Raw genomic sequence first — 55,225 nt, 5'->3', positions numbered from 1 at the left:
GGATATCGATCACCGCGCGAGTTCTTAAACCGTCAAACAGAAACCTGATCCTGTCCGGTTTTTATGGGGCAACTCCACTTCCTTGTTGAAAACCCGCGAATTCAGTGAGGTAGAAATGCACACGAAGATGTTTGACCGGCCAGTTTACCTGCGTGAAAGGAAGGATCTGGTCCTCGAAATCACCAATCTCGACGACGCGATCGATTTCCTTGAGAGTGGTCCAAAGGAGATCGCGACATCATCCACGACGCGACCCTGAAGACGTGCTATCTGGCCCATGACGGGCACAAGCCCGTTCGGGTGGCGCGAGACGCATTCCGCTCCTTCGCGAAGAAGAAGGGCATACTCGCGAAAGCTCCCGCGGTTCTGCCGTGGATGGTCAAGACCAAGTCCGGTGGCGGTAGGATTTCACCCTAAACTGACCATCAACAGTGAGAGGCTGCGCTTGCGGCCTCTCTGCCCCTCGTTCCCGACATTCTGCGACTTCGGACGCATGAAACGAGAACATCTCGCGATGTGCGCCGAACATGACCGCTCGAGACTCCAAGAAGCCGCCGCGCGCAAATAGCGCAAGCTTGGCGTAATGAGCGCGCAGAAGCGCACGGTCTGGAGCCGGATAGTTGAACTGACCCCAAAAAGTTGGATGCCACTTTTTGAGTTGATATGAAGGATTCGGAGAAGCAGAAGTTAGCAGCCGTGGAGGCCTACATCGAGGGCTGCCAAGGGCTGATCGATCCGAAGAAGGCGCGGTTCGATCTACCTGAAGGCGATCTGGGGGTCCGTGCGTATATTTTGAACGCAACGCCTTTGCAGTGCCTACTGGCCTGCATCGACAATGACCGGTGTGTTGCGTTCACCTACATCAAGAAAGAGAGGGAATGCTGAAGGGCGCTGTCGGCACACCTCTTTTCAAATCCGGCATGATTTCCGGTATGAAAACTTTCCAAACCTTCGCGCCAGCGAAGATTGTCGGCCTCGACTGACGCGGCCGCGTTTCGCCCGACTTGAAAGGATACGAGTCGTCGTCCTGCGAAGGGTCAACTTTCCCCTCACCGAAAGTCCCGCGTCTTCACCTTGATCGCATCGAGATGCAGATAGGGATCCACGATGTCGCGAGGCCGCGGCCCTTTCGGCAGCCCGCGCGGATCGGGCGTCGGCGCCCCATGATGAAACTCGTCACCTCGCCCATGCGGAAGCGGAAAGCCGGCATCCCGATCGCCGACGCTGGCAAGCTCTGCGGATAGATCGGTCAGCCGATGGGCGACGAGATGCACCACCTCGCCTTCCCGCTGGATACGGCCATAGACGCCGAGCATGCCTGCACCAAGCACCACGCGGCGATACTTCTCGAAGGTCTTTGCCCAGATGACGAGGTTGGCAATGCCGGTCTCATCCTCGATGGTGATGAACATCACACCCTTGGCCGAGCCCGGCCGCTGGCGGACGAGCACCAAGCCCGCGGCTTCCAACCATTTTCCGTCGCGCGTCAGCATCGCGTCGCGGCAGGTGATGATGCGACGTTTCGAAAGATCAGCGCGCAGGAACGAGAGCGGATGGTTGCGCAGCGTCAGCCCGACATGCCCATAGTCCTCCACCACCTCCGCACCCGAAGTCATGGGCCTCAGCGCCACAAAGGGTTCATCGAGTTCGGCGACAGTCCGGCTTTCACGGGCCGAAGCGGCGGCAAAGAGCGGCAGCGGCTCGTCGCGCAATGCCTTGATCGCCCATAGCGCCTCGCGCCGCGCAAGCCCCAGCGAAGGTTGGAAGGCGTCGGCTTCGGCAAGCTCGACGAGCGAGGCAGCCGGCACGCCTGCCCGGCGCCAGAGATCGTCGACGCTCTCGAAAGATCGTTCCTCGCGCGCGGCAACTATTGCCGCAGCATCGGTGTTCGCGAGCCCCTTGATCATGCGAAAGCCGAGACGAACGGCAAGACGGCTTTCATCGGCCGTTGCCTCGAGCGTGCAATCCCAGCGGCTGGCGTTCACACAAACCGGGCGGACTTCGACACTGTGGTCGCGCGCATCCCGCACGATCTGGGCCGGGGCGTAAAATCCCATCGGCTGAGCATTGAGGAGAGCCGCACAGAATACGTCCGGATGCCAGCATTTCAGCCAGGAAGAAGCATAGGCAATCAGCGCAAAGGAGGCGGCGTGGCTTTCAGGAAAGCCGTAGCTTCCGAACCCTTCGAGCTGCTTGAAGGTCTTCACGGCAAAGTCCGGTTCATAGCCGTTTGCGACCATGCCCCGGACAAGCTTCTCGCCGAACTTCGAGACACCACCTGTATGCTTGAAGGTCGCCATGGCGCGCCTGAGCTGATCGGCTTCTCCGGGCTTGAAGCCGGCGCACTCGATCGCGACCCGCATCGCCTGTTCCTGGAAGAGCGGCACGCCGAGCGTCTTGCCAAGAACCTGCTCCAGTTCCGGCTTCGGATAGACAACCGCCTCTTTTCCCTCGCGCCGACGAAGATAGGGATGCACCATGTCGCCCTGGATCGGGCCGGGCCGCACGATCGCCACCTCGATAACGAGGTCATAGAAGGTGCGCGGCTTGATCCTCGGCAGCATCGACATCTGCGCGCGGCTCTCGATCTGGAAGGTGCCGAGCGTGTCGGCACGCCTGATCATCGCGTAGGTGCGCGGGTCTTCGGCCGGGATGCTCGCGAGATCGAGATTGATGCCCTTGTGCAGGGCGAGAAGATCAAAGCCGCGCTTCATGCAGGAGAGCATGCCGAGCGCCAGGCAATCGACCTTCATGAACTTGAGGATATCGATATCGTCCTTGTCCCATTCGATGACCTGACGGTCGGCCATGGCGGCCGGCTCGATCGGGACGAGTTCGTCGAGGCGGTCATGGGTCAAAACGAAGCCGCCCGGATGCTGCGACAGGTGGCGAGGTGCTCCCATCAGCTGCCGTGCCAGGTCCAGCGTCAGGCGCAATCGCCGGTCAGAAAGATTGAGATTGAGCTCCTCGGCATGTTTCTCGCCGACGTCCTCGCCCCAGCCCCAGACCTGTGACGACAGCATCTTCGTCATGTCCTCAGGCAGCCCAAGCGCCTTGCCGACATCCCGAATGGCGCCCTTCGACCGGTAGCGGATAACCGTCGAGCAAAGGGCCGCGTGATCGCGGCCATAGGTCTCGAACACCCATTGCATCACGATCTCGCGGCGCTCGTGCTCGAAGTCGACGTCGATGTCAGGCGGCTCGCGCCGCTCCTCGGAAACAAAGCGCTCGAAGAGAAGGTCGTTTATGTCAGGGTCGATCGAAGTAATACCAAGCACATAGCAGATGGACGAATTGGCAGCCGATCCCCTGCCCTGGCAGAGAATGTCTCTTGAACGGGCAAAACGTACGATCGCGTTCACCGTCAGGAAGTAGGGCGCATATTGAAGCTTCTCGATTAGTCGAAGTTCGTGCTCGAGGTTCTTTCGGACCTTGGCCGGCAACCCTTCGGGATAGCGCCAGGCAGCGCCCTCCCAGGTGAGTTGCGCCAGCGTCTGTTGCGCCGTCAGCTCCGGGTTGGATCGCTCCTCCGGATATTGATAGGCGAGCTCGTCGAGCGAAAAGCGGCACCGCTCCATGATCTCGATGGTGCGGCCCAGGGCTTCGGGGTAGCGCGCAAAGAGGCGCGCCATTTCTTCGGGCGGCTTCAGGTAGCGGTCGGCGTGCCGCTCGCGGCGGAAACCGGCCTCGTCGATTGTGATGTTGTGTCGAATGCAGGTGACGACATCCTGCAGGATGCGGCGCTCGGGCACATGAAACAGCGCATCATTGGTGACGACCGTCGGCACCCCGATCGAAATCGCCATGTTGGAAAGCTGGTGAAGCCGCAACTGGTCGTTCGGCCGGCGGCGCAGCGTCAGCGCCAAGTAAGAACGATCGCCAAACGCTTCCTTCAGACGCCGTAGGCGCAACGCGCAGTCCTCATCAGCAGCATCGGGAATGAGGACGGCGATCAGTCCTTCGCCATAGGCAACGAGATCGGACCAGTCGAGCCGGCATTTCGCCTTGCCGCCGCGCTTCTTGCCGAGCGACAGCAGCCGGCAAAGTCGCGCATAGGCCGGCCGGTCTGTCGGATAGACGAGCACCGAGAGGTCGCCTTCAAGATCGAGGCGGCAGCCGACGACCAGCCGAACGCCAGCATCCTTGGCCGCCTGATGGGCGCGCACGATGCCGGCAAGACTGTTGCGGTCGGCCACCGCCAGCGCCTCGATGCCGAGCGCTGCTGCGCATTGAAACAGCTCTTCACAGGAGGAAGCACCGCGCAGGAATGAGAAATGGGAGGTAGCCTGCAGCTCGGCATAGCGCGGCGTCGTCATCCGAAGATCCCGTGCAGGAACCATTGGTGGCTGCCGGTCTCGCTGTGTTCGCCGTCGCCTGCGCGATATATCCAGTAGCGCTCGCCGGCGTCGTCCTCGACCTGGAAATAGTCGCGCACGGCGACGAGCTCGGCGTCACGTTTCCACCACTCGCCGAAGACGCGCTCCGGCCCATCGGCGCGTCTCACCCGCCGGCGCACGCCGCGCCAGGTGAAGCTGACCGGCGGATGATCGGGAAGCAGCGCCATCGTCTCGATCGGTTCGGGATGGACAAGCAGGCGCACCGGCCTTGGCCAATGGCCGGGCCAGGTCTGGCCTTCGTCCGGCGCCATCGGCGCGATGCGGTTGATGGAGCGCTCGGGCACGTCGCTTGCAACCGGTGCAAAGCGATAGAGCCGACGTGCGCCGATACGGTTTCCCAAGATGTCGATCAGGCCGGAAACATCGGCGTCCGGCTCATCGACCAGCGAAGAGATGATCTGGCTCGCCACAAGCGGTTCGGCCTGGGTTGCCGTCAGCGACATGATCTCGATCCCGAAGCCAGGGTCGATCGTTTCGATCCGATCGGTAATAAGCCGCGTCAAGCGCTTGGCGTCGCGAACAGGGGTCGCGGTACCTGCGCGGATCGCCTGGTAGGTGTTGTCGACGCGATGGAAGAGAAGATCGACGCGACGCGCGCCAAGACCCTTTTCTTCCAGTACCCGACAGAGCATGAGCACCAGCTTGGCTGTATAGCGCGCGATGGTCTCGGCAGCCGCAATTGGTTCACCAAAGGAGCGGCGAACCTCGATGAGATCGGGCGTGCGCACCGGGTCGATCGGTTCGACAGTCTTTCCCAGGGCCTGGTCGAGACGACGGCCAAGCTCGGGTCCAAATCGGAGAGCAAGCGGCGCCCGCGGCACGCCGGCCACCTCGCCGATCGTGTTGAAGCCAAGCACGCGAAGGCCATGAACGATTGCCGGATCGAGGCGCAGCGCTGCGATCGGTAGGTTCTGGATGATGTCCTCCTGCGCGCACGGCGCGATGACAAGCGTCGGATGAGCGAGAAACCGGGCGCCGGCATGGGCCGCCCCCCAACGTATCGGCAACGGCAGCCCGTGCTTCGATGCCGGATCCGAAGAATCGGTTGACCATGCCCGAAAGCATCAGGTCTTCGCCGCCATGCAGGTGATCGGCACCGGTCGTGTCGATCACCAAGCCGTCGGGCGGGTCGGCAGCGACGATCGGCGCGTAGCGCTGCAGCGCCCAGAGCGCCAGGCGTTCGAGCGCTTCTGCATCAGCCGCCGGATCGGCGTCCATGACGACAAGATTTGTGACGAGCGCCTGGGCCTTCGTGGCAGCCATGCCCGGCCTCAGGTTAGCGGCTATCGCCGCAGCATTCGCCGAGAGCACCACGCGCCGGCGTTTTTCGCGACCGACGAGGACGAGAGGCGTTTCAGCCGGTGGCGCTGCGTCGCCGAGCTTGCGCCTCAGGCGATCCGTGGACCAGCTCGGGAGGAAGAGCGATACGACCCTTGGCATCTGGGGCCTCCACTTCGAAATCTGCACTTTCGCCGGCGCGGCAGCGGATAAGTTCGACCAGCCAACGCGCGCGGCCGACGCCTGGAACCGGCAAGGGGGCCGACGGCAGGACGGACACCCGCCAGCGCGTGACCGATGCCGTCGGCTGCCCGAAATCCGAAGCCTCGGCCTGTCGTCGCCAGCGGCGGATCGCGATACCCATCGTGCCTGAGCTTTCGGCCGCAAGCTGCAAGCGGCGTGAAGAGGTCATCGAAAGGCGGGCGAGTTCGCCGACGACGGCCCCAAGTCCGCCGTGGCGAAGCCCTTCTTCCATGCAGGCGAGAAGCGCCTTTTCGTCGCCGGCCTCCACATAGATGACGCGGCTCGGCGAAAGACCTACTTGAGCCAGCGCCGGCGCGAAGAGATCCGGCCGCGTCACGCACCAGAGCACCTTGCCCTTCGAGCGGGCGGCAATGCCCGCCGAAAAGAGGGCGGCTGCAGCGCCGTCGATTGCACCGTTGCCGCCGCCGGCGACCTCATGCAACGAACCGAGTGTGAGCCCGCCGCCCGGCAAGCGCCGATCAATCTCGACGACACCAAACGGCAGGACCTGCCGTCCACGGCCGCTCGTGCCCTCGAGGCGCTGGATGCGCTCGCGAAGTGCTGAGACGACGATATTGTCGACTGGACGGGACATTTTGGAAGGAACAACTCCTCAGGGCTATGCATTAGCGCTTCCTGTTGATATGTTCTCTATTTGTTCCTATTTGGGTTGCGAGTCAACGAAGTTCAGAAAAGAGCCTGTTGATTGCGATCCGCACGGAGACGCGGCCTCGCGCAGACGGATGCGTCGGCCGCCGGGAACGGCGACAGAGGCGCGCGGGCGCTGGTATGAAGGACGATGAGAAAAGCGGAGGATCAGAGCCCGTGTGCAATCTCTACAACATCACGACGACACGCGATGCCGTGATCGCATTCACCAAAGCCTTCCGCGACAAGGCCGGCTGGAACCAGCCATCCTATGACGTTTATCCCGGCTACCAGGCGCCGGTTGTTCGCATCGGCGACGACGGTCAACGCGAGATCACGCGTGTCACCTGGGGCATGCCCTCGCCGCCGGCTTTCGTGAAGAACTACGATCCAGGCGTCACCAACATCCGAAACGTCACCTCTCCGCACTGGAGACGCTGGCTCGGGCCGACCAGTCGCTGCGTCGTACCCTTCACCTCCTTTGCCGAGCCGGATCCGGCAAGCTTAGTTCCCGGCGGGAAAATCCCGAACGCCTGGTTTGCCGGCAACAAAGAGCGGCCGCTGATGTTCTTCGCCGGCTTCTGGACACCGTGGAAGGGTGTCAGGCGCGTGCGCTATGGTGAGCGCGAATATGAGCTTTTCGGCTTCCTCACCACATCCCCGAACGAGATCGTCGCGCCGATCCATCAAAAGGCCATGCCGGTGATCCTGACCACACCTGAAGAGGTCGACCTGTGGCTCACCGGATCCTGGGATGAGGTGAAGCACCTGCAGCGGCCGCTTCCGGGCAACATGCTTGTTGTCGTCGAGCCGCCTGCGCCATCGCCGGGCGAGGAACTATTGCTGTGAGCCAACCGTGACAGATACTTTCAGGCAGCCGCGCAAGATCATCCATGTCGATATGGATGCCTTCTACGCCTCGGTGGAGCAGCGGGACAATCCCGAGCTTCGCGGGCTTCCGATCGCCGTCGGCTTTGGCGAGGCCCGCGGCGTGGTGGCAGCCGCGAGCTATGAGGCGCGCAAGTACGGCGTCCATTCGGCCATGCCGTCCGTCACCGCCAAGCGGAAATGCCCGGATCTGGTTTTCGTGAGGCCGCGGTTCGATGCTTACCGCGCAGTCTCACAGCAGATCCACGCGATCTTTGCCGAATACACACCATTGATCGAACCGCTCTCGCTCGACGAGGCCTATCTGGATGTTACCGAGAACCTCAAGGGAATGGAGGTTGCGACCGAGATCGCCGAGGAGATCCGCGCAAAGATCAGGGCAAGGACAGGCTTGACCGCTTCGGCCGGCGTTTCCTACAACAAGTTCCTTGCCAAGATGGCTTCCGACCAGAGGAAGCCGGACGGCCTCTTCGTCATCACCCCGAAGAACGGTCCGGCTTTCGTCGAGGCGCTGCCCGTCAAGAAATTCCATGGCGTCGGCCCGGCAACCGCCGAGCGCATGCACAAGCTCGGCATCGAAACGGGCGCCGATCTGAAGGCTCACGATATCGCCTTCCTGCAGCAACACTTCGGAAAATCAGGGCCTTACTTCTACTGGATCGCCCGCGGTATCGACGAGCGCCAGGTGAAGGCCGACCGGGTGCGCAAGTCCATCGGTGCGGAAGACACGTTCTTAGTGGACGTCCACGATTTTGAAACCGCGCGAGCCGGTCTCGAACCGCTGATCGAAAAGGTCTGGCGCTATTGCGAGGCGAGCGGCATTCGCGCCAAGACCGCTACGCTCAAGGTAAAGTGGGCGGATTTCACGCAGATCACGCGAAGCAAGACAACTGCAGCACCGATCGCGAGTGCCGCCGAGCTTGCCGCGGTCATGACGATGCTGTTGTCTCCGCTCTTCCCTGCTCCGAAAGGCATCCGGTTGCTGGGCGTGACCCTGTCGTCGCTTGAACCAGCCAAACTCGAAAGCGCGCCGCAGTTCTCATTAGCGCTTTGAGGAAGACGCAAAAGGCCGGCCGCGCCAGAGACCACGGGGCCTGACATGCTTGCGGACTCTCAGCGAACCATCAGCTACCGGACACCATGAGCGGTATGGGCAACGCCGTCTCAGCCTCGCCGAGGATTTCGAAGGTGTATTTGCTCGATGCATCGACCCCCACCGAGTAGCAGAGGCGATCCTGCACGTGGTTGTTCTCGTCGAAGGTCAGCACTTTCGGCTTTAAGGAAGTAAGCCGGCTTTCGTCGAGGTAGACCGAGTTGCATATGATGATCTGGTCGCCGGGCTGGCAGGTCCTTGCGGCCGCACCATTGAGGATGCAGCACCTGGATCCGCGCTCACCGAGGATGACGTAAGTGGAGATGCGCGCGCCGGAATTCTTGTTCCAGATCTCGACGAACTCCATCGGCAAGATGCCGGCCTCCTCACAGTGGTCCGGGTCAAGAGTTATCGACCCATGATAGTTGAGGTTCGCCTCGGTGACATAAATGCCATGGAGCTTCCCTGCGACCAGCTTTCTCATGCTTTTTCACGCCTCGCGGTTGATCAGGTTCCTCGCGCCTTGGCGCTGCCGACCGACGCGGAGATCTTCGCGCTCCGACAATCGCCAAGCGGAAATTGAAAAGAAAGCCCCGCCGGGGAAGGCGGGGCAACGTTCGCACCCAGATGGCTCTCTGAACGCGGGGAAGAAAAAGTCCATCGGCCGAGCCGATGCACTCAGATACGAACAAAGGTCCCCGCAAGGAAGGTCGCTTTCGGCAATTCCGGTACGGTTTTGCTAATATATCAACCTGCTCAAATGACGACCCCGGATCTCGTGACACTCGGTGCCCGCCACAAAAGCGCCGAGTATTCCTTGATCGCTGCTTACCTGCATCCGGAGGCGGTTTGCGCGGCAGCGATCAGACAAGCTCCATCGTCCTTCCGTAGTCCGCCGCGGACATCTCGCGATAGCCCATGGCCGGAGGCCGGCACTAGGTTCCCTCACCGCGTTCTCGCAATCCGTACGGCGAATGTACTAGGCCTGTCCCCCGAGATGACTACTGTATCAACGTTGAAGGATGGGGCTTGTCGCTATATAATTTCATTTCTAATTTATGTTAATTTTTCAATCCGTTAACCTGCGGAAGGAGGACATTATGCGCCTTCCTGAGATACCTTGGGCGGTCCCGTTATCTGTTCGTTTGCAGTCAGGATCGAACCGCATTTTCGCATCGGTCTACGACGCGCTGGATTTTCTGGAACATGAATGGCCGATACGGCACGGACAAGGCTATGAACGAGCCATGATAACGTGCCGCTGTGCGTTGAATCGCTCCGTTCCAGCAGCGGTCGCCCGAGATGCCTTCATCGGTGCGTGTTTGGAGGCTGGCATGGCAACGTCAGCGGTTGCTGCCCACTACCATGCGCGCTCGGGACCCCACGGCAACAAGCCATTGACCTGACAACGCCAATTTGCGCACGAAAACCGCATCGCACCGACAAGCAGGAAAGTCGGGTTCCAAGTCATCGAGACCTGGCATTGGAGTTCGTTGCACCACATAGCCGCTCTGCCCCGGTTACTCAGCTACTGGAAACCTTGTTCCCGTGGCGAGCCATCTCGGTGAAGAAAGAGGGTCTGGACGAGTGCCTCGCGAGTTTTCCTGGTTCCAAGGCGCGCTGCGCATCGTGGAACATGTCGCTGGCAGCCTCGTTCTTCTTCAGTACGAATGGGAAGAGCGATGTGGCGACGAAACGACTATGGTTCACCTGAAGAACGAGCATCCGGGATGTTTCCTGTTTGGCTCATCCTGTTCGGGCTTTGTGCTGTTCTGGTTTATTTGGCCGTGGGCGGAGCGCTCCTGGGAGATGGCGCCCCGCAAGCTGTCTTCCTGCCACCCGTTGCTGGTGACTAGTCTCCAACAACGGCGGACGGTCGGGATCGAGTAGTCCGATGGGAGGCGACACACATGTCGATAACGGTCCTGATAGCAGCCACGTGTGTGACATTTGGCGTCGTATGTATGGCATGGGCGGCGCTTAGCCGACGCCCTCTCAGCGATCCACAGGACACAAAGCCGACACTTGAACCCAAAGGGCAGGGTTTGCGCTTTCTCGGCTTGCCCAGAAACGCGCTCGGCCTCGGCCTGATCTTGATCGGGTTGGCGTTGTTTGTTGTGTACGCCTGGACAGATTGAATTTCGGCCGAGGATCCCTTCCTGCTTGGCCATAACCGCCTCACCCAATGTTCGCGCGCATTGCTAACCTGTTTTTGGACAGGAGATCTGCATCCAATTCTTCATGGTCTGATGCGAACCCCGACGTCACGGCGAAGAATCCGGCCTTTATTCCGCCCGTTTCTTCATACTCTTTTAAGGAATACATTCCTTTTGCGGAGAGCTGACCATGGCGACCGGCGCATCCCAACGTTTGCACGACGGGGTCGCTGCCGTCGAGACGATGACGCGGTTTGCCGTAGCAGTTCTTGCCCTTGCCTCAGGCGTCTACACATACCTCGGTGTACGCAGCATCCTGGATGGCTCGCCGACTGCGGTGTTCTTTGCTGCGGTCATCTACTCGGCTTCTGTCTCGGTCGGAATCTACGCCTTTTGGTCCTATATGGCCCGCTTCTATCCGCATATCACCACCCATAGGGGCCGCGCCTCCATGCTCGGCGTCATGGCGCTTGGCGCGGCCATGATCCTGGCTATGTCTAGCTGGCTGAATGCGGCGGCGCTCGCGGGTTCTGCCGCGCTCGAGCAGCATCTTGCAGAAACCGTTGAAGACTATACGGCAGACCTTGACCAGGCCCACCAGAACGCGCTGGCCGCCCAAAGCCTTTTGCCCGACATCCAGCGCGCATCCGAACGGTTTGCTCAGCTTGCTCAATCTGAACGGCAATCGGGCGCCCTCACCGGCACAACAGGTTCAGGAAGCGTCGTGCAGCTGCTGTCTCAAATGTCAGCACAGATGAAAGATCTCGAAAGCGGGATCAACGCCTCACGCGAGCAGGTGACGACCTTGTTCAATCAAGGACAAAAGCGGCTGGAGGCTATGCGCACCCTGGTCTCGGCGCCCGGTGCAATCGAGCCGCGCGCCGATCAATTCTCCTCGGAAGTCGTAGCGCTCACAGGCGTCATAGCCTCGCTCGGGCAGACGTCCATCGCACCTTCGATCCGTCGCGCGGCCGACGATCTTTCTCTCGGCTTTATTGCTCCGGTTGCTGACGGTGGTGATGCAGACCTTGTCGACCGTCAGGACAGAGTAATGGCAACCGTGCGCGCTTCAGTGGCGGCTCAGTCGAAGGTGCTTTCTGAGGCTGCCGACGAGATCCTTGCGCGCACACCGGTTAAGGAACACCGGTTCGTGCCATTGTCATCTGCAGAAGCGGTGTTGCGCTACGCCGCCGACTTCATTCCCGCCTGGGCAGGCGCCGTCTCCATCGATCTCCTGCCCGGCGTCTTGGTCTTCATTCTGGCCGTCGTCCATGGCGCAATCCGCAAACAGGAGGAAAGCATGCCGTTTGCGGAGCGCATCACGGCGGCCGAACTCTTGCAGGCTTTGGAAGTGCGGCATGCCTTGACGAATAACGGGGTAAACCTCGAACAGGCCGTTGCGGAGCCGGAACCGGAGAAAGGGCTAGAGGAACCAAACAACATCACCAGTCTCGATCCACGAACACGTCCGAAGGATCGATCGAATGAGGATCGATGAACCGATCAGGATGCTGAGCCGCCTGGACGATGGCGCCTTAATGCGGGGGGCCTTCCTGCTGCTATTGGCGTTGACGACGGTCTTTCTCCTTATCGATGTTCGCGAAATCGCAACGAAGAGACAGCTGCCAACCTTCGATCCATCCCACCCGATGCCCTTCTTACCACCTGCCGGAACCAAGGCGGATCCGGACCGGCCTACGGTAAACCCGGCAAGCCCAATCGAAGATCTAGCCAAGCCCATGACGTTCAATCTTGGTCCAGGGGGCTCCTTGCTTGCTGAAGGAACGCTCGACCTAGGCGCAGCCTTGCGATTTGCTCGCGAGGTCGAACAACGCGGCGAATATATCAAAACCGTAGAGCTCAACTCGCCGGGGGGCTCGGTAGACGACGCATTGGCGATCTCCAGGCTGATCCGAGAAAAGCGGCTGAACACCAAAGTGGCATCGAGAGCACTGTGCGCATCCTCATGCCCGATTATCCTGTCAGGCGGAGTCGAGCGCCTTGCGGAATCCGACGCGGTCGTCGGCGTGCATCAGCTCTTCAGCGACAGCAATGATCGGCCGACGCTACAGGAAGCCATGTCGGCAGCCCAGTCCGCCACTGCCCGGATCGCGCGCCATCTCGACGCGATGGGTATTTCTGCCAACCTTTGGTTCCACGCTTTGGAAACCCCTCCGGATCATCTCTATTATTTGACGGCGCAGGAAATGGCCGATTTTCGGCTCACGACAAAGGCCGCGGCTCGCGCCAAGAAGAAGAACTAGGTCGACGCAAGCGATCCAAGAGGGCGTTCGGCCAGGCTCCGCCAGCAACGACGGGTTCTCTCGTCCGGTCTTTCGAGGTCAAAGTGGCTCTCAAAAGCATCAGGTTTCGGCGCGCTCGGTGCGGCTCAGGAGCGCGATGGTGGAACAACGGTTATCCTCCTCGGTTGAATGGAACCAGAGGAGGGCCAGGCCATGACGGATCAGACACATGATGAAAGCGTTGTCCAAGCATCGCAGTTGGCCGACACGCCAAGCGACGAGAGTGATCGTGCGACATCAGGCAGCGCTGACGTCCGATCCTACTATCCTACTCGAGAGGCGCAGCTAGAGGCTTTGCGAACAGACGTGATCCGGCTTAGCACGGAACTCGCAGCCATCGCGGCCGGAACCTCGAGGCTGGCCGTGCTTGAGGCGAACGTCGTCGTCCAAGCGGTAGAAAACAAGCTCAGACGCCACATCGTTCCGGCAATCGTTGTGGCTGGCGTCGTGGGGTACCTCTGGACCGCGCTCGCGCGGCCTCGCTGAGCCCTTGGGGTCCGACGGCACTGGCCACGACGTTTTCGCCGCATCCACTTCGCGTGGCGCGCATTAGAAAGGAAAAGCGAGAGGAACCTTCGATGGTCCTGAAATTTACCGATCGTCAAATCGCCGTCAGCATTTGTGCGATCGCGGTGATCGCACTTTGCCTCAACCGATCAAACGGGCGAACTCTGCGCGCCAGGCAGGACGAGCCTCTCTATCCTCTGAGTGAAGATACAGACCAAAGTCGCGGCCGCAGCGCCGATGTTCCCGAGGACATCCCTCGAAAGGGGCTCTATGACGTGCTTTGGCGCGTCGTACACGAAGTGTCCGGTGACCGGGTCGCGCTCGTCGCGGCTGGAGTCACGTTTTATCTGCTTCTTGCGCTGTTTCCAGCATTGGGCGCGATCGTGGCCCTTTACGGACTGCTCGCCGATCCCGTCGATATTGCGGAGCACTTGAGAACGCTCGCTTACGTCCTCCCCCCGGGGGCCTTCGACATTCTCGCCACCCAGGTTCGCGCACTCGTGCAGATACGTGACGCGACCTTGAGCCTTGCTTTTTTCATCGGCTTCGCCGTTGCCCTTTGGAGTGCCCGAAACGGTACGCTCGCGCTGTTCGACGCAATGAATGTTGCGTACCAGGAAGTCGAAAAGCGAGGATTTGTCAGACTCAACCTCATTGCCATCGTCTTTACGCTCTGCGCCATGATCGCCCTCATCCTGATGATAGTCATCACCGCCGTGCTATCCACACTACTTCGAGTTGCGTTCCTTGATCCAACGAACGAAACCGTGGTCCTCCTGGCTGGCTGGTCCCTTGTGGTCGTCGCCGCATTGACGGGAGCGGCGGTGGTGTATCGTGTCGGTCCCAGTCGCCAGCCGGCGAAACTCCGCTGGTTGACGTGGGGATCGGTCTTCGCAACATCCGCGTGGATTGTGATGTCTCTGGGCTATGCCTGGTATCTCAACAACCTTGCTGACTACGCAGCCAGTTACGGTGCGTTGGGCGGCCTTGTCGGGTTCCTCATATGGCTCTGGTTGTCAGTGACCCTGCTGATCGTGGGTGCGGAGCTCAATGCTGAACTTGAGCATCAAACCGCAAAGGACTCAACTACCGGCAGGCCGCTTCCCATGGGCCTTCGTGGAGCCCATATGGCCGACACTATCGGCAAAGCGGCAAGATGATGGCGTGTGCGCTGCGGATGTCTCCGTCCTTCGAACTTCGGGGACGAGTCCTGAGGCTCGGGACGGTGGACGGGCCGTGGGTTTGCAAAAACACCAGCGCCCGGCTTTCGCTAGCCGGTCGAACTGCGAGCATCCGACCTCGATAGGCCCCACACCGAGCGGGGACACTGATGACAACAGTGGGGGCCAGAGGCGCCTCGATCGATCGGGTCGAGGATCGAGAGCATCCCCAAACCTAGGCGCGGCGGAACAGGTTCTTCCATGGGACTTCAGTCCCAGACGAGAACATTCCGGGACGGTGGCCGTTCCGAGAGCGGTACGTTTTCCTCTAACGAAGTCCATCGAGGCACTCGCTTGGCCCCATCGTCGTCCTTGTGGGCCGGTCCACTCCCTGCCAGCAGGAACCTTTGCGTCGGAGGTGCGTTTTTGGCGTGTCGTGGTCCCACCCCCGCTCGCGATCATGGCAGACTTCACCAAATCCCCCGAGTGAAGTCCGAAGGTAGCCTCTGGCCTCGTCACCCCGGCGGGCCATTTCTTTTCATGCCCTGGCCCCTAGACTGGTGCGCCGGGCACCAGCAACGGCGCAAGCCGCCGGCAATTAGCAGCCGGGCCTATTGATCTTTGATTCGCGCGATTAACCCAAAAAGGTACAATCCTTCAGTGTCCCGCCTGGACGGCTTAGCGAGCGAGTTTGGCCGCTCGCCCTAACTTGGAGGGTTAAAATGCTATCAGCCTACTCTCGAATGCTGCTTCCTGGCGACCTTGAAAAGTTGCAGGCCGTGTTTGATGAGGTTCTCAGAGAATACAGACTTCCGGCTGATTGCGAGGATGCGCAGTTTCTCGCGTCGCGGCTGATCCAACTGTATCAAGACGTTTGCGACCCCGCCTCGCTTCGAGCGAAGATGGGATCCAGCCCGCCGCCGGCCTAGACGCCACATCCGGAACCTTTTTTGACGATGCGCGTTCATTGCGTGCCTACGATCCACTACCCCCCGGATCTAGGCTGAGGCTCCATCCACTATGCCCAGAATGGAGCCCATTGGCACTACTCCGTGCCGAGGCCCCGCTCTCCCCGGACGGGGCCGTTTCTTTTTCCGCATGGGAACCACTTTTAGAGACTGTGGTTTGAGGACCGGCGATGATCCTCCCCCAAGGATCCAGCCGGGCTTCATGGGGTAATCCCTTTCCCCGCGTAGGAGCCCATCAATGCCATGATGCAGCCTCGTTGGCCCCGACGCCCCGTCGGGGCCATTTCTCTTCGAGGAACATGCGCGTTTGGCTCGCCAATGATCCAAAATCCTTCGGATCAAGGTAGAACTCCGAGGTTCAAGCGGAGGTGGGGCTATTCTATTGCAACTTAGGGAACACGCCCTGGCGCTCTGCCGCCATGCAGAAGGGGGCACCAGCTTCGCCGCTCAAGCAGCAATCTGGTGCGGAACAAATGCATTCGCCTCGCCGTTGGACTTTGGAACGGCAGCAGGCAGGCGCAGAAGTAGATCAGGAAGAATTCCGATGGCCCGCAGGATCAAAGATGAGAAGGTACAGAAAATTAACCTCATGTTGAGCCAGGCCGTTACGGCAATGCGCGTTAACGAAAGATTGCTATGCGAATTGTTGCGGTGGGCTGCCGACCAATGCGATGATCCAAACCGGTTCATCCATGACCTCGTGGAGAAAGCTAGAAACGATCTGACACGTGCCGGCACGGACGACAGTATGACGTCTTTGATCACCACTCACGAAGCGCTCGAATACCTCGATCATCTCGCCACGGAAATCCAGGAGATTCGGGCGAAGGGCTCTCCAGCCGCAAATGCCGGCGAGGGCAGCGATATACCCCAACTATCCACATTCCAGTTCCATGACTTGCGCGGTCATGCCCCTGACACATGAGGCGGCGTGCCAACGCTCTTAACCGGCCTGTCGATGGCTGGCAGCACCGACCTGGTGCCGTTCGGTTTCACACAAGTCATCACCTATGCGCTGTCGGTCGCAGCGATTGTGATCACCAGCGTCGTTTTGATCCAAGGCTATCGCGATACGGCGGCAATCCACAAACACAGAAAGCGGTACCGATGGACCTTCCGCACGCCTTCGCGTCCAGAACTTGCTTCGTGGCCTGTGGCGACTCCCTCGCCGGCCTTCTGGCGGGCCTCGTTCGGAAAAGACATCGTCTGCCCGCGCCATCTAACCCGCGTAGGGGGCGAAATAGGTCGCGCCGGCCGCAACACGCACGGCTGCTCGGAACTTACACGTTCTCTGGGGATTGGGGAGAACGTCCAGAATTCGTTTCACTCATTCTCAAGGAATATGGAGATGGCCAGATCTGCCAGGCAATCATCGGGCAAGCCCGCGACGATCCATGATCAAAAGCTCGCACGCGGAAACGGCGGCGAACTCCATCAGTTCGCCGATGGCGACGCGGAGGTCCTGACGACAGCGCAGGGCGGACCGGTTTCCGATGACCAGAATACGTTAAAAATCGGCGAGCGCGGACCGGCGCTTATCGAGGATTTTCATTTCCGCGAGAAGATTTTCCATTTCGATCACGAACGCATTCCCGAGCGCGTCGTGCATGCGCGCGGTTACGGCGCCCACGGATACTTCGAGACCTATGAATCGCTAGCGGCTCACACCCGCGCCGACATCTTCCAACGCGCCGGAGAGAAGACGCCGGTCTTTGTGCGATTTTCGACGGTCGCAGGATCCAAAGGCTCGTTCGATCTCGCGCGCGACGTGCGCGGCTTTGCAGTTAAATTCTATACGAAGGAAGGCAACTGGGACCTCGTCGGCAACAATATCCCAGTCTTTTTCATTCAGGATGCAATCAAATTTCCCGACGTCATCCACTCGGTGAAGCCAGAGCCTGACCGCGCCTTTCCGCAGGCGCAATCGGCCCATGACAATTTCTGGGATTTCATTTCGCTGACGCCGGAATCAATGCACATGATCATGTGGGTGATGTCGGACCGCGCCATCCCCCGTTCCTTCCGTTTCATGCAGGGGTTTGGGGTTCATACCTTCCGGCTGGTCAACGCGAAGGACGAGTCAACCTTCGTCAAGTTCATTTGGAAGCCGAAACTCGGCATGCAGTCGGTCGTCTGGAATGAAGCGGTCAAGATCAATGGGGCTGATCCGGATTTCCATCGACGCGACTTATGGAATGCGATCCGCTCCGGCGATTTCCCAGAATGGGAGTTGAACCTTCAGCTGTTCGACCAGAATTTTGCCGATAACTTCGACTTCGACGTGCTCGATCCGACCAAGATCATCCCCGAGGAGATTGTTGAGCCGCTACCAGTCGGCCGGCTAGTGCTCGACCGGATGCCCGACAATTTCTTTGCCGAGACCGAGCAGGTGGCGTTCATGACACAAAACGTACCGCCCGGCATAGACTTCTCAAACGACCCGCTGCTCCAGGGCCGCAACTTTTCCTACCTCGACACGCAGCTTAAGCGTCTCGGCGGCCCGAACTTTACTCATATCCCGATCAACGCGCCGAAGTGTCCGTTCCACCATTTCCAGCAGGACGGCCACATGGCCACGCGCAATCCCGTGGGACGGGTCAATTACCAGCCGAACTCGTGGGGCGAGGGCCCGCGAGAAAGTCCACAACAGGGATTCCCGACATTCGCGAAGTTAGAGGAAGGCCAGAAGGCCCGGCTCCGTCCCCAAAGCTTCGCCGACCATTATAGCCAAGCGCGGCAGTTCTTCATCAGTCAGACCGCAACGGAACAACGCCATATTGTGACGGCGCTTACGTTCGAGCTGAGCAAATGCGAGAATCCGGTAATACGCGAGCGTATGGTCGCCCATCTCCTCAATATCGATGAAACGCTCGGCACGACGGTCGCGGGCAAGCTTGGTATCAAGAAGCTTCCTAAGCCTGCCGATGCGGCAGTGCCGCCTCGCGACGACCTGCCGGCATCTCCGGCCCTCAGTATCATTGGGAACGGGCCCAAGAGCTTCGCCGGGCGGAAAGTGGGCGTGCTGGTCACTGCCGGCGCAGACGCGGCACTTCTTAAGAAACTGCAGTCGGCGATCGAAAAGGAGGGCGCCGTCATGGAGGTGGTCGCACCGAAGGTTGGGGGCGTAGAAGCAGCGGATGGCAGCTGGATAGAGGGCAAACACATGGTCGACGGCGGACCGTCCGTCCTCTTCGACGCAATAGCACTGATCCTTTCCGAGAACGGCGCTGAGCGGCTGACAAAAGAAGCCGCGGCTCACGATTTCGTTTCCGACGCCTTCGCCCACTGCAAGTTCATAGCATTCTCGCCCCAGGCGCTTCCGCTCCTGAAACACGTAGGCGTCGACCCGGAACTGGACGAGGGAGTGATTGCACTCAGCGATCCGAAAGCAGTTCATTCATTCATTCAGGCCTGTCGCGAGCTCCGGCTCTGGGGCCGAGAGACAGCGGTCAAGCTTTAACCGAAACCAACAACGAGAGCTTCTTATGTGATCAATACGGAAACCTCTGTGCCTCACAATAGATCGTGCGACGCACGCGACGAACTGCAGGATGGCTATCGTACCGAGATTTCGGTCTCGGTGGTGAGCAGGGGAAACCGATCTCGGTTGCCACCCTCACATTTAGCAACCGTTGGCTTGGTTGATGCATTTTCTGAGCACCCCGTTCCGGGTCGCCACCTGCAAGTTTAAGCATCTCCCATTGAAACATTGCGCCGCAGCATTATCTTGTGCAGTGCAGCAATATATTCCTGAAGCTACCTGAGGCCGCTATGATCGCCATCCTGGCCGTTACGGCCTGGAGATTTTGTCATGCGCTCGCTGGCCAACACCCTCGCCTTGCTCAAGCAGTTCCGCACAAATCAAGCTGCCCCTCGGGGTGAAAGCCTCCTGGCTCCATTCGAAGCCTTTGGATCGAACCCCGGCGAGCTTGAGGCAAGAGTTCACGTGCCATCCACGGTGGTTCCGCGGCCGGCGCTTGTCGTGGTGTTGCACGGCTGCACCCAGACGGCGGCGACATATGATACTGGATCTGGATGGAGCAAATTGGCCGACGATCACGGCTTTGTCGTTTTGTTTCCTCAGCAGACCCGCAGCAACAACGCCAATCTCTGCTTCAATTGGTTCCAGCCGAACGATATCGCGCGCGGCCGAGGCGAGGCCCTTTCAATCTACCAGATGATCGTGACCGCCGAAGCGCGCTACGGCATCGATGCCAGCCGGGTCTATATCACCGGCCTGTCGGCAGGCGGCGCTATGGCGAATGTGATGCTGGCGACCTATCCCGAAGTCTTTGCCGGCGGGGCAATCATAGCGGGCCTTCCCTATGGAACTGCATACACGATACCCCAGGCGTTCGACCGTATGCGGGCGCACGGTATGCCCGACGGAAAGTCGCTTCAAAACCTGCTTCGATCTGCGTCCAAATCAAAGGGTCCCTGGCCTTCAATATCGGTCTGGCAGGGAACCCAAGACACTACCGTCAACTCCGCCAACGCAGACGCGATTGTCGAGCAATGGCAGGGCATTCACCAGACAAGAGCGTCCCCTCGGGCAGACCAACCAAGGTCACGGCTTGAACGCCTGGTCTGGGTCGATGCTGACGGGACGGAACGCCTTCAGCTCTATCGCGTCAAGGGCATGGGCCACGGCACGCCAATCGACGTCAAAAGCGGTTACGGGCGGGCGGGGCCATATATGCTCGACGTTGGCATTTCGTCGACCGAGGAAATTGCGCGGTCATTCGGAATTTTAGCACCGGCTTTGAACCACGCGTCGCATGGCGCCAACATTGACGTCCCTGCGCCCATCTCAAGCAGCAATGGTGACAGCCCGCGTCAAGCAGGACCGACGGACGGCATTCGGCGGACCATCGAGGACGCGCTGCGTGCGGCGGGACTGATGCGCTAGCCGCACCCGCATCCCTCCCCGTGTCTCTGGCAAAGCGACCGAAAGGGTATTCGGGTGAACGCGGGCGGGCCGGGTCCGCCCCAGCGACAAGGAGGCGCAGGATGTATCGAAGTTCGGTGCCAACGTGCCGATGAAACGTCCAGCCCAGCCCGAGGAGATTACTCCTGCCTACGTCTTTTTTGGCTCTCCCATGCTCCAGCTGCATCACCGGTGAGATATTGGCGATCATCGGTGGTTGGGTCCCACCTTAGCTTGCCCCGTTTGATCCGGGATGCTCTTCGTAGAAGAGCTCCTAGTTGCCGCAGGCATTAACCGGACTTTCTCGCCGGCGTTCCGCTGGTTGATGCCATAAATCTCCCATCGGTTTTTGCCATGTCGTGGCATCCCGGCAAACACCCAAGATCAGGACAATGAATTTGTGATGGGAACAAACCTGCCATCCAGCGATTTTGCGTTTGCAAACCAACAGGTGGATAATGGCTAGTAATACACAGCAATCGATCGAAGATCAGATCGCCGACTTGCGTTCCCAGGTCGAAGAGGTGAGGCAAGCTTTCAGTGCGCGAGTCAGCTCAGCGACCGAGGAGGCATCAGAACTCGCCAGGAGCGCAGTCCAAACGGTCCGCAAGCAGGGACAAGGGGCGATAGGGGCCGCGCGCGACAATCCCGGTACGGCAACGGCAATTGTAAGTACCGCCGGCTTGCTCGGATTCGGCATAGGCCTGTACTTGGGGCTTTCTACGGCGAGCCGGCTTCGGATGTGATGGCAGTTATCGCATCAATTCGGCTCCAAGGCTTCCAACCCGAAACGCGCGAACATCACTCAAGTCGAGCTTGGGCAGGGCGTTGGGCAACCGCAAACGTTCATCTCCAAGTCTGAGTTTGGGAAGCGCCGGTTGGATATTGCCGCGTTCGTGGCGGTCAGCCGCGCTGTCGACCCCGAACCTCATGCGATCATGCGCAAGGCAGACGCTCGCAATGATTGAGCACTTCCGATCAATCATCCGTCGTAGAGGCGTGTCGATAGCATTGCCGACGTCAGTCAGCCACACCCGCGCAAGCTTCCGTAAGTGCCCGCCTCAATTCTCGGGGTTCATAGGGCTTCTGCAACGTGGGCGTGTCGCGAAATTCATCCGAAAGGCCATCTGTGCCGTAGCCGGTGGCAAAGACAAACGGGATGTTGCGCCGGCGCAAGATTGCGGCGGCGGAAAAGGACGTTTCGCCGCCCAGGTTGATGTCGAGAAACGCAAAATCGATATCTGCGCGAGTGGCGAGTTGCACTGCTTTGTCGAGTCGGGTGGCGCAGGCCACCACACAATGTCCCATTCCTGTGAGAAGGTCCTCAAGGTTTAGCGCGACGAGAACTTCATCCTCCACGATCAGGATCCGCCTCGCCTCCGCTCGGGCCACTTCGCCCTCCCAACAACTCTTCGCCAGCGGATATTGGTGCAACGATGGTGCACTCAAGGCCGGAGGACTTGTACCCAACGCGCACCTCTCCTCGAAGTTCCGACGCCAGCGCCCGTTCGATCAGGAGCGAGCCAAAACCCTTGCGTGTTGGCTGAACAACCGGAGGTCCGCCGCTCTCCTGCCAACGCAGAACGAGCTGCCGCTCGGCCCCGTTGCCCTCGAGTTGCCATGCGATCAGGACGTGACCGTTTTCCGAGGTGAGCGCGCCGTATTTCGCAGCATTTGTGCTGAGCTCGTGCAGTGCCATGGCAAACGCCAACGCGGCACTCGGCGACAGTCGGATCCTCGGCCCTTCGATCTCGAAGCGGTTTTCTCCCCCGGCATGGGGCCCGACGGTATCGGCGACGATTTCGCGCAGGTCCGCGCTTTGCCAGCTCTCTCGCGTCAGCACGTCGTGCGCCTTGGACAGATTGATCAGCCGCGACCCGAAAGCCTCGCGGGCTTGTTCTAGCGTCGATGCGTGGCCAAGCGTCTGGGCCGCGATGGATTGAATAACGGCCATCGTGTTCTTGACGCGGTGGTTGAGTTCCCCCATCAGCGTTTTGCGGTGTTCGTCGGCGCGCTGGCGCTCGGTCATGTCCCGCGCGATCGTGGAGGCACCGATGACAATGCCTGCGGCATCCTTCAGCGGCGATATGGTCAGCGACACCCAGACCTCGCTCCCGTCCTTCCGCTGGCGCAGCGTCTCGTAGTGCTGAATGTGTTCGCCCCTTCGGACGCGCTCCAGGATATCCAACTCCTCGTCGTGGCGGTCCGGGGGCACCAGGGTCATGATCGATCGGCCGACAACTTCATCGGCAGCATAGCCGAACAGCCGGGCCGCTCCGCTGTTCCAACTTTTGACGATGCCGTCGAGGGACTTGCTGGTGATCGCATCGTCCGATGATTCGACGATCGCGGCGAGGCGTTGCGCCACCGCCTCGGCCTGCTTGCGCTCGGTGATATCTACCAGCATGTTCACGCCCCCGGTGACCTTGCCCGAAGCATCGCGCAAGGGCGTCGGATAAGCCAGGAAAGGCACGCGCACGCCGTCGGGTCGCTCGGCCACCGCTTCGGCACCGTGTATCGGCCTCTTCTCCCTCAGTGCGACCGCCATGGGGCACTCGTCATGCGACAAGGGCGCGCCGTCCGGTCGATACAAGCGCCAGGATCCGCACCATTCATCCGTGCCCAGCTCCGGAGTGCGGCCCCACAATTCGGCAGCAGCCGGATTGTAGGAGGTGAGCCGGCCCGCGGCGTCGGTGGTGTAGACCGCGCCCGGCAGCGACCCGACAAGATCCCTCAGGCGCTGCTCGCTGGCGCGAATCGTACCATCCGCCTCCCTGCGTTCGGTAATGTCCTCGATGGCCAGCAGGATCAGCGCGTCGCGGCCGTCGCCTTCAGAGAGTTGGCGGGCGTTCAGCATCATGCTGCGCCGGCCGAGGTCGCGAAATTCGTGCTCGACCTCGTAGTCGGTTACCGATTTATCCTTCGATAGCACTTCCTCGAGGAGCGTCCGCAGGGCCGGAATGTCCCATTGCCCATTGCCGAGCGCATAGAGCAGCCTGCCGTCGGTGTCTTTCGGCAAAACCCTGAACAGTTCGTAAAAGGCGGGATTGGCCGAGACCACGCGCTGTTCGGCGTCGAGGACGATCAAGGGCTGCCTTACCGTCCTGACGATCGCTTCGGCATAGCGCCGCGCCTCGTCGACGGCCTGGGCTGCCTTGCGTCGCGCGGTGATGTCGCTGAAGGTGATCACCACGCCGGCGATGTGGTTGTCGCGCGTGCGGTAGGGGAGCATGCGCCTGAGGTACCAGCGTCCGGTGTCACCACGAACCTCGGCCTCGATGGTCGTGAGCTTTTTCAACACCGTCTTCGCGTCGGACAGCAGGTTTTCGTCCGAGAACTTCCGCGCGAAGTGGGTAATTGGCCGCCCGATGTCGGAACTCACGAGATTGAAGAGCTCCTTCATCGCCGGCGCAAACCAAGTAATCGCCAATTCGTCGTCGAGAAACAGCGTTGCCGTCTCCGAGCCCGCCAGCAGGTTGTTCAAATCGTTGGTGGTGCGCTCCAGTTCCACGATCTTGTGCTGGAGCTGGCTGTTGACGGTATTCAGTTCCTCGTTGAAGGACTGCAACTCTTCCTTGGAGGTTTCGAGCTCCTCGTTGGTGGACTGAAGTTCCTCGTTCATCGAGATCGCTTCCTCGTTTGAAGCCTTCAGCTCCTCGTTTGGCGGTCTCGAGGTGCTCGATAGTGTCGCGCAGCTCGGCGCGCATCGACATCAGTTCCTCCTGAAGCGCTCGCTCGCCGGACGTCGTTTCCATGGCATCGCGGACAGGCGGGTCGTTGGATGCGGCAGCAGACTCATCCGGCGCGAAGCTGACCAGAGCCAGTTTCCCGCCTTGTGGCGAGACGGGCAGCGGCATCACGGTCATGGCGATCCTACGGGAAGATCCGTTCTGAAGTACGTGCGCATGTGCCGTGACGGTCTTGTCGCCCCTCGTGGCTTCGCGTATCGCGCCGCGAAGTTTGAGGCCCAGTCCGTCCCGCGTCATGGCGATGAGATCTCTGGTCGGCTGTCCCGAGGGCTGCTCCAGGTAGTCGCGTGTCGTTCCGTGGAAATAGACGACGCGGCCCTTGTGATCGATCAGCACCGATGCAGGGGCGTAGCGCTCCAGCAGGGCCCGGCGTGCGATTTCAGCCAGTGGCGCCGTTTCCGATGGTACCGAGCGCGGCTCGCCCGTGGCCCCGGTGCTGGCGGATCCACGCAGCGGCCGATAATCGATGAGATCGTGCCGGGTTGGTCCAGTGCGGCGATAGATGCGCCATTTCTTCGATATGGTGTCGAAGAGATCGTCATGCCGCCCGATCGTCTCGGCATTGCCTAAAAACAGATGCCCGTCCGGGCGCAAGGCGAAGTGGCATTGGGCGATGACGCGCTGCTGCGCCACCGGCTCCAGATAAATCAGGAAATTGCGACAGGAAATGAGGTCGAGCCGCGAGAACGGCGGATCGCGAAGCAGGTTCTGTGCGGCGAACACGACCGTATCGCGAAGCTCCTTGGTGACCTGGAACGAGCCGTCGAGCTTTTCGAAGAAGCGGCGGAGGCGTTCGGGCGAAAAGCCTGCCAGGGCGGCGGCGGGATAGATGCCGTCACGCGCCTTGCGCAGATTGTCCTCCTGTGCGTCCGTGGCGAAGACCTTCAGGTCGAAGCGCTTTGCGGCAGCTTCGGCGTGCTCGGTTATCAGCATGGCGGCGGCGTAGGCTTCTTCTCCCGTGGCGCAGGCAGGAACCCAGACCCTAATCTGTGCGCCGCTCTCGCGCCCTGCAACGAGGGGGACGATCACAAGTTTGGCGAGTGCCTCCCATGCCTCGGGATCGCGGAAAAACCCGCTAACGCTGATCATCAGGTCCGCCACCAAAGCGGCGGCCTCGTCCGGATTGGCCCGCAGATCGTTGAGATAGTCCGCGGTCGTGTCGATGTTCCTCAACCCCATGCGACGATGGATACGCCGCCTCAGTGTGTTGCGCTTGTAGTTGCCGAAATCGTGCCCGTTTCGAGCGTGCACGACCTTCAGAATCTGTTCGATCGTCGCTTCCCCGTTCGCGCGGTCGGTCTCTACCTCGGCGGGATCGGAAACGTAGCCATGGTTGACGTAGGCGATCAGGGTCGCGGGCATTCTGTCCGGCGCAAGAACGTGGTCGGCAAGACCGGCAGCGATCGCGCTCCTCGGCATGCCATCGAATTTGGCCGTCTCCGGCGCTTGTATCAGGCTCATGCCGCCTTCGGCTCGGATGTCCTTCAGGCCTTCGGTGCCGTCGCTCCCTGTCCCGGAAAGCACGATCGCGACCGAACGCTCGCGCTGCTCCGCGGCGATCGAGGCAAACAGCACGTCGACGGGATGCCGCTGCCCGCGAGGCTCCGCCGGCCTTGATACTTTCAATGCCCCTTCCGCCAAATTGAGATCGGTGTCGGGGGCGATGACGTAAACGTGGTCAGGCACGAGCGTCATTCCGTCCTCGACCTGTACCACCGGCATCCTGGTGTGGCTGCTCAGAATGCGGGCCATTTCGCTTTCGCGCTTCGGATCGAGATGCAGCACCACGACGAAGGCACAACCGCTGTCGGCCGGCATGGCGTCGAAGAAGTTGCCCAACGCCTCGATGCCGCCGGCAGACGCGCCGATTCCGACGACGGGAATGCCCGCGATAGCGGCGGGACCTGCCTCGCTCGTATCGTCGATGCGCCTTCGTCCAGCTGTCGCTGTGTGACCAGTTACAATTGAATTGCTTGCCATGGGTACGCCTGTTCATGATGCACACAGCGGTCGAACGCGACGAGAAAGCGTGCGCACGCGCAGGCACCACCGTTGCATAGATGCCATTCTAGCTTATTCAAACCTCTGTGTATCAATGTCGCCCGCGTGAAGATCAAGGCTGCCTTGTTCTAGCACCCGCGGTCTTGCCGGGCTTTGATCTGTCCCGCTGAATGCGGGAGGCAAGGGCGCCTGTCGCTTCTGCCCTCTGCATTGTAGCGGGAACTTAAGTGCCGACCGCGCATTGTTAGAAAGAGCAAATTCAGCTATTGCGAAAGGCAGTTACAATGCCTTCTGTCCACGAAACGGTCCAGCGGTCTCGGCCGCTGGAGAGCCAGGTTGTTGACCTCATTCCGGCGCTTAGGGCCTTTGCGCGCACCTTTGTGTCGTCGAGCTTCGAAGCGGATGATCTGCTGCAGGAAACGCTTTTTCGAGCACTGCGCGGCATTGACGGTTTCCAACCGGGAACCAATCTTAAGTCCTGGCTTTTCACCATCATGCACAACGCTTTCCGGACTCAGTACAAGCTGCGCCGGCGCGAGTCCCCGGGCCTCGTTAACTGCGCCGAGCTACCGATCCCGATGCCGGCACCGCAGGACTGGTGCGTCTTAACCGTGGAACTGTGCAGCGCTCTCGACACTATGGCACCCGACCATCGAGAGGTGCTGATCCTCGTTGCTGGATATGGGCTGAGCTACAAGGAAGCCGCCGACATCTGCGACTGTGCTGTCGGCACGATCAAGAGCAGGCTCAGCCGAGCGCGCGAGGAGCTTGCCTACCGGATGAGCGGCGTTCCGCTTCCCTGAAATTGCCTCCACCGCTTCCTTAAACAGAACGGACAAACACTTCGGATCAGGATACCAGAATCCAGCATGACCCCCGTTTCGCCCCGATTTGTGGGTGGCTGGAATCGGTGGGGTCGCCCCGGGGGCGCAATATCGTTTGCGACGATGAATTCATGCTTGCAACCAGTACCCGCAGTTGCTGCAAGTCCCGTATCATTTCTCATCCTCGATCCGCTTCACTTCACTGGTCGCCTCGATTCTCCTTGAAGCTTGGGCGTTGGGCATTGGCCACAACTCGACGCGAAGCGAAGGCTTTTTGCAGCCTGTTTGCGAGTATCAGCAGACGATTCGGTATATCGTCGATTTCCGCGTACCCGGCGCCAACGTGATCGCCCGGAGGGTCCGTCGCCAACCTATTCGCGGGGTGGTCGCTCGTCTTCTTGCCGGAAGCCATCTTCGTCCTACATTTCGTTGCGAGTTGCGCTCGTTCGTCACTTTCGATGACGAGACCTGGACCTCCTGGGACCACTCGCTTCATCACTACGCCTTGGGCGGTCTACAGAGTTGAAACTGATATTCGATGAAGCGGCAAGGACGCTTGGAGGCGACGGCGCCCTCAAGCGTCCAAACGCCATCAGGCAGCGGCCTTGATGTTCGCCGCCGTCACCGCAAGCTTGCTAAGGGCCTTGTCGGTGGCGCCTTCTTCCTGCAGGGTCTGATCGAGAAGCGACACCGCCTCTTGCAGCCCGAGCTGCTTGGCCCAGGTCTTCAGAGTGCCATAGCGAGAAATTTCATAGTGCTCGACCGCCTGGGCCGACGAGATGAGGCCAGCGTCAAGTGCGGGGCTCCCCTTGAATTCCTCCATGATCTCCTCGCTCTCTGCAATAATTCCCTGAATGGCCTCGCAGGTCTTTCCCTGGGCGCGCTTGCCGAAAATTTCAAAGACCTGTTGCAAGCGTTCCACATGGACTTCGGTTTCGTCCCGGTGCTTTTCGAACGCTGCCTTGCTGTCCGGCAGTTGCGCCGCGCGTGCCATCTTCGGCAGCGCTTTCAGGATCTGCCGTTCAGCGTAGTAGATGTCCTTCAGGCCATCATGAAACAGCGTTTCAAGCGTCTTCTCTGGCATGGCAACCTCCTTTACGGTGTGGTGGAGCCGCTCCAACATCGCCCAGCTGCAATGGTTCCGAACGGGAACAAAATGCGGTTTGGAAGACTTGGCTCGTAGGCGCACGACCTTCGCTCGGCACAGGTTCAGGCGGAGCGTCGATCGCGCCCGAGGAAAAATGAGTGAGAACCAACGCAGCCGAGCGCCTATTCGGTTTTGCTTTGCGGGGTCGGCTGATTGGAAAGGGGCTTGCCTTAGACCCGTACCAAGTCCGCACGGTTCCGCCCAAAATCCCTGCTGACGATTGCGTCAAACGATGACTTCACGATTGCGGCAAGCTGAGCCTCAATGGCACTAGTGACGGGTGCTGTGCTCGTTTCGCTTGCGCGTTGCGGCGGCCTTCTTTGCGGATGCTGAGCGCTCAGCTTTAGGGCGTCCCGCGGCAGCCCGACCGCCGACGTGCCCGCCCTTTTTGGCGGATTCGTTGGTGTCGGGCTGGCCGCGGCCCGAACCGGACTTGTTGCCACCGCCGCTGTCCTTGTTCACAGTGGCCCAGGCACGGCGCTCCGCCTCCTTCTCCGACACGCCACGTTTTTCGTAGCCTTCGGCGATATGGTCCGCCTTGCGTTCCTGTTTGTCGGTGTACTTCGATTTATCTCCGCGGGGCATGGCGTATCTCCCTCTCTTGAGGCCCCGCCCAACCGGCGCGCCGATCAAACGTTCCCTTGCTGGCCCTCCACACGCCGCCGGTGGGAACCAAGGCGGCGAAGTCTGGTTTGACGTACATCGCTCCGGTGGCCTCCCTTGGGGGGCCATATTTTGAGGAGGCCGTCGACCGGTAATAAAGGCGGCCGGGCTCTGCCCGGCAGCACCCGCCGCTCGAATCTCAGCCGCCGCGCCTCAATCGGGCGGACAATTGATCCTGACGATGACGCGGCCGGGGTCGGCGAGACTTTCAGCAAGCCGCTGAACGACGTCTGCGCCCCCCGGGCAGATCGACTGCCCCTTCAATAACGACGCTGTTTCCAAGCACCCTGAATGTGAGGTTTCGCGTCTCCAAGAATGCCTCCGCATTCAGATAGACGCAACGAGGCCCGAGATGTCGGCTCCCTCGCCGCCTCGGCAATCGAACTCCGGTAGGATCAAGACCATCGCCAGCCTCCTCCTTTCCTGCGCCCAACACTCTGATTGGTGCGATGTTCCGCAGGCTTGGTATGCCGGCTGAGCCGGCGCGATCCGGGAATGACCGACCTTAGCTAGGAGCAGCCGTGCGCATCGCCCTTCTCGTCAACAACGTCACGAAAGAGATGCTGACAATCGCGGAAACTCTGCACCAGAAGCTCGTTGAGGACGGTACGTTCCTGGTCGGCCTCGATATCGTCGGGGCAAGTTGCTGGAGATCAGTTTACACCCGGCGGGCTTCAGACCATTCGTGAAACTTTGTGATGTCGACTTCTGCGAAGGACATCCTGGATTCGCTGGAGAACAAGGTCCAGATCAGGAAAACGGATCGTGGCGCGCTGAGCAACCGCATCCTTTCACTTCGGCCGCAAAAGGGGTTCCGTGCCGCCAAGCCCAGGAACTTGCGGAGCTTGTCGACGTTTTGAGATGGCAGCCGAAAAGGGGACCGGAATGGCGATCAAGCAAACGCATGTCAATTTCGACCACAGTCGATTTTCCAAGGGCCTGGCGCGCGGATTGGCTGGCGCACTGCTCTTTGCGCTGCCCATGTTCCTGACGATGGAGATGTGGGAACTCGGGCTCTATATCGACCGATCAAGGCTCCTTCTGTTGCTCCTCGTCAACATCCCCTTGCTCATCCTCCTGGCGCGCCGGATCGGGTTTGAAAATATTTCGACCTGGCATGAGGCAGTGCGCGATGCCAGCATTGCCTATTTCCTGGGTCTGTTGGCCAGCGCCTTCGTGCTGTCTGCCCTAGGCGTTCTGAGCGTCGGGCACGCTCTACCCGAGGCGGCAGGCATGATCGCCATTCAGACGGTTCCGGCCAGCATCGGTGCGTTGCTTGGTCGCAGCGAATTGGGCGGGCGCGACGATGATGACGAGGACGCACAGGACCCCCTCGACGATGATGCGCAAAGTGGCTACGGCGGCGAGCTCTTCATGATGGCCGTCGGCGCCTTGTTTCTCGGATTGAATGTCGCCCCGACCGAGGAAATGATCCTGATTTCCTTCAAGATGTCACCCTGGCACGCAATCGCACTCATCGTTTCGTCCATCGTGCTGATGCATGGTTTTGTCTACGCGCTGTCGTTTTCGGGCGGACACGAACTGGAAGAAGGCACACCCGTTTGGCATGCCCTTATCCGCTTCACGCTCCCCGGCTACGCCGTCGCCTTTGCGATCAGCTTCTACTGTCTCTGGACGTTTCATCGGCTGGACGGCATCGAACTGACCCAGGCGATCATGAGCACGGTGGTGCTTGCATTTCCAAGCGCAATCGGCGCCGCGGCAGCGCGGCTCATTCTCTAGGTGATCTATGGCAAAACCGTCGAAATCCCGCTCGATCGAAAGTGGCGAAGGTCACTGGATCGAATGGCTTACCGGGTCGGTCTCAGCCATCGCTGTGATCGCCCTGATCGGGTGGGTCGGCTTTGAAGCTGCGACGCAGAGCGATGGAGCGCCGGACCTGTCAGTCAAGACGATCAGCAGCGCAAGCCGGGACGGCGGATATCTTGTCATGTTCGACGTCGAAAACGCGGCCGACCGGACTGCCGCCGACGTCGTCGTGCGTGGCGAGATCACGGCCGGAAACACTGTTGTCGAAACGGTCGAGATTACACTCGACTATGTCCCGATGCATTCAAGGACGCGTGCTGGATTGATCTTTCGCAACGAGCCTGCGGGGCGATCCCGGATTTTTGCCACCGGCTTTAGCGAACCGTAGCTTATGGCGACATTGTTCGGGAACCCAGGTTGGTCTCACCTATACTGCCCGTCCAAGCCTGCTCGGCAAGCCCGGCACATTCATTGAAATTGAAGGGAACGCCTCTCTCCTCAAGGACCAAGAGATGTTCAAGAAGCGCTGGGTGAGCGATCTCGAACGCTGGTTCCCGCAAGGGGTGGACACACCCTGGCCTCTTGCTGAAGTCCGCGCGCAGCAGATCAGGTATCGGGATGGTGACGGAGACAAGAAAAATCCCGATCCCGTAGCCAGGAACATGGCTCTCAATATCGTTTCGTCGCATCGTCCCGCCCGGCCCTTGCATCCGGGTTAAAGGCGACCTGTTTGAAGGCGCGCTTCCGCAATCAGCCGATTGATAAAATCGAGTTTGGCTATGACCGGTGGCGAAAGAACGAACGGATAAATGTCCCGTTCGCCCATGGATCGCTGGAAGGTGTTAAGGGCCAGGCTGATCGGAACCCAGGCGTCCACCAGTTGCTGAGCATTCTCCGCCCGATAAGGGTCGAAATCGACCTCGACTTCAAGGGCGTGGTGACTTAACGGCTCTATGGATAGCCCGAATGATCTGGTCGTCTCCAGCGTATCGACAATGTGAAACAGGTGGGCCCAGCATTCGGCAAAATCTTCAGATGGGTGGCTGCTTGCGTAAGCGGAAATGAAGGTATCCTGCCAGTCCGCAACTGGCCCGTTGTCGTAGCTTTTTTGGAGCGCTGCTGCGTAGTCTTCGCGCTCGTCACCAAAGAGAGCACGTGCCTCTTCAAGCAAAGCGCCCTTTCGCACCAATTGCTGAAAATAAAAGTGACCGATCTCGTGGCGAAAGTGTCCAAGCAGGGTTCGGTAGGGCTCTCCCATCGAAACACGAACGGTCTCGCGAACGATGTCATCGGCCTCGGCCGCTCGAAGACTGATCAGACCGCTCCGGTGCCCGGTCATTGCAGGGCTGACACCGCCGCCTTCATTGATCGCATCTTCCAGAAAGTCGAAGACCAGGCCGCCCTCCGGGTCGACGTCTCTTCCGGGACACGGAAGGCCAAAGCGCAGAATGGAATAGAACAGATGGCGCTGGGCCGCGCCTATTCTATGAAACCTTGCGAGGCCCTCCGGGGTATTGGTGTTGGGGATGAGCCGATTGTAACGTGCAGGAATTGCCAGAAGAATTGGATCGTCGGCCGCAACCAACCAGTTGCTCCCGTCTATGGCTGCGTTGGCACAGAACCGCCAGGTTTCGCCAGGCCGTGAGGGAATGCTCCACAAACCCTCGCCTGCTTCCAAGAGAGTGTGCAGCGTCAATGTGTCTGCAACAAACCCGACCGGCGCATTGTTGGCCCCGACGCTGAAATGATTGTCGAAATAGAGCGGAAACCCGCTGATATCGCATTGGTAGAGCCGCATGCCAAACACCTCTTGCAATGTCGCCGCATCGCTTAACGCGCGAGAAACGAGATCCGGCGAGGCAACTCATGAGATTTTTCCCGCGCGCCTCGCCCGATTTGCAAAGGCTCAGGGTGGGGAGCCTTAAGTCGGAGCTCTGCCGGGTTCGACCGGCGAGCGTTTGACCGAGCACCTTGACTAGTCGACCACCCCACCCATGTCCTTCTCATGTCTCCCCTATCTGACGCGGCACGGGGGAGAGTTCATTGCCGATCTTGGCCGCTTGTTGCCCATAGTACGACGCGTATGGGAGTACGAATTGGAGACAATTACGCGCAAGCGCAAACTGCGGTCCTTCCAGCCATTATGGGCAACCACTCGGAAGATCCAGGTCGCGGCTCAACAGCGCATCCCCGCCAACGTCGTCGACGTGCTGATTGTCGGCGCCGGCATTGGAGGGGCGCTGATGGCCCTGTCCCTTGCCAAACGAAACATGACAATCCTCGTCGTTGATCGACGGCAACCGGTGCAAGGTAGCACTCTGGCCAGCACCGCGATGATCCAGCATGAGATCGACATGCCGTTGCATAGGCTCACGGCGAGGCTTGGGCAAGCAAAAGCTCGGCGCGCTTGGCAGCGCTCCGCCAAGGCCGTGGAAACGCTAACTTCGCTTGTCGATAATCTTGGGATCGACTGCCATCTCGAGCGGAAGAATTCGCTCTACCTCGCTGGAAATGCCTATGGTGCAAGAGCGCTCGCCACAGAGGCGGAAGCACGCGAAAAGGCTGGCATTTCAGCAGTGTTTTTCAATGCCGCGCAACTGCGCGAAAAGTTTGGACTGAAGCGGACCGCTGCGATCGAGTCCACCATCTCCGCGTCGGCAAACCCCGCACAATTAACCGCCGGCGTGTGGCGCAAGGTGCAGGCAGACGGTGTGGCGATCGTAGGAGATACTGAGATCACCGACGTTCGCAGCCTCGATGACTGGAACGCCGCCGCGACATCAAAAGGAGAAATCATACAGGCCAGGCATGTCGTCTTTTGCACGGGCTACGAGTTCCTCGATGTCGCGGCCAACCAAGAGCATCGGATCTTCTCCACCTGGGCGCTTGCAACCAGGCCGCATCATCCGAGGCCCCGTTGGCTCAAGGATTATGTGCTATGGGAGGGATCGGATCCCTACCTCTATTTTCGCTCGACTGCTGATGGCCGCCTCATGGTCGGAGGTGAGGACGAAGAAAGCCCCACAGCATTTCAGGACCCCGTCAAACTCAAGTCCAAATCCAAGACCTTGCGGGCGAAGCTGTCGGCGCTCCTGAAAATACCGATCGCCGAGCCCGCCTATCAATGGGCAGCGGCCTTCGGCGTGACCGCCGACGGGCTGCCGATAATCGGTCCGGTTCCAGGACTCAACAACGTTTATGCTGTGATGGGATATGGCGGAAACGGCATCACCTACAGCCAAATCGCCGCGGAGATCGTGTCGTCAGCAATATTGGGGCACCAGGATCCGGACAGCGAACTTTTTGCGTTTCGCTGAGGTTGCGCGACCTCGCCTTGGACGCGGGTCACCTTCGCAATCGTCTTGTGACTTATCGCAGCAGAGGAGGCTTCTCTCAGGCCAAGGCCAACAGAAAGCTGCTTCATCAATGGAACCGTTTACCGCTGAGCCGGTTCTTTCAGTCCGACATAACCGGAGACTAAAGAGATGGACCATACCAATCACGTGCGCCTTGATCCTTCGGAACTGATACCAGCAAACCTCGAAGGCGCGACCGTTTACGGCGCAGACGATGACAAGGTCGGAACGGTGGATCACCTTCACGGCGTCGGCGCCAACAGCACTGCGATTATTGATGTTGGCGGCTTCCTCGGGATTGGCGCGAAACCGGTCGCGGTGCCATTGGCGGATCTCGACTTCATGCGTGACGATGACGGCGACGTTCACGCCATCACCACCTGGACGAAGGATCAGCTGAAAGAAATGCCAGAGCACCTGGACTCATGACCCGAGCGCAGAGCTGCATCATGGAATGTGGCCATGCGGTGGCAACATGAACATGGCTTCTACCCTCAAAAAAGAAACGGCCTACCCGTCGCCAGGCAGACGACGGGTTGGTTTCGTCAGTGCGCTGGCGGCGCGTCCACCGGGCAAGCGATTATAAGAGCGCAGAATACGCGCGCCTCAAACGCGCCAAATACCTGAAAGTTCCTTGAAAAAACTTCGATTTCGGGCGCCGGTTTGAGGGAACAGATCCGTTGTTGTCCCGTTCAGTCAGCGTGGAAGCCGGTGTTTTGCCGGCCATAGGAGAAACAACCATGATCTTGAAATCTGTCGCTACCCTCGTCGTCATCGCGGCGTTCACTGCACCTGCCCTTGCACAGACGAATGTCATCTGTGACGAAGCCTCGGTTGCCAAGGCCGAACAGCAGATCGGGCAAATCTCCGACGGCGCAAAGAAAATCGAATCCACCAAGGAACTGGCCATGGCGAAAGAAGCCATGACTGCAAATGACGTGGGAAAATGCAAGTCGCATCTCGAGAATGCGATTAAGGGCATGGATGCCATGTAGGCCGGCGCGGCTTCGAGGCGTCTGTTGCCACCCGTCGCAACGCCAATTTCGGAACCTCCCTACCCCGAATTCGAGGAGGTGACACGTATTTTTCGAGAAGTCGAAATCACTGCGTGAATGGCAAAAAAACTCGGGAACCAAAAAACTCGAGCAAAGTTTGACCAGTAGTGCCTTCCACGGGCTGAAAACAAGGATGTAGACATCATGAAAAAACTGCTGCTCGCCGCGGTATTCCTCGGCGCAACGACCTTTGGCGCGCTCGCGCAGACTTCGACGCCTCCGGCCACTACGAACGGTGACACACCGGCCGTCGCGACGCCGGACTCCACCAATCCCACCGCCCCGGTCGCCGGGGCAAATAGCTTCACCGAAGAACAGGCCAAGAAACGCATCGTTGAAGCCGGTTACACCGACGTTGCTGGTCTCAAACTCGATAGCGAGGGCGTCTGGCGAGGCAGCGCCATGAAGGACGGAAAGTCTGTCCAGATCGCACTCGACTACCAGGGCAACGTGGTCGCCAACTAATCCCAGCAGCGAGGAACCCCCATGAAAACCGTTAGTGGACTTTTTGACGATTACTCCGATGCACACGCGGCGGTGAGCGCGCTGGAAGATCGCGGCGTGCCGTCTGACGATATCAGTATCGTTTCCAACAATGTCGATGACCGGTACTCCAACGACAGCAATGCTGCCGAGGGCGCAGGTACAGGCGCAGGCCTAGGTGCTGCAGTTGGTGGCATCGGGGGTCTCTTGACCGGGCTTGGCGTCATGGCCATTCCCGGTGTCGGACCTGTGGTGGCGGCGGGCTGGCTTGCCGCGACGGCAGCCGGTGCAGCAGCCGGCGCAGTCGCCGGTGGCGCTGCGGGGGGACTGATCGGCGCGATGACCGAATCCGGCGTCCCCGAAGAGCATGCCCATGTCTATGCGGAGGGCGTGCGCCGCGGCGGAGCCGTTGTCACCGCCCGGGTTGACGAGAGCCTCTACGCGGACGCCCAGGCCATCCTACGCCGGGGCAGCTGGGTAGATCCCGAACAACGCCGCGCGGCTTACCTCGAGCAAGGCTGGACACGCTTCGACGAAAAGCTCGATCCCTACACTCCCGAAGAGATCGAGAAAGAGCGTCTCCGCTACAGGCCTTGACGGGAACCGGGAGGGCTTCAAAAGCGTTTATTAGCCAGCCCTTAGAACTCGATTTCGGCCCCGCTCGGGGCCGATTTTTTATTGCTAACAACTGCGCGATCACAATCGCACGTCAGTCTCGTCCTCGTGCGACCTCATCGGCCAGCGAGATCCCTTTCAATCCCCAAGTAGCCCTCTCAGTCCGGCAGAATCTCGGACCCTCTTAGCGGTTGGGCAGACGCCTGCGCGGCCAGGCCCTTCAAAAGCCCGCCTCATATTTTGTCCTAGGCGCGATCAACAAACTTGTTGAACCGGCTCAGGCTGCCATCGGCGATTTTGTCCTGGTGCAGGAAAAACAATCGGTTGTGGTCGAATATCCGAAAAAACTCCTCCCATGAAATCGGCTCCAGGTGATCATCCCGTTCGCCGAAATCAATCCGTAAAATCCCACCATCATCGGCGCCCTTCACTCGGGTTGGCCGCCCGTTGCGTGCCTCTGCCCAATGTCGAATCTCGTCATGATCTCGAGTCGTTTCAGCCTTGGTCATCAGCGTTCTCCTCTCGCAATCGTCGCATTACGCGCCGAACAGGCTGAGCATCCATTTGTTCCCGTCGACAATTTCCCAACCCTGGAGCCCACTGCGTTAGTGCCCGGAAGGCGCTGCTCGATCAGAACAGGTAGCCAGGCGGTGCGAGCTTTGGGGAACCGACAACTGCGTTGCATTGTTTCGTTTCCTACCCCTCTGGAGGCACGATTCTTGAGGATTTTCGATGGACAACCGTGTTCGACATCATCGCGTCTCGGTCGCCGGCATCGACAGTTTTCGTGAAGCGGGACGGGCGGACGCCCCTGTGGTTTTGCTTCCGCACGGATATCCTGCTCCTCCTACGAATTTCGCAACCTCATGCCGCGTCTTGCAGACCGCTGGAGGCTGCTCGCGCCGGAATTTCCAGGCGCCGGCTACAGCGCATTCCGGAAGATGTCGACTACAGCGTTGACGGCTAGGCCACCTGGCTCGAGGTCTTCATTGACGCGATGAAAGTCGACCGGTTTGTCCTCTACCTACACGATTTCGATCCCCCAATCGGAGGCCATTCGACGACCCGAACGTATGGTGGGACATCCAGCTGCTCGGAACCCATCTCGACGAAGTCGCTGCGTTGGTTGTAGGCTTCCTCCCGCGCGTTCACTCGGCATGATCGCTCGCGCGAGCTGTGGCAGCCTGAACATTTGACCTTTCTTTCGGGGTTGTCGTGCAGGCGCGTTAGGGAAAGCATGCACGAATGAAATGCCTTCCTATCACCACGAATTTGCTATTCGACTGACCAGGAAGATGCCGAACCCAGGCAGCGACATTGATCGCGAATTCAGCTCACGATGGCACGTGCATCATGCGGAGAAGCCACCGTTTCTTATCGAGTCGGGAGCGGCCGGCTTCGGCTTCTCTGATTGCTAAGCGCAGCACCCGCTCGACTTCGGCGTCTGCCTTGTCGTCGTCAACAAAATGCAATCTGGCGGAAGCGCGCAGAATTGCGACCAGTTTCCGTTCATGGGTTTCGAGTGTGCCGGCCATGAAGCTACAACGACCGGAACTCCGAGCGGTTCCGCGCTGCGCTTGCTTCTTTGGTGAGCATCGGGCGAGTTCGGAAATGCCCTCGCCGCTCCTGTTCCTCACGGAACCACAAAGACCCCACTCGGTTACAGAGCAGCTCCTATAGTTCCAATCCAGCCCTTAACCGCATCCAGTAAGACGCAGACCAGGTCGACGTGAAGAGGCGTGGAACGTTTGTCCGCTGACAGGGTTGAGCCTTATTCGGATCTGGAGGATTGGTGTCATGGTTGCCCCAAGAGCGAACTGGAAAGGCTATATCAAGTTCGGGGAAGTGACCTGCCCGGTCGCGCTTTATACGGCCGTTTCATCGTCGGAACGCATCAGCTTCAACACGATCAACCGAAAAACCGGAAATCGAGTCAAGCGCGAGTTTATCGACAGCGAGACCGGACGTCCGGTCAACGCCGACGACCAGGTGAAGGGTTATGAGGTGGATGACGGGCGATATGTAGTGCTTGAACCCGAGGAGATTGCCGCTGCGGTCCCCGACAGCGACAAGACCCTGAAGATCGAGGCGTTTATTCCTTGCTCACAAGTCGACACCACTTACTTCGACAAGCCCTATTACCTTGCCCCCGACAAGACGGGGGGCGAAGCTTTCGCGCTCCTTCGCGATGGGATGTCCAAGGCGAAGGTCGCGGCGATCGCCAAAACCGTGCTTTTCCGTCGGATGCGAACCGTCCTGATACGGGCACATGGTAAGGGGCTGATCGCTGCGACCCTGAATTTCGACTACGAAGTGCGATCGTCGGAGGAAGCCTTCGCCGGCCTTCCCGACCTGAAGATCGAGGGCGAGATGCTCGAACTTGCAGAGCACATCATTCGCACCAAGAAGGGCAGTTTCGATGCCGGTGCTTTCGACGACCGTTACGAGGCGGCCGTCGCTGAACTGGTGAAAGCGAAAATCGAGGGGCGTTCTCTGCCGAAGAAGAAGGCGCCCATCGCATCCAAGCCGGGCGATCTGCTCAAGGCGCTTCGCGAGAGTGCCGGCCTCAGTGCGAGCAAGTCGAAGTCCAAACGAAAAGCCGCCAATGCCAACACAAGCGCCTCCCGACAAAAGGCGGAAAAACCCTCTGCCAAGTCGAAGCCGGCGGCGCCGTCGCGCCAGGCCAGCTGACAGGAGATTGAGACATGGCTGTTCGCCCCTACTGGAAAGGCTATCTGAAGCTCTCACTGGTAACCTGCCCGGTCCAGATGATGCCGGCGATATCAGAAAGCGAGAAGGTTCGCTTTCATACGCTTAATCGCGAAACCCAAAATCGCGTTGAGAGCCGCTTCGTCGACGCGGTAACCGGAAAAGAGGTCAAGGAAGAAGACGAGGTCAAAGGATACCAGCGCGGGGAAGACGAATACGTCCTCCTCGAGGATGAGGAGCTCGAGACCGTCGCATTGGACAGCACCAGGACCATCGATATTTCGACGTTCACCCCGCGAAACAGTATCGAATGGATCTGGCTCGATACCCCGTACTACCTGTCTCCGAATGAACCGGTCGGCGAGGAGGCTTTCTGCGTCATTCGCGACGCGATGGAGGCCCAGAAAATGGTCGGCATTTCACGGCTGGTCATCTCGCGCCGCGAACGTGCCGTCATGCTTGAGCCTCGTGGCAAGGGCATTGTTCTGTGGACGCTGCGCTACGGCGACGAGGTTCGTGGTGAAGCCGCCTATTTTACCGCAGCCAGCGAGGTGAAGGCGGACTCCGAGATGATGCCGCTCGTGCAGCGACTGATAAAGAAGCTGACAAAGGACTGGAACCCCAAAATGGTGGCCGACCCGGTGCAGGAACGTCTGGTCGATATTATTGCTGCCAAAAAGAAGGCCATGAAGAGACCCGCCAAGGCAAAGCCCGGATCATCGAGTTCGCAAGCCACGCCGAACAACGTCATCAACATAATGGATGCTCTCAAAAAGTCGGTCGCAGCGGAAAGTCGCGGGCGAAAATAACCACCGCGCAACGCTCCGCCACAGCCGGCGAACCGAGGCACCTTTTAGGTCATTCGCTCCAGCTCAAAGGCAAACAAGCGATCGTCATTTCGTATGGCCATTAGTCCCATGATTACGTTTTGATCGATCCTGCGAAAATGGTCGATGATCGGCTGATCGTCATAGATGAGGGCCGCACTTGCCGCGCCCTCAAACGTAATCGTCTTAAGCGAGGCGACAGGGCCTTCGGCTTGAAAACCGCGCTGGACCCAGGAAAAAAGCGTGCGGGCAAGCCGCGTTCTTCCGAACTTATGAAAGCGAAGCGCAAGGTTCAGCGGTACCCATTTCGGATCGATGGCCCGAAGCCTTCGACCTCCAGCGCGAAAGAGCAATGCGTCTGCCCGCAGGTCTGAATTAAACCGTTTGCCGAACCAGCCAAGGTTCTCCAGCACGCCGTCGAAGGGATGACCAGTCGGAATTCCCCGGCCCATCCAGAGGCCCTCGAGTTCACATGGTTCGAGAGGTGACAGCCGGCGAAATCGCTCCACTGCCCGTTGCTGGTCATCCACCGGATTGGCTCTTCTCGCTATTGCGCCTTCCGGCTTTCGTCTTTGACCGGGCTTCGCGGCGCGCCTGTCGCAACTCATCAAGCATCGGAAACCACCACCCGCGCTTAAGGTCGGCCGATGTGGGTGGCGTTCTTTCGGGCCAGGTTCTTACAAGCTCCTCCAGTGAGCCCCGCCGCCACGTAGCCCAGACAAACAAGTCGTCATCCGGAGCCGGAAAATAGAAATCGCTGACGGTTCCGGCATCCGCAAGCTCACCGTTGGTCCCGGTGAAGAAGACCACTCCAACATGCGTGGCGATCGCGCGCTCAAAGGGCGGGCTGTGACCCAAGGATATCGGGTAGCGCTTGCGACGCCTTTCCCTCGCCCTTGCCTTCGAGTCCTCTTCCTCTTCCGTACCTTTCAACGCGTCTCTACGCGCTTTCCTTGCTTCAGGTTCGCTGCGCTCGGCCTCGGCTTCAATGTCCGCCCAGCGTTGACGAAGTTCAAAGAGCGAACGATAGGGTACGGTCCAAAGGCGGCGATCCGCATCCCATCGCGCATAAGGTATCTCGCGGATCTCGTTGACGATAGACCGTGAGTAGGGCGTGCGGATCTCCAATGCCGTGGCGCCTGCGTTAAGATATCGGCTTTCGATCGGCTCGAATACGAACGCGTCCCTGCCCTTCTCGTCGGCAAAAATGTCTTCTTGCGCCTCCAACTCCGCACGCCAGCGTCCGATCCGTCGCTCAGCCGTGCGGCCTGGCACGAACCAGGCATTCAGTCGGTCGCTCCACCGCGCCCGCGGAAACGCTTCGCGAAACCGTTCGACGGTTACGCGATCGTGCGGCAGGTCGGTGGTTGCGCCAATGCGGGCGCCTTCTGACGGCTTGGCATCGTCTTTCTTGTTCATGACAGATCACGCTGCCTGCTTGGCCTTTGCAAGACGCTTTATTGCCTGCTCGAGGGGCCGCTCGCTGTCGCAGTAATCTTTCCACGCGATGGTTTTCGCAAGCAGCGCCGGCACCGTGCGCACGGTGAAACGCTTCGGGTCGAGATCGGACTTCACCTGTGTCCACGTGAGAGGCATCGATACCGTCGCACCGGGCCGGGCTCGCGGTGACAGTGGGGCGACTGCCGTAGCCATTCGATCGTTGCGCAGATAGTCGAGGAAAATACGCCCCTCCCGCAGGCTCTTCGTCATCTTGATCAGATATAGATCCGGATTGTCCTCAGCCATTTCCCGGCACACGTCGTGGGCAAACCCCTTGGCCTCTGTCCATGAGAGCCGCTTGCGATTTCCAACCGCAAGCGGCGTGACAAAATGAAGCCCCTTGCCACCTGTCGTCTTGCAGAAGCTGACAAGGCCGAGATCATCGAGCCGGTCGCGCATTTCCCTTGCCGCAGTAACAACCGCGGAGAATGGCACATTGGGTCCGGGGTCGAGATCAAACACCAAGCGTCCGGGAATTTCGGGACGACCGGGCTTGCAATTCCAGGGATGGAGTTCGATGCCGCCGATTTGCGCGATCGCGGCGAGGCCCTCTACACGATCAACTTGCAAGTATGGCTTCTTGTCTCCAAAGACTGTCACAAGTTCGAGAAGGTTTGAAGTACCGGGCAGCGCGTGGCGCTGGAAGAACTGCTGACCGGCAATTCCGTCAGGCGCACGGATGATGGAGCAGGGCCTCCCCCGGATGTGATCGATGAGCCAGGTCCCGACGGCCTCGTAGTAACGAGCAAGATCTTCCTTGGTGACGGGTTCACCGTCGCCGGCGTCCGGCCAGAGGGGTTTGTCGGGGCTGGATATGAGGACACCCATGATCTCTGCTTTTTGCCCTTTGCGGGACAAGGTCGACTTGAACGTTCGCGTCGCTTCCGGTGTCGGCGTTTTTGCGGGCGACGCTGGCTTGTCGGCCTTCACTTCGATGGCCGGCTTGTCATCGCGAAGCCCCTTAAAGGCAGCCTGCCGAACAAGCCCATCCGCCGTCCATCCTGCGAACTCAATCTCGGCAACAAGTTCCGGCTTTACCCAGACAATCTCGCTTCCCTTCTTCGGTGCGCCAATGCCCGTGAAGGGTGATTTTTCGACTTCCGCCTGTTTCAGCTTGGCAAGCAAGCTTGCAACTTTCTTCGCACCAAACCCCGTGCCGACACGACCGACGTAAACGAGATGGGTGCTTCGGTAGACGCCAACCAAGAGGGACCTGAACCGACCATCGGTCTTCGCATAGCCACCGATCACCACTTCGTGGCCAGCGCGACACTTGGATTTGACCCAGGTGTCGGTCCGGCCCGACTGATAGGGAGCGTTGGCGCGTTTGGAGACGATGCCCTCCAGGGACAGCTTGCACGCGGATCGAAGCACCGCATCTCCACTTGTCTCAAAATGCTCGACAAAACGAAGTCGAGGATTGTTTCCGGCTTCGCCGAGTACCACCTGCAGGCGGTCCTTGCGTTCGGCGAGCGGATCGGCTCGCAAATCTTCGCCGTGACGGAACAGGAGGTCAAAGGCAAAATAGACGAGATTGCCGGTCCTTCCTTCAGATAGTGCCGCCTGGAGTGCGGCAAAATCCGGAGCGCCGTTTTCATCGAGCGCGCAGACTTCGCCGTCGATGATACAATCCGGCAATGCGGATGCGGCTTCAGCGATCTCCCTGTATTTGCCAGTCCAATCAAGCCCTTTTCGGGTTTTTAGCGTTGCCATGCCGTCAACGACGCGCAATTGGATTCGATAGCCGTCGAACTTGATTTCGTGCAACCAGTTGTCAGCGGCCGGTGGACGTTGGACCGTTTCGCAAAGCTGCGGCGCGATGAAATCCGGCAGAGTTCCGTCCTGCAACTTTGCCAGCCGCTTTCGCGACTTCTTCGGTTCTACCCACGCTAAACCTTGCTTGCTATCCCAGACCGCATCCGCCTCGACCGCGCCCTTTGTCTGCATGAAGGCGCTCGGCTTGCGGCCTTTGCCATTCGCTATGTCGTCCATCTTTCGGCCGGAAGCCACGGAAGTCGTATGCTGCTCCAGCACTTTGGCGCCGTCTTTCGCGACGGAAAAATCGTCGTGGTGCTTGATCAGCAGCCAGTTTGATCGTTTCCCGCCAGCCCGGTCGTTGCGCATGCGGACCAGCACGAAACTGCCGTGAAGCCGGTTTCCGTCCAGCGAGAACTTGAAGTCTCCTCTCTTCAGCGCCGCCTCTGGAGACTTTTCCCCCTCGAATTCCCAATAGCCTCGGTCCCACAACATGACCGTCCCCCCGCCATAGTGGCCCTTCGGGATCGTCCCTTCGAAGTCGCCATAATCGAGCGGGTGGTCCTCGACCTCGACGGCGAGCCGCTTGTCATGTGGGTCGAGGGAAGGCCCTTTGGTAACAGCCCAGGATTTGAAGACACCGTCCAGCTCCAGCCTCAGGTCGTAGTGCAGTCGCGTGGCATCGTGCTTCTGGATGACGAAGCGCCGGCGGTTCGAAGATGCGACATGTGCCTTGCCGCTCGGCTCCTGCGTTTGCCGGAAATCGCGCTTGTTCCTGTAGGTCGATAGTCTGTCTTCAGTCATCGACATCGCTCACAGATTGTTTTCCGCCCTGCGCTGGTCATGTCCGCAAGGCCCGCTCCAAAGCCGGTCCGAAGCAGCGAAGGCCGTCGAGGCATCAGTCTACGCCTTTGCCACCGGTCGCACCGTAAACCTCGCCGTTAACGAAGCTTGCTTCCTGCGAGGCGAGAAACACGTAGATGGGGGCCAGTTCCACCGGCTGGCCGGGCCGGCCGAAATCGCTATCCTTTCCGAAATTCTTCACCTTCTCGTCAGGCTGTCCGCCACTCGGCTGCAAAACTGTCCAGAACGGTCCTGGAGCCACGACGTTGGCCCGAACACCTTTTCCGATCAATTGCTTTGCAAGCGCCTTGGTATACGCGACGATCCCCGCTTTGGTTGTGGCGTAGTCGAGCAGAATTGGAGAGGGTTGATAGGCTTGAATGGATGCTGTGGTGATCACCGAGGCGCCGGGGGGTAGGTAAGGCTCGGCGGCCTGAGCAATCCAGTGCAATGCGTAGAGATTGGTCTTCAGCGTAGCGTCGAAATCCTCTGACGTTACAAGCGACACGTCTTTGCGAAACTGTTGGCGAGCCGCATTGATCACCAGGATGTCAATCCCATCAAGCTCCCGCAGCGTTTGCGAAACCAGCTCCCGACACCAATCTTCATTCTTCACGTCGCCGGGCAAACCCAGGGCCTTCCTCCCCTCCGCTTCGATCAAATCTATGACTTCTCGTGCGTCCGGCTCCTCCTCCGGCAGATAGGAAATGGCGACGTCTGCCCCCTCACGCGCAAACGCAATCGCTACGGCGCGTCCGATACCTGAATCACCGCCGGTGATGAGGGCCTTCCGCCCCTTCAGCCGATTTGCCCCTTGGTACGTTTCTTCGCCATGATCAGGTTTGGGATGCATTTCGCCAACGAGACCTGGCGCGGGTTGCGGTTGCGGTTCGAAGGGTGGCGAGGGGTATTGCATTCGGGGGTCCTGCATAGTCAGACGATCGGTCATTGGGCAATCCTCACGTGATGTATACGCAATAAACTCGTCTATTGATTTGGGGTTCCGACAAGGCAGGACGATCAAGGCCTACGATGACGACGGTGGCGCTTGCAGGCGGCCCTCCCGCACCGTTTACAGCTCTCGGTCTGCGGAGACGGTTGCAGGCCGGATGGCTAGGGAGCTTGACTGCCATTGCGTTGGGCCAAAAAGATCCTCGTGCTGCAGGACCCCGTTGAAACCGCCGATCCATCGGAAGCTCGGAACAACTGACGCTCAAACGGGTTCTAGTCTTGGTCCTAAATGGAGGCAGCCACAATGAACATTGTCGGGCAACAGGTTTTATCTGATCCAGGCGGCATAATGACAGTCGAATGGGTCGCAGAAGGCGGCGACGTGATTTCTGTCCGTCTGGAAAGCTCGCCGGACGATCTAGGCGTCGATGCCGCCGTGGCAAAGGCGAAGGCCCTGATGGTGCAAGTGGCCACATTCGGTGACGTCGAGAGCGACAGGGCCGATGAACCTGACGTTATCGGCTCGCCTGCCGTTGAATCATTGCGGAGTGCTCGTAGCGCCAAGGACACCGGTACGTTGGAAGAGCAGCTCGACGAAGGATTGAAGAACTCCTTTCCCGCCAGCGATCCACTTTCCGCCACTGGAAGTTCTATCATCACCGGACGGGCGGGATCTCCCGACACAGACACGTGATCCCCCAGACAGTGCAAAAGATCGTACTCAAAGGACAATCGCACAGCCGTAGCCGAAGCAAGCGCAACCGGCCCCGTGCGCCTATTCTCACCTAATGCAAGAATGAATCTATCCGTTTTCTATCGTTTGCCGTCGCGCGGCGGTTGATGATGGTGCGTCCGCGGCCATCCTTCATGATGTAGCGGCCATTCACAATCTCTTCGGTAATGCCGCCTTGGTGGCGAACGCCGACATCCTGCCCATTTGCCTTTGCGTTCCCACGACCGGAGCTGTTGGACTTCGAATTCCCACCGCTGTTGCCGCCAGCATTCCCACCTCCGCTGCCGCCACCACTCCCGCCATTTCCGCCCCCGCCTCCATTACCATTGCCAGCGAAGGCGCCCGTCTTGACGACCGCAAGCCCGGCGCTGGACATTTCGAGGCTGTAGGGCAAAGAGATGGCGAGGATGCAGACTGCCGGCCAGAATGCTGTCAGGATCATCCGACGCGTGATCATAGTGTCTCCACGGCTTTTCGTACGCAAAACGCACTTAGCGCGGTGGGCAACGAACTGCCTTTGCCCCTGACTGAGACCCACAGTCAAACTCGCACCAGCCAAAAAAACGGCTCCCTGAGGAGCCGGTGAGGTAGTCAAGGAGCCATGGTCAGGGTCGATTCTGGCCCCGGTTGTCTGCATTTGAAAGCATGCGAGGCTAGAAATTCATCGATTGTCGCTCCGGCGTGCGGAGCTTCTAAGAGAGGTATGGTGGCGCTAATGGTTCCGCTATGGGACTTCAGTCCCAATGCTCGCCGCAAAGGTCTTAGTCTTACTTCGGTTGTCCGGTCGCTGGGTTTCCCGTTTTTTCCTCGGACGCAGTTTGGATCCTCTCGCGCAAATGCCTTTAGGAGTTGCAAAACCTCAGGCCAGAGATCTGAACGGTCGCGTAAACATCGACTACCTTCTCTCGTGGTTGCGTCAGTCCGCTGCCGACAAGGTTCGAGAGGCGTTGCGGACCTCGCCCTGTACCGCGTTGTCGGCGTCCAATCCCCCATGGCTCGATGCGTAAGATTTTCAGTATCCGATATAGCGATCCACTCCGGCAAAAGGACCGGCCTGAGCAGTTGCACGCCTAACTTTTTTGACGGCTTTTGCCTGCCGGCACGCAGCGCTGGGGTTACATTCAGCTCACGGGCAGCCATGTTACGCTGGAATGACGCGCAGAGGCTTCGAACCGGTTAGTTATGGTTGTCGAGATGATGCGAAATGTCGACGAAGATGTTCGGTGTGAAGGCGGGCGTTCAGGCAGGGCGCGTTCCAGTTGGTCTCGGACAGCGTTTCATAGGCCAGGATACGAAGGGGAAAGCTTTCCTGGTGCGGTCGGCTCGCCACAAGCGCCGACAAGAAAGTCAGCTGGTGGTCTCTATGGATATCGCCTGGAAACGGGAGAAGGCTAGTTTCGGGTGACAGGGAGCGAGCCAAACCCGAAAGCGAACTGTTGACGGCCGAATGCCCGGCAAGATCGAGACCGACCGCCTCAAAGCCTAGCCAGAAGGTTTCCTCCACCCCAAGCAGCGCATGAGCCTGATTAGCTTCCGACCGGACTTTTGCGACGCTTTCTGCCGAAAAGGCGGGCGGGCGCCCCTCAGTCACGATCGCCACGAAAACTCGCTCGCCTTCCGCGGCCAGACGCGCAATCGTTCCGCCTGCACCTAGCACCTCGTCGTCGGGGTGAGGTGCGATCACCAGGGTTCGACCGAACGAGAGCGGAATAGGCTGTGCCGGAGCCTTGCTTGCTTCATCGCGCGTGTTCATCGACGGTCTGCTTCCACGGCTCCAGGGTGGAGGCACCGTATCGCTCGGCAAGATGACGCCGCGCCTCCTTAAGATGCTTATCGTTTCGCTTTTCGCCGGAGATCAAGGTCAGCGCGGTCAGGAAAAGGATGCGGGTATCCAGCCTTAGGCTGACATGATCGACATACCAGACGTCGAGCGCGAGTCTTTCTTCGTTCGACAGTCGAGTGTGCCGTTGACCTGGGCCCAGCCGGTGATGCCCGGCAGTACCCGGCAACGCACCCGTCCGAAACTTGACGATAGAAAAGGGTTTCGCCCCGATGCCGGCACGCAACTGCCGTACCCGCCGCGTAAGCAGGATCGCCCACCGGTTTAATATAAGCACGTGATGAAATAAGGCGCTTCTCCACCGGGGGCATGTGTTTGATTAACTGCGAGGCCCGCCTTTGATATCTTGCAAGGTCGCTCACCCCGTTTTCCCGTGGGGCGCAGCGACCGCTTTCGATTCGGGTGAGCCCCGGAATCTCAGGAAGATCGAGAACACGACGATAACGGCTGTCGAAAGGAACTCACTTTGCCAGTTCTGGAAAGACTCGAACCAGAACTGCGCGCTGACGAGATGCTCGGCAACCGAGGCCGCTGGCTGTCCGTGCATCAAGGCTTCGGCATTTGCAGCCTCGCTGCTGTAGAGGAGATGGAGGACGAAGGTCAGGAGGAAAAGAAGACCGAGAGCAAGGCCCAATGAGTAGGAATATAACCACTTCGCGAAACCGCCGACGCGTACCGGCCACGGAGCTTCCGTGTCATCCGGCTTCAGTTCAGGGCCTTCGTCCTGTTCCGCCAGTTCGTCGGGGTCCTTCGATTCGGCTGAGCCGCGCTGATACAGGAAAGCTGTGAGCATCACATAGGCCGACATTTGCAGGAACTCCGATTCCCAGTTTTCAAAAAGCGATGAGAAGAAGTGTCCAGATTTTGCGTAAGCGGCCAGCCCGATCTGAGCCGAACGGTGATCGGCGAGCTCGCGTGCATAAACGCTCCATCCGCTGAATAGCATTCCCGCAACTGTGGCGAGCCACAGAGCGACTAAGACAATGGAGAGCCCGTTATCCCTGAGAAAGCGCATTTTTTCTCCCCTTTAGGCGTGACGCGACTTGCATGTAACTGCGCACTGCTCATCCTGTTCCAGAGATAGCGTTTCAGCTCTGTGTTATAATGCAATCATCGCAACGGCTGCGAACGCGATCACTGCAGTGGCTCCCCATCCGACGGCCAGCATCGCTCGCAACGCCGTGAACACCTTCATAAGATCCCTACTGCTGACCACCATCATCATTGCTGCCATGATCGGCACGGTGGTGCGCGACCTCTTGGGTATAGTGCCTGGGAGCAAGGCTGATTTCCGTCGCGCGCCGGATGGAAGCATCGAGCTCGTCCATGCCGCCAAAAAACAGCAGCCCAGCCGCTGGCAAAGGGCTGGATACTGACGCGATCATGGCCCTCACCCGTGGCGATGTCGCGAGCTCCAGGGAGACCATCGACCCGGGCTTTGGGGTCATCGTGCCTTGAAGCCTGCCGGCGGCTATCGATTCCTGGAGATCTACCTGTTTGGAGGTCCCGCAGATTCTGTTTCAAAATACGCGGAGATGCACTTGGAGCAGCCGAGCGGTGATCTTGGAAGTTTCACCAGAGATCCCATCTGGGCGGAGCTTTCAAAGCAGATCGCAACTGGGACAATCGCCCTGACAGCTACTGAGTGGCAAAGCTCAGGTTCTTGGCGGATGAATCTCTAGAGGGCTTTAATGCCGGACCGCTAATTTGCATTCGACCATTTAAAGGCCTATATTTTGGTCCAAACGGGGACCCGACCTATGAAGCTCTCGCAACAAGTCAAACCGATCAGCTATCTTAAGGCGCATGCACCCGAGATCGTTCGATCGCTCGCCGAAAATCGGGAGCCCGTCGTGCTCACCGTCCATGGCGAAGCGAAAGCGGTGCTCCAAGACGTCACGGTGTACGAGGAAACCCAAGAGACAATCGCCCTCCTGAAGGTGTTGGCGCTGACAAACAAGCAGGTCGAAGCGGGCAAGCTCCGTCCTACATCTGAAGCGTTCAAACGAATCCGGCAACGCGTGTCCGGGACCTGATGTCTTACAGAGTTCTATTCTCCGAAGACGCGGAACAGGACATCGAGGATCTCTATCGCTTCATCGCCGGCCGCGAGGGGGTGGAAACTGCCGAGCGAATACTTGGTGAACTCGAAGCTGCAGCTTCGAGCCTTGAGGACATACCTGCTCGCGGAAATGTGCCCAAAGAACTCGCGCCGGTTGGGATCACAGAATATCGCGAGCTACACCATAAACCTTGGCGGATGATCTACCGAGTCGTGGGCTCGGACGTGATCGTCTATTGCGTCGCCGATGGGCGGCGAGACATGCAGTCATTCCTCGAAAGCCGTCTGTTCCGAGCCACAAACTGAGTCCGTGTTGACACTGCGCTACGCTCTTCTGACTGCCTTTTTTCGGGCGCGTCAATCAACGACGTCGACCAGAAGGCGTGGCTTGTCGATGTGTTCGCCCGCATCGCCGATCTTCCCGTCTCCCGCCTGCACGAACTGCTGCCTTGGCAATGGAAGTCGAACAAAGGGACGACTATTGCGGCGACCGCGTAAACAGCTCCCGGAACAACGCTTGCGAACGCTCCAAGCCTTCATCGGTCAGGACCAATGACTTCGACTTGTTGACCGGGTCCCCGATCATGCCCTTCTTGTGAAGCCGATCCGTCGCTGCCCAGTCGAAGCCCTTCCAGGCACAACGCTCGTTATGCAGCGTCAGCCACAACAGCGCCAAAACGGCATCGTCGATCCTGTCCTCATCGATCTCCATGAACCGACATTACCACGCGCGGCGCTCAAAATCCCGCGGCCCTGCTCGGATGGATACGATACTCCGCATGTTTCATGCAGAAAATGCCCCGATCAGCGGGCCAAATGAAAGGTGGGGGTCCCTACGGGCTTACATTCAAATCCGCCCTTCCAAATCAACGAGCCGAATCTCAGACTTAAATCACGCCGATAAAAGGTGAGGAGTTCGTGGCGCTCACGAAAGTCCATTCGACTGCGGCCTTTGCCGGATGCTTAGCAATCTTCGGCACATCATCAATGTGCGCAGAGAGTTGGGGTGACGGGCCGCGCCTTGATGGGCGAACCCGCGGCCCTTGCAGTTTTTGAGGGCTAGGATGCGCAATCGCTTTACGCACGGTGGCGCTCATCACGCGACAAACACGTCCCGCGTTGCCGGCTTTGTACATCCTACGGCGGGCGTATCAGAGTGGGGGGTAGGCGTAGATTTCATCACCAATTGGTGCTATTTGTAAGTACCACAATCAGGAAACCAAACGATGCGATCGACTATCAACCTCGACGACACGCTCATGGAAAGGGCTAGGTTCCTAACCGGCACGAAAGAAACCGCCGCTTTGGTCCGCCAAGCGTTGGAGACGCTTGTTCGTGTTGAGTCGGGAAAACGCCTCATCGCGCTCGGGGGAACTATGCCGGATGCGGGGGCAGCCCCACGCCGCCGGAGCGCAGCGGCCAAGTGATACTTGCTGATACCTCCATCTGGATTGATCATTTTCGACATGGCGATGCGGAGTTGCGTAGGATTATTGAGGACGATCATCTCCTCTGCCATCCGGCCGTGATTGGTGAATTGGCACTTGGCAGCCTTCGGGACCGGGGTAGCGTGATAGCTTTCCTGGCGGCTCAACGTGAAGCGTTCGTCGCAACGCACGACGAAGTCATGATGATGATTGATCGCCACGCCATTTTCAGTATGGGCATTGGCTACACGGATGCCCACTTGCTGGCCTCAATTCTCCTTGATCCGCGAGCGGCCTTGTGGACCAGAGACAAGCGTCTGCGGGCAGCGGCAGAAAAGGCGGGGGCTTTACTGCATACCCCTGCCAATTCGCGGAACTAAATGCTGAATCCAAACGATAGCCGTTGCTCATGCTCGTCTGTGGTTGAGCCGCCAGAGCGCAGAGTTCCGCTCGATAAATTATGAACATCCGGCTGGTTCTCGCCGCCTAGAGCCGGCTCGTCCTAGACGCGCTACGCGCGATGAGGAAGGTGAAGAATCGACCCAATCCTGACCTCCACTTCGCCAAGGAAAATCAGGGGTGTGGAAACTTGCCATATGGCGCGCCCGTCGGACCGGCGTGATTGCGGCAAGGAGGGGACGTCGCCCCGCCCAGCGCGAGGCCTGCTCGCTCTAGCGTCTGGTCGCTCCGCGGCCGTTGAATGGAAATCGCTATGAAGCCCACGGGCAGACTTTAACCCTCCGCGCCTGAGCATCATCCAAATTTACAGAATCACCACAGGACGGTGGTCGTCGAACGAGTTTTCAGCAGCCTATTAATGTGTAACTTGGGAAGCTGCCGACATCAATTCCTCAGGAATCGGTGCCCTGAACGTATTGAGGCCAGCCTCCAGAACTTCAGTGAAGCTCCAGCGTACGATGCCCCCTCGGTCGATCAGGAACTGACCGACAAGCTGCCCCTGGCTGGAAGCCATCGCCTGCTGATCGGCTTCCGTAATCTCATATCCTTCCTTCTTGTTGAGAAACTCGTCCATTGCCATGACATCCATAGGCTCGGGCAACTCGCCCGGGAGATGGACCCGTATCGCCATGACCGTGCCCATCCCGACCTCGCGCAAGCCGAAAGCACGGTGCGAGGCCCGCTCCGGGTCGGATGCGGTGAGAAGATCGGGCGCCGGGTGGTAACGGAAATAGAGCCGCGCCCGCTCGACTGGCGTAATGACGACTGCTAGGCATTCGACGCCTTTCTCACGCAGAGCCGGCTTAAGTTGCGCCATCGCCGCGACATGGCGCCGGCAGAACGGACAATGTAGGCCGCGAAACATACCGAGCAACAACGGGTTACGGCCTCGAAAATCATCGAGCGCGATCTTGCCGTCGCGCGATATCGCATCGAGCACTATATTCGGGGCCTGGTCGCCCGGCTGCAGCGGGCGGTCGACACTACTCGTGGACATGGACTACCTCCTCGCCCCGGATCAGTCAGGAAAAGGCAGCACATCCAGCTTCGGCGTTGGGCCTATGCTGGGGACGCAAAACTTCCTGCGCCAGAGCAAAAATAGCGTTCGGCCTCCGCCATCTTGTCGAAGGTCGTGATTACGCACTGCAAGCCCATCATAACACGAAAAGAGCATCCGCGGGTCGCCCGCTAGCCGTCTCGCGCGCCGCGGTAAACTGTGGGTCGTCTCATCCGTGCCACCGGACGATACAGCGGCGAGACCGATTTGGATCTTCCACATACGCACGTCCTAGCGGTGTTCAACGTCTTGAAACTTGGGCGGCCCCGATGTGACTGGACACGAAATGTGGTGAATAACCCCAGACGAGCGCACGCCCGAATGCTCTTAAGCTGAAAGTCAGTTTTCGACCTCGTTTATGACGTTAAGTCTGCAACGACCAAGGTCGTCAACGGGGTCGGATCGCCACACTCGCAATGTCAGACGATGGCGCTGCCTGCACGTTCCGATCGGAAGGCCGAAAACCACCCGAGACGATCGGAAGCCGGCAACATGCCGCCCAGACGGGGATGTCGACTCTTTTCCCTCGCCATGATGTGAGTCGAACCTTAGCCCACCGACAACTTCGAACGATGAATCTCACAGAGCGCGCCCCAGCCCCAAGCGACGTAGCGCTCTGGGATCAGCCTGCGGCTGGATCAGGCTCGGAACCGCGAGAACCTCTTCATTTACGACCTCGTGATCGGCCCGGCGCGGTAGGTAATCCCTTTTTGAAATTACAAATAGCTAAGTTGAGGTAGGAAGCTGTTGGGGGAGTACCCGTTCGCTGTAGGGCTCAAGTCTTAGGTGGCCCGCCAATGGTCTGAGGTCAATTGCGGTAGAAACCAATCGCCGCATATTCTGTTTTCAACCAAGGCGTTACCGCCTCAGCGCCACGGTCACATACATGGCTCGGCTGGAGCTCAAAAGAACAATGAGGCCGCTCGGGGAAACTATGATGCAGGTAGACTTACCGAAAATTGTCCCTCCCACTCGCCAGACTAGATACGAGCAGAGCAGTGATGAATGCCAAGAAGCTCTCAAAGAGGCGTTCGGCGCCTTCGCCGCTTACTGTACGGCGGCGGGCTGGTCCGACGATGAGGTCGCCGTCGCATTGATCGAGATCGCTGATGAGCATCTTTGCTCTCTTGCCATTTTGGCTGACTTCTCCGGCGTTGTCCTTGCCCCAAACCTTACTAGGGGTCCGAAAGCAGAAGGAACCTCAGCATGAGCAATGCGGCCCTGTTGCACCTGATGAACGAAGAAGAAATTCCTGCATTCGTGGCAAACGTGATCGAGGCTGGGTGCCACATCAACTCTGTGGGGCACAACATGTACGTGATTTGCGACGACGAGGAACAGGAGGCCGTCATCGAAGAGCTCAACCGCATCTGCGAGAAGTACGGCGACCGAGACTCAATCCGGCGGGAGATTGTAAATTACCTATGGTCGATCGGCTGATACGTAGAGATCGCCTCTGAAGGCACGGGCACTAGGGGCTGCCTAGCGAATATTGACGCCCCGCCGCAGCGATGTACGCTGCCCGTCATGTCCCTCACCACCGCTTTCATCTCTGAGCTCGTTTGGGCGGACAACCAGGTCGAACACCCAAGCCCGGTATTCGCGCGCCGCCCTTCTAATGCAAGACAGGCTTGCAGCAATCGCCAGATTCCGCCCCCACCATCGCCGCAAGTCAGCCCAGCGCGTGGCTTGCCAGCCCGTAGAGGTTCGGTCCAGGTACTACGACCGCTGCGCATTTGCCCCGCCGGGACATTGCGAGCACTGTGTCGAAGACGGTCAGGCCGGATTGCGAGAGGGATGTGGCGAAAGTGCCGGTCTCGACTGGTGTGTCGAGCCGCAAAAAATGACCTTCGTGGGTGGAGACATGTTGCCGGATCACTGCGACGGCGTCCGCATCAGTTTCTGCCACGACCGGGCCAATGACATGCCCCCTGCCGAAAGGACGGCAAAGTGCGAAAGCGCACAGCCGACCGCCGCGAACCAAGCCGTAGCCTATGGATTGTGCAAAGAGCTTGCCGATCAGCGTCGCCCTCGAAACACCGAATGCCCCTGCATCCAGCTCGACGACCGCGGCGAGGTCCTCCCCTTCCAGTCGCCGGACCACCGGCTGCTCCGTTGGCGTAACAGAGTCGGTCGGCCGGCGGGCAATGCCCTGGCATTGGTATATGGTCCGTATAGGCTCAAAACCGAGCGAATGGTAGAGGCGGCGGGAGGCCCTCGTCGCATTGAGCCTCAGATCGCGTCCCTGGCAATCCGAAAGCACGTGGCCCATGAGCCAACGCCCAGCGCCGTTTGTCTGCAGCCGCGGCGAAGTAATCACCATGCCTATGGTCGCGAAATCATCACCGTGCGGAAACCACATGGCCGAACCTGTCAGCCTGCCGATTTCATCAAGCGCCACATAGCCGCGGCCGACCTCGCGCAGGAGTTGCAAGTCCTCGGCGCGAAGCGGCCATCCGACGGAAACCGACAGGGCGTGCAGTTGCTCGAGATCGGCGCTTTCGATCCCGGCTATGCGCATTTCGAAACTGTCAATGACTTTGGATTCGGATGTCGGTGTGTCCACTCCTTGCCTCCCGTCCCTGCCGGCGTCTTGTCTCGTCCCGCTTTCCAACCGGCCCGCGGCCAAAACCTTTACCCGTTAGACTAGGACGGTGCGCTCGATACAATTCACTTGAGAGGCCGTCTGACGCAACACAATCCTCCAAATCCGACGCGCTTTCGGCATGTAAAGCCTGGATAGGCTTCTAAAGTACTGGGCATGATCGACGGCGCCGACCCCAGCGAACCGGGATGCTGTGAGGACAAGAATGCAGGCAGTGGAAATCCTC

At 59.4% G+C, this 55,225-nt stretch carries 52 protein-coding genes and 8 pseudogenes (1 of these 60 running past the window's edge); 37 read left to right on the top strand and 23 right to left on the bottom strand.

The window, feature by feature from the left end; translation table 11 throughout:
- The first annotated feature begins 115 nt into the window (after nucleotides 1-115).
- Together AC070A_RS30400 and AC070A_RS30395 are read left to right on the top strand one after the other, a co-directional pair.
- Nucleotides 116-417: pseudogene (locus tag AC070A_RS30400) on the top strand (DUF982 domain-containing protein).
- 246 nt (nucleotides 418-663) lie between these two features.
- A complete protein-coding gene (locus AC070A_RS30395; protein ID WP_425989140.1) occupies nucleotides 664-885 on the top strand; it encodes a PAN domain-containing protein in 222 nt (73 codons plus the stop codon).
- Between the two features lie 164 nt (nucleotides 886-1,049).
- On the opposite strand, the gene AC070A_RS30390 is transcribed toward AC070A_RS30395, so the two are convergent.
- The 3 genes and pseudogenes from AC070A_RS30390 to AC070A_RS30380 form a co-directional block, all read right to left on the bottom strand.
- Entirely contained in the window at nucleotides 1,050-4,316 is a 3,267-nt protein-coding gene (locus AC070A_RS30390) for an error-prone DNA polymerase (protein WP_425989137.1), read from the bottom strand.
- Nucleotides 4,313-5,837 (bottom strand): annotated as a pseudogene (locus AC070A_RS30385) (Y-family DNA polymerase). Before AC070A_RS30385 ends, AC070A_RS30390 begins: the two are co-directional and overlap by 4 nt.
- Entirely contained in the window at nucleotides 5,752-6,513 is a 762-nt protein-coding gene (locus AC070A_RS30380) for an ImuA family protein (RefSeq protein ID WP_057250094.1), read from the bottom strand. The pseudogene AC070A_RS30385 and the gene AC070A_RS30380 overlap by 86 nt, the downstream one beginning before the upstream one ends.
- 230 nt (nucleotides 6,514-6,743) lie before the next feature.
- Between AC070A_RS30380 and AC070A_RS30375 the strand changes: the two genes are divergently transcribed.
- Nucleotides 6,744-7,415 (top strand): SOS response-associated peptidase, encoded by a 672-nt coding sequence (locus AC070A_RS30375; protein WP_113737917.1) that lies wholly within the window; start codon nucleotides 6,744-6,746, stop codon nucleotides 7,413-7,415.
- Nucleotides 7,416-7,422: 7 nt separating this feature from the next.
- Entirely contained in the window at nucleotides 7,423-8,508 is a 1,086-nt protein-coding gene (gene dinB, locus AC070A_RS30370) for a DNA polymerase IV (protein WP_309140595.1), read from the top strand.
- A 70-nt stretch (nucleotides 8,509-8,578) separates the two neighbouring features.
- Here dinB and panD read toward each other — a convergent pair whose 3' ends face one another.
- Nucleotides 8,579-9,031: an aspartate 1-decarboxylase gene (panD, locus tag AC070A_RS30365; RefSeq protein ID WP_113737916.1), complete on the bottom strand. Its 453-nt coding sequence runs from the start codon at nucleotides 9,029-9,031 to the stop codon at nucleotides 8,579-8,581.
- A 616-nt stretch (nucleotides 9,032-9,647) separates the two neighbouring features.
- Between panD and AC070A_RS30360 the strand changes: the two genes are divergently transcribed.
- The 10 genes and pseudogenes from AC070A_RS30360 to AC070A_RS30315 all read left to right on the top strand — a co-directional run.
- A complete protein-coding gene (locus tag AC070A_RS30360; protein WP_082615807.1) occupies nucleotides 9,648-9,953 on the top strand; it encodes a DUF982 domain-containing protein in 306 nt (101 codons plus the stop codon).
- A 142-nt stretch (nucleotides 9,954-10,095) separates the two neighbouring features.
- A complete protein-coding gene (locus tag AC070A_RS30355; RefSeq protein ID WP_156414627.1) occupies nucleotides 10,096-10,437 on the top strand; it encodes a hypothetical protein in 342 nt (113 codons plus the stop codon).
- Nucleotides 10,438-10,893: 456 nt separating this feature from the next.
- Entirely contained in the window at nucleotides 10,894-12,201 is a 1,308-nt protein-coding gene (locus AC070A_RS30350; RefSeq protein WP_057250082.1) for a hypothetical protein, read from the top strand.
- The gene (locus AC070A_RS30345) at nucleotides 12,188-12,967 is read left to right on the top strand and encodes a COG3904 family protein (protein ID WP_113737914.1); all 780 of its coding nucleotides are present in this window, start codon (nucleotides 12,188-12,190) and stop codon (nucleotides 12,965-12,967) included. Before AC070A_RS30350 ends, AC070A_RS30345 begins: the two co-directional genes overlap by 14 nt.
- A 192-nt stretch (nucleotides 12,968-13,159) precedes the next feature.
- Nucleotides 13,160-13,492 (top strand): hypothetical protein, encoded by a 333-nt coding sequence (locus tag AC070A_RS30340; RefSeq protein WP_162728089.1) that lies wholly within the window; start codon nucleotides 13,160-13,162, stop codon nucleotides 13,490-13,492.
- 92 nt (nucleotides 13,493-13,584) lie between these two features.
- Nucleotides 13,585-14,673 carry a YihY/virulence factor BrkB family protein gene (locus tag AC070A_RS30335; RefSeq protein WP_113737913.1) on the top strand — a complete coding sequence of 363 codons (1,089 nt, stop codon included), beginning with the start codon at nucleotides 13,585-13,587 and terminating at the stop codon, nucleotides 14,671-14,673.
- A 1,512-nt stretch (nucleotides 14,674-16,185) separates the two neighbouring features.
- The gene (locus tag AC070A_RS30330) at nucleotides 16,186-16,566 is read left to right on the top strand and encodes a hypothetical protein (RefSeq protein ID WP_113737912.1); all 381 of its coding nucleotides are present in this window, start codon (nucleotides 16,186-16,188) and stop codon (nucleotides 16,564-16,566) included.
- A 423-nt stretch (nucleotides 16,567-16,989) separates the two neighbouring features.
- Nucleotides 16,990-19,101 (top strand): catalase, encoded by a 2,112-nt coding sequence (katE, locus tag AC070A_RS30325; protein WP_113737922.1) that lies wholly within the window; start codon nucleotides 16,990-16,992, stop codon nucleotides 19,099-19,101.
- A 351-nt stretch (nucleotides 19,102-19,452) separates the two neighbouring features.
- Nucleotides 19,453-20,550: an extracellular catalytic domain type 1 short-chain-length polyhydroxyalkanoate depolymerase gene (locus AC070A_RS30320; protein ID WP_113737911.1), complete on the top strand. Its 1,098-nt coding sequence runs from the start codon at nucleotides 19,453-19,455 to the stop codon at nucleotides 20,548-20,550.
- Between the two features lie 42 nt (nucleotides 20,551-20,592).
- A pseudogene (locus tag AC070A_RS30315) lies at nucleotides 20,593-20,801 on the top strand (SDR family oxidoreductase); the annotation flags it as partial.
- 787 nt (nucleotides 20,802-21,588) lie between these two features.
- Here AC070A_RS30315 and AC070A_RS30310 read toward each other — a convergent pair.
- The 3 genes and pseudogenes from AC070A_RS30310 to AC070A_RS30300 form a co-directional block, all read right to left on the bottom strand.
- Nucleotides 21,589-21,927 carry a response regulator gene (locus AC070A_RS30310; protein WP_309140547.1) on the bottom strand — a complete coding sequence of 113 codons (339 nt, stop codon included), beginning with the start codon at nucleotides 21,925-21,927 and terminating at the stop codon, nucleotides 21,589-21,591.
- On the bottom strand, nucleotides 21,917-24,190 hold the full coding sequence (locus AC070A_RS30305; RefSeq protein ID WP_492383660.1) for a PAS domain S-box protein: 2,274 nt from the start codon (nucleotides 24,188-24,190) through the stop codon (nucleotides 21,917-21,919). The genes AC070A_RS30310 and AC070A_RS30305 overlap by 11 nt, the downstream gene beginning before the upstream one ends.
- Before the next feature lie 643 nt (nucleotides 24,191-24,833).
- Nucleotides 24,834-26,297: pseudogene (locus AC070A_RS30300) on the bottom strand (chemotaxis protein CheB); the annotation flags it as partial.
- A 305-nt stretch (nucleotides 26,298-26,602) separates the two neighbouring features.
- Here AC070A_RS30300 and AC070A_RS30295 point away from each other — a divergent pair.
- Entirely contained in the window at nucleotides 26,603-27,121 is a 519-nt protein-coding gene (locus AC070A_RS30295) for a sigma-70 family RNA polymerase sigma factor (protein WP_057250062.1), read from the top strand.
- 613 nt (nucleotides 27,122-27,734) lie between these two features.
- On the opposite strand, the gene AC070A_RS30290 is transcribed toward AC070A_RS30295, so the two are convergent.
- Both AC070A_RS30290 and AC070A_RS30285 read right to left on the bottom strand, forming a co-directional pair.
- The gene (locus tag AC070A_RS30290; RefSeq protein WP_113737906.1) at nucleotides 27,735-28,226 is read right to left on the bottom strand and encodes a YciE/YciF ferroxidase family protein; all 492 of its coding nucleotides are present in this window, start codon (nucleotides 28,224-28,226) and stop codon (nucleotides 27,735-27,737) included.
- 333 nt (nucleotides 28,227-28,559) lie between these two features.
- Complete coding sequence (locus AC070A_RS30285; protein WP_113737905.1) at nucleotides 28,560-28,874, bottom strand: plasmid stabilization protein; 315 nt, start codon at nucleotides 28,872-28,874, stop codon at nucleotides 28,560-28,562.
- Nucleotides 28,875-29,473: 599 nt separating this feature from the next.
- Between AC070A_RS30285 and AC070A_RS30280 the strand changes: the two genes are divergently transcribed.
- The 4 genes from AC070A_RS30280 (at nucleotide 29,474) to AC070A_RS30265 (ending at nucleotide 31,441) form a co-directional block, all read left to right on the top strand.
- Nucleotides 29,474-29,641 carry an ATP-grasp domain-containing protein gene (locus AC070A_RS30280; protein WP_113737904.1) on the top strand — a complete coding sequence of 56 codons (168 nt, stop codon included), beginning with the start codon at nucleotides 29,474-29,476 and terminating at the stop codon, nucleotides 29,639-29,641.
- Between the two features lie 196 nt (nucleotides 29,642-29,837).
- Nucleotides 29,838-30,695, top strand: a complete 858-nt coding sequence (locus AC070A_RS30275) for a TIGR02587 family membrane protein (protein WP_113737920.1) — start codon at nucleotides 29,838-29,840, stop codon at nucleotides 30,693-30,695.
- A gap of 7 nt (nucleotides 30,696-30,702) precedes the next feature.
- A complete protein-coding gene (locus AC070A_RS30270; protein WP_057250055.1) occupies nucleotides 30,703-31,110 on the top strand; it encodes a hypothetical protein in 408 nt (135 codons plus the stop codon).
- Between the two features lie 124 nt (nucleotides 31,111-31,234).
- Entirely contained in the window at nucleotides 31,235-31,441 is a 207-nt protein-coding gene (locus AC070A_RS30265; RefSeq protein ID WP_162771043.1) for a hypothetical protein, read from the top strand.
- On the opposite strand, the gene AC070A_RS30260 is transcribed toward AC070A_RS30265, so the two are convergent.
- Nucleotides 31,438-32,520, bottom strand: coding sequence for a zinc-binding metallopeptidase family protein (locus AC070A_RS30260; protein ID WP_113737902.1), 1,083 nt, complete (start codon nucleotides 32,518-32,520; stop codon nucleotides 31,438-31,440). The two genes, AC070A_RS30265 and AC070A_RS30260, sit on opposite strands and share 4 nt — an antisense overlap.
- 298 nt (nucleotides 32,521-32,818) lie before the next feature.
- Between AC070A_RS30260 and AC070A_RS30255 the strand changes: the two genes are divergently transcribed.
- The 5 genes from AC070A_RS30255 to AC070A_RS30235 all read left to right on the top strand — a co-directional run bounded on the left by AC070A_RS30255 (nucleotide 32,819) and on the right by AC070A_RS30235 (nucleotide 36,213).
- Nucleotides 32,819-34,039: an NAD(P)/FAD-dependent oxidoreductase gene (locus AC070A_RS30255; RefSeq protein ID WP_057250050.1), complete on the top strand. Its 1,221-nt coding sequence runs from the start codon at nucleotides 32,819-32,821 to the stop codon at nucleotides 34,037-34,039.
- Nucleotides 34,040-34,207: 168 nt separating this feature from the next.
- Complete coding sequence (locus AC070A_RS30250; RefSeq protein ID WP_057250048.1) at nucleotides 34,208-34,507, top strand: PRC-barrel domain-containing protein; 300 nt, start codon at nucleotides 34,208-34,210, stop codon at nucleotides 34,505-34,507.
- Between the two features lie 254 nt (nucleotides 34,508-34,761).
- Nucleotides 34,762-35,073 carry a hypothetical protein gene (locus tag AC070A_RS30245; protein ID WP_492383661.1) on the top strand — a complete coding sequence of 104 codons (312 nt, stop codon included), beginning with the start codon at nucleotides 34,762-34,764 and terminating at the stop codon, nucleotides 35,071-35,073.
- A gap of 204 nt (nucleotides 35,074-35,277) precedes the next feature.
- Nucleotides 35,278-35,598, top strand: a complete 321-nt coding sequence (locus AC070A_RS30240; RefSeq protein WP_057250042.1) for a PepSY domain-containing protein — start codon at nucleotides 35,278-35,280, stop codon at nucleotides 35,596-35,598.
- A 21-nt stretch (nucleotides 35,599-35,619) separates the two neighbouring features.
- Complete coding sequence (locus tag AC070A_RS30235; RefSeq protein ID WP_113737900.1) at nucleotides 35,620-36,213, top strand: general stress protein; 594 nt, start codon at nucleotides 35,620-35,622, stop codon at nucleotides 36,211-36,213.
- Between the two features lie 263 nt (nucleotides 36,214-36,476).
- Here the strand turns inward: AC070A_RS30235 and AC070A_RS30230 are convergent, their stop codons facing one another.
- Complete coding sequence (locus AC070A_RS30230) at nucleotides 36,477-36,740, bottom strand: hypothetical protein (protein ID WP_057250038.1); 264 nt, start codon at nucleotides 36,738-36,740, stop codon at nucleotides 36,477-36,479.
- Nucleotides 36,741-36,963: 223 nt separating this feature from the next.
- Here AC070A_RS30230 and AC070A_RS30225 point away from each other — a divergent pair.
- Nucleotides 36,964-37,300, top strand: a pseudogene (locus AC070A_RS30225) (alpha/beta fold hydrolase); the annotation flags it as partial.
- A gap of 265 nt (nucleotides 37,301-37,565) precedes the next feature.
- Here AC070A_RS30225 and AC070A_RS30220 read toward each other — a convergent pair.
- A complete protein-coding gene (locus tag AC070A_RS30220) occupies nucleotides 37,566-37,766 on the bottom strand; it encodes a hypothetical protein (protein WP_057250036.1) in 201 nt (66 codons plus the stop codon).
- Nucleotides 37,767-38,028: 262 nt separating this feature from the next.
- On the opposite strand from AC070A_RS30220, the gene ku (AC070A_RS30215) reads away from it, so the two are divergent.
- Both ku (AC070A_RS30215) and ku (AC070A_RS30210) read left to right on the top strand, forming a co-directional pair.
- Nucleotides 38,029-38,922 (top strand): non-homologous end joining protein Ku, encoded by an 894-nt coding sequence (gene ku / locus AC070A_RS30215; protein ID WP_112995772.1) that lies wholly within the window; start codon nucleotides 38,029-38,031, stop codon nucleotides 38,920-38,922.
- Nucleotides 38,923-38,936: 14 nt separating this feature from the next.
- Entirely contained in the window at nucleotides 38,937-39,749 is an 813-nt protein-coding gene (gene ku, locus AC070A_RS30210; protein WP_112995771.1) for a non-homologous end joining protein Ku, read from the top strand.
- A 44-nt stretch (nucleotides 39,750-39,793) separates the two neighbouring features.
- Here ku (AC070A_RS30210) and AC070A_RS30205 read toward each other — a convergent pair whose 3' ends face one another.
- From AC070A_RS30205 to AC070A_RS30190, 4 genes are all read right to left on the bottom strand, one after another.
- Nucleotides 39,794-40,297, bottom strand: a complete 504-nt coding sequence (locus AC070A_RS30205; protein WP_492383664.1) for a DUF4334 domain-containing protein — start codon at nucleotides 40,295-40,297, stop codon at nucleotides 39,794-39,796.
- Nucleotides 40,290-41,186: a hypothetical protein gene (locus AC070A_RS30200; RefSeq protein ID WP_057250029.1), complete on the bottom strand. Its 897-nt coding sequence runs from the start codon at nucleotides 41,184-41,186 to the stop codon at nucleotides 40,290-40,292. The genes AC070A_RS30205 and AC070A_RS30200 overlap by 8 nt, the downstream gene beginning before the upstream one ends.
- A 6-nt stretch (nucleotides 41,187-41,192) precedes the next feature.
- Complete coding sequence (gene ligD / locus AC070A_RS30195) at nucleotides 41,193-43,826, bottom strand: DNA ligase D (RefSeq protein WP_113737919.1); 2,634 nt, start codon at nucleotides 43,824-43,826, stop codon at nucleotides 41,193-41,195.
- Between the two features lie 94 nt (nucleotides 43,827-43,920).
- Entirely contained in the window at nucleotides 43,921-44,814 is an 894-nt protein-coding gene (locus AC070A_RS30190) for an SDR family oxidoreductase (protein WP_057250028.1), read from the bottom strand.
- Nucleotides 44,815-45,120: 306 nt separating this feature from the next.
- Between AC070A_RS30190 and AC070A_RS30185 the strand changes: the two genes are divergently transcribed.
- Entirely contained in the window at nucleotides 45,121-45,510 is a 390-nt protein-coding gene (locus tag AC070A_RS30185) for a hypothetical protein (protein ID WP_113737898.1), read from the top strand.
- Between the two features lie 91 nt (nucleotides 45,511-45,601).
- On the opposite strand, the gene AC070A_RS30180 is transcribed toward AC070A_RS30185, so the two are convergent.
- From AC070A_RS30180 to AC070A_RS30165, 4 genes and pseudogenes are all read right to left on the bottom strand, one after another.
- Entirely contained in the window at nucleotides 45,602-46,006 is a 405-nt protein-coding gene (locus tag AC070A_RS30180; RefSeq protein WP_057250023.1) for a hypothetical protein, read from the bottom strand.
- A gap of 731 nt (nucleotides 46,007-46,737) precedes the next feature.
- Nucleotides 46,738-47,302, bottom strand: a pseudogene (locus AC070A_RS30175) (PIG-L deacetylase family protein); the annotation flags it as partial.
- Complete coding sequence (locus tag AC070A_RS30170; RefSeq protein ID WP_492383665.1) at nucleotides 47,286-47,615, bottom strand: hypothetical protein; 330 nt, start codon at nucleotides 47,613-47,615, stop codon at nucleotides 47,286-47,288. The pseudogene AC070A_RS30175 and the gene AC070A_RS30170, both read right to left, overlap by 17 nt.
- Nucleotides 47,616-47,747: 132 nt before the next feature.
- Nucleotides 47,748-48,404 carry a DUF6766 family protein gene (locus AC070A_RS30165; protein ID WP_112995768.1) on the bottom strand — a complete coding sequence of 219 codons (657 nt, stop codon included), beginning with the start codon at nucleotides 48,402-48,404 and terminating at the stop codon, nucleotides 47,748-47,750.
- 193 nt (nucleotides 48,405-48,597) lie between these two features.
- Here AC070A_RS30165 and AC070A_RS30160 point away from each other — a divergent pair.
- The 4 genes and pseudogenes from AC070A_RS30160 to AC070A_RS30145 all read left to right on the top strand — a co-directional run.
- Nucleotides 48,598-48,847, top strand: a pseudogene (locus AC070A_RS30160) (AbrB/MazE/SpoVT family DNA-binding domain-containing protein).
- A 302-nt stretch (nucleotides 48,848-49,149) separates the two neighbouring features.
- Nucleotides 49,150-49,425: a type II toxin-antitoxin system Phd/YefM family antitoxin gene (locus tag AC070A_RS30155; protein WP_057250013.1), complete on the top strand. Its 276-nt coding sequence runs from the start codon at nucleotides 49,150-49,152 to the stop codon at nucleotides 49,423-49,425.
- The gene (locus AC070A_RS30150) at nucleotides 49,425-49,757 is read left to right on the top strand and encodes a type II toxin-antitoxin system RelE/ParE family toxin (protein ID WP_057250011.1); all 333 of its coding nucleotides are present in this window, start codon (nucleotides 49,425-49,427) and stop codon (nucleotides 49,755-49,757) included. Before AC070A_RS30155 ends, AC070A_RS30150 begins: the two co-directional genes overlap by 1 nt.
- A 54-nt stretch (nucleotides 49,758-49,811) precedes the next feature.
- Nucleotides 49,812-49,949, top strand: a pseudogene (locus AC070A_RS30145) (transposase domain-containing protein); the annotation flags it as partial.
- On the opposite strand, the gene AC070A_RS30140 reads toward AC070A_RS30145, so the two are convergent.
- On the bottom strand, nucleotides 49,930-50,163 hold the full coding sequence (locus tag AC070A_RS30140; RefSeq protein ID WP_112995767.1) for a DUF6429 family protein: 234 nt from the start codon (nucleotides 50,161-50,163) through the stop codon (nucleotides 49,930-49,932). The pseudogene AC070A_RS30145 and the gene AC070A_RS30140 overlap by 20 nt on opposite strands.
- 514 nt (nucleotides 50,164-50,677) lie before the next feature.
- Between AC070A_RS30140 and AC070A_RS30135 the strand changes: the two genes are divergently transcribed.
- The gene (locus tag AC070A_RS30135; RefSeq protein ID WP_057250007.1) at nucleotides 50,678-50,878 is read left to right on the top strand and encodes a type II toxin-antitoxin system VapB family antitoxin; all 201 of its coding nucleotides are present in this window, start codon (nucleotides 50,678-50,680) and stop codon (nucleotides 50,876-50,878) included.
- On the top strand, nucleotides 50,875-51,258 hold the full coding sequence (locus AC070A_RS30130) for a type II toxin-antitoxin system VapC family toxin (RefSeq protein ID WP_057250005.1): 384 nt from the start codon (nucleotides 50,875-50,877) through the stop codon (nucleotides 51,256-51,258). The genes AC070A_RS30135 and AC070A_RS30130 overlap by 4 nt, the downstream gene beginning before the upstream one ends.
- Before the next feature lie 434 nt (nucleotides 51,259-51,692).
- Here the strand turns inward: AC070A_RS30130 and AC070A_RS30125 are convergent, their stop codons facing one another.
- Nucleotides 51,693-52,334 (bottom strand): peroxiredoxin-like family protein, encoded by a 642-nt coding sequence (locus AC070A_RS30125; protein WP_057250003.1) that lies wholly within the window; start codon nucleotides 52,332-52,334, stop codon nucleotides 51,693-51,695.
- A 997-nt stretch (nucleotides 52,335-53,331) separates the two neighbouring features.
- On the opposite strand from AC070A_RS30125, the gene AC070A_RS30120 reads away from it, so the two are divergent.
- Together AC070A_RS30120 and AC070A_RS30115 are read left to right on the top strand one after the other, a co-directional pair.
- Nucleotides 53,332-53,604, top strand: coding sequence for a hypothetical protein (locus AC070A_RS30120; RefSeq protein ID WP_113133077.1), 273 nt, complete (start codon nucleotides 53,332-53,334; stop codon nucleotides 53,602-53,604).
- Nucleotides 53,601-53,834 carry a Y4lK-related protein gene (locus AC070A_RS30115; protein ID WP_057250000.1) on the top strand — a complete coding sequence of 78 codons (234 nt, stop codon included), beginning with the start codon at nucleotides 53,601-53,603 and terminating at the stop codon, nucleotides 53,832-53,834. Before AC070A_RS30120 ends, AC070A_RS30115 begins: the two co-directional genes overlap by 4 nt.
- A gap of 232 nt (nucleotides 53,835-54,066) precedes the next feature.
- Here the strand turns inward: AC070A_RS30115 and AC070A_RS30110 are convergent, their stop codons facing one another.
- On the bottom strand, nucleotides 54,067-54,960 hold the full coding sequence (locus AC070A_RS30110; RefSeq protein WP_057249998.1) for a GNAT family N-acetyltransferase: 894 nt from the start codon (nucleotides 54,958-54,960) through the stop codon (nucleotides 54,067-54,069).
- Between the two features lie 244 nt (nucleotides 54,961-55,204).
- Here AC070A_RS30110 and argE point away from each other — a divergent pair, with 244 nt between their 5' ends.
- Nucleotides 55,205-55,225 carry the 5' portion of an acetylornithine deacetylase gene (argE, locus tag AC070A_RS30105; protein ID WP_057249996.1) on the top strand. It continues 1,104 nt past the right edge of the window, so 21 of the gene's 1,125 nt are visible here — the first part of the coding sequence; it begins with the start codon at nucleotides 55,205-55,207; its stop codon lies beyond the right edge, outside the window.

It is taken from the genome of Ensifer sp. GW101-20A05, assembly GCF_059424735.1.
This window is presented reverse-complemented; position numbering and strand designations above follow the sequence as displayed.

Bases quoted from the DNA above. Each gene is read 5' to 3' on its own strand.
- AC070A_RS30260 (WP_113737902.1), bottom strand. From the start codon at position 32,520: ATGCGGCTCTACCAATGCGATATCAGCGGGTTTCCGCTCTATTTCGAC.
- ku (WP_112995771.1), top strand. From the start codon at position 38,937: ATGGCTGTTCGCCCCTACTGGAAAGGCTATCTGAAGCTCTCACTGGTA.
- AC070A_RS30290 (WP_113737906.1), bottom strand. From the start codon at position 28,226: ATGCCAGAGAAGACGCTTGAAACGCTGTTTCATGATGGCCTGAAGGAC.
- katE (WP_113737922.1), top strand. From the start codon at position 16,990: ATGGCCAGATCTGCCAGGCAATCATCGGGCAAGCCCGCGACGATCCAT.
- AC070A_RS30275 (WP_113737920.1), top strand. From the start codon at position 29,838: ATGGCGATCAAGCAAACGCATGTCAATTTCGACCACAGTCGATTTTCC.
- panD (WP_113737916.1), bottom strand. From the start codon at position 9,031: ATGAGAAAGCTGGTCGCAGGGAAGCTCCATGGCATTTATGTCACCGAG.
- ligD (WP_113737919.1), bottom strand. From the start codon at position 43,826: ATGACTGAAGACAGACTATCGACCTACAGGAACAAGCGCGATTTCCGG.
- AC070A_RS30190 (WP_057250028.1), bottom strand. From the start codon at position 44,814: ATGACCGATCGTCTGACTATGCAGGACCCCCGAATGCAATACCCCTCG.
- AC070A_RS30135 (WP_057250007.1), top strand. From the start codon at position 50,678: ATGCGATCGACTATCAACCTCGACGACACGCTCATGGAAAGGGCTAGG.
- AC070A_RS30155 (WP_057250013.1), top strand. From the start codon at position 49,150: ATGAAGCTCTCGCAACAAGTCAAACCGATCAGCTATCTTAAGGCGCAT.
- AC070A_RS30340 (WP_162728089.1), top strand. From the start codon at position 13,160: ATGACGGATCAGACACATGATGAAAGCGTTGTCCAAGCATCGCAGTTG.
- AC070A_RS30305 (WP_492383660.1), bottom strand. From the start codon at position 24,190: ATGAACGAGGAACTTCAGTCCACCAACGAGGAGCTCGAAACCTCCAAG.
- AC070A_RS30265 (WP_162771043.1), top strand. From the start codon at position 31,235: ATGTTCAAGAAGCGCTGGGTGAGCGATCTCGAACGCTGGTTCCCGCAA.
- AC070A_RS30395 (WP_425989140.1), top strand. From the start codon at position 664: ATGAAGGATTCGGAGAAGCAGAAGTTAGCAGCCGTGGAGGCCTACATC.
- AC070A_RS30115 (WP_057250000.1), top strand. From the start codon at position 53,601: ATGAGCAATGCGGCCCTGTTGCACCTGATGAACGAAGAAGAAATTCCT.
- AC070A_RS30235 (WP_113737900.1), top strand. From the start codon at position 35,620: ATGAAAACCGTTAGTGGACTTTTTGACGATTACTCCGATGCACACGCG.
- AC070A_RS30320 (WP_113737911.1), top strand. From the start codon at position 19,453: ATGCGCTCGCTGGCCAACACCCTCGCCTTGCTCAAGCAGTTCCGCACA.
- AC070A_RS30295 (WP_057250062.1), top strand. From the start codon at position 26,603: ATGCCTTCTGTCCACGAAACGGTCCAGCGGTCTCGGCCGCTGGAGAGC.
- AC070A_RS30185 (WP_113737898.1), top strand. From the start codon at position 45,121: ATGAACATTGTCGGGCAACAGGTTTTATCTGATCCAGGCGGCATAATG.
- AC070A_RS30380 (WP_057250094.1), bottom strand. From the start codon at position 6,513: ATGTCCCGTCCAGTCGACAATATCGTCGTCTCAGCACTTCGCGAGCGC.
- AC070A_RS30330 (WP_113737912.1), top strand. From the start codon at position 16,186: ATGGCCCGCAGGATCAAAGATGAGAAGGTACAGAAAATTAACCTCATG.
- AC070A_RS30240 (WP_057250042.1), top strand. From the start codon at position 35,278: ATGAAAAAACTGCTGCTCGCCGCGGTATTCCTCGGCGCAACGACCTTT.
- AC070A_RS30270 (WP_057250055.1), top strand. From the start codon at position 30,703: ATGGCAAAACCGTCGAAATCCCGCTCGATCGAAAGTGGCGAAGGTCAC.
- AC070A_RS30180 (WP_057250023.1), bottom strand. From the start codon at position 46,006: ATGATCACGCGTCGGATGATCCTGACAGCATTCTGGCCGGCAGTCTGC.
- AC070A_RS30125 (WP_057250003.1), bottom strand. From the start codon at position 52,334: ATGTCCACGAGTAGTGTCGACCGCCCGCTGCAGCCGGGCGACCAGGCC.
- AC070A_RS30200 (WP_057250029.1), bottom strand. From the start codon at position 41,186: ATGAACAAGAAAGACGATGCCAAGCCGTCAGAAGGCGCCCGCATTGGC.
- AC070A_RS30390 (WP_425989137.1), bottom strand. From the start codon at position 4,316: ATGACGACGCCGCGCTATGCCGAGCTGCAGGCTACCTCCCATTTCTCA.
- AC070A_RS30140 (WP_112995767.1), bottom strand. From the start codon at position 50,163: ATGGAGATCGATGAGGACAGGATCGACGATGCCGTTTTGGCGCTGTTG.
- AC070A_RS30285 (WP_113737905.1), bottom strand. From the start codon at position 28,874: ATGCCCCGCGGAGATAAATCGAAGTACACCGACAAACAGGAACGCAAG.
- ku (WP_112995772.1), top strand. From the start codon at position 38,029: ATGGTTGCCCCAAGAGCGAACTGGAAAGGCTATATCAAGTTCGGGGAA.
- AC070A_RS30350 (WP_057250082.1), top strand. From the start codon at position 10,894: ATGGCGACCGGCGCATCCCAACGTTTGCACGACGGGGTCGCTGCCGTC.
- AC070A_RS30165 (WP_112995768.1), bottom strand. From the start codon at position 48,404: ATGCGCTTTCTCAGGGATAACGGGCTCTCCATTGTCTTAGTCGCTCTG.
- AC070A_RS30360 (WP_082615807.1), top strand. From the start codon at position 9,648: ATGCGCCTTCCTGAGATACCTTGGGCGGTCCCGTTATCTGTTCGTTTG.
- AC070A_RS30345 (WP_113737914.1), top strand. From the start codon at position 12,188: ATGAGGATCGATGAACCGATCAGGATGCTGAGCCGCCTGGACGATGGC.
- AC070A_RS30120 (WP_113133077.1), top strand. From the start codon at position 53,332: ATGCAGGTAGACTTACCGAAAATTGTCCCTCCCACTCGCCAGACTAGA.
- AC070A_RS30230 (WP_057250038.1), bottom strand. From the start codon at position 36,740: ATGACCAAGGCTGAAACGACTCGAGATCATGACGAGATTCGACATTGG.
- AC070A_RS30150 (WP_057250011.1), top strand. From the start codon at position 49,425: ATGTCTTACAGAGTTCTATTCTCCGAAGACGCGGAACAGGACATCGAG.
- AC070A_RS30220 (WP_057250036.1), bottom strand. From the start codon at position 37,766: ATGGCCGGCACACTCGAAACCCATGAACGGAAACTGGTCGCAATTCTG.
- AC070A_RS30250 (WP_057250048.1), top strand. From the start codon at position 34,208: ATGGACCATACCAATCACGTGCGCCTTGATCCTTCGGAACTGATACCA.
- AC070A_RS30335 (WP_113737913.1), top strand. From the start codon at position 13,585: ATGGTCCTGAAATTTACCGATCGTCAAATCGCCGTCAGCATTTGTGCG.